At 33.5% G+C, this 57,671-nt stretch carries 56 protein-coding genes and 1 tRNA gene (2 of these 57 only partly in view); 29 read left to right on the plus strand and 28 right to left on the minus strand.

The features are described from left to right. Together sppA and HNP99_RS01280 are read left to right on the plus strand one after the other, a co-directional pair. On the plus strand, positions 1-1,491 hold the 3' portion of the coding sequence (gene sppA / locus HNP99_RS01275) for a signal peptide peptidase SppA (protein ID WP_173850473.1). Its footprint begins 270 nt before the window's first position; 1,491 of the gene's 1,761 nt are visible here — the last part of the coding sequence; its start codon lies beyond the left edge, outside the window; the stop codon is at positions 1,489-1,491. 233 nt (positions 1,492-1,724) lie between these two features. Then, on the plus strand, positions 1,725-4,370 hold the full coding sequence (locus HNP99_RS01280) for an AsmA-like C-terminal region-containing protein (protein ID WP_173850475.1): 2,646 nt from the start codon (positions 1,725-1,727) through the stop codon (positions 4,368-4,370). A gap of 252 nt (positions 4,371-4,622) precedes the next feature. Here HNP99_RS01280 and HNP99_RS01285 read toward each other — a convergent pair whose 3' ends face one another. Beyond that, complete coding sequence (locus HNP99_RS01285) at positions 4,623-5,417, minus strand: DUF2797 domain-containing protein (protein ID WP_173850477.1); 795 nt, start codon at positions 5,415-5,417, stop codon at positions 4,623-4,625. A 96-nt stretch (positions 5,418-5,513) separates the two neighbouring features. Between HNP99_RS01285 and HNP99_RS01290 the strand changes: the two genes are divergently transcribed. Continuing rightward, on the plus strand, positions 5,514-7,040 hold the full coding sequence (locus HNP99_RS01290; RefSeq protein ID WP_173850479.1) for a GH3 auxin-responsive promoter family protein: 1,527 nt from the start codon (positions 5,514-5,516) through the stop codon (positions 7,038-7,040). Between the two features lie 62 nt (positions 7,041-7,102). Here HNP99_RS01290 and serB read toward each other — a convergent pair whose 3' ends face one another. The 4 genes from serB to HNP99_RS01310 all read right to left on the minus strand — a co-directional run bounded on the left by serB (position 7,103) and on the right by HNP99_RS01310 (position 12,297). After that, positions 7,103-8,341: a phosphoserine phosphatase SerB gene (gene serB / locus HNP99_RS01295; protein WP_173850481.1), complete on the minus strand. Its 1,239-nt coding sequence runs from the start codon at positions 8,339-8,341 to the stop codon at positions 7,103-7,105. Positions 8,342-8,501: 160 nt separating this feature from the next. Beyond that, positions 8,502-9,734 carry an ATP-dependent Clp protease ATP-binding subunit ClpX gene (clpX, locus tag HNP99_RS01300; protein ID WP_173850483.1) on the minus strand — a complete coding sequence of 411 codons (1,233 nt, stop codon included), beginning with the start codon at positions 9,732-9,734 and terminating at the stop codon, positions 8,502-8,504. A gap of 159 nt (positions 9,735-9,893) precedes the next feature. Then, positions 9,894-10,568 carry an ATP-dependent Clp endopeptidase proteolytic subunit ClpP gene (gene clpP, locus HNP99_RS01305; RefSeq protein WP_026707631.1) on the minus strand — a complete coding sequence of 225 codons (675 nt, stop codon included), beginning with the start codon at positions 10,566-10,568 and terminating at the stop codon, positions 9,894-9,896. 403 nt (positions 10,569-10,971) lie between these two features. Next, on the minus strand, positions 10,972-12,297 hold the full coding sequence (locus HNP99_RS01310) for a trigger factor (protein ID WP_173850485.1): 1,326 nt from the start codon (positions 12,295-12,297) through the stop codon (positions 10,972-10,974). A 435-nt stretch (positions 12,298-12,732) separates the two neighbouring features. Here HNP99_RS01310 and HNP99_RS01315 point away from each other — a divergent pair, with 435 nt between their 5' ends. From HNP99_RS01315 to HNP99_RS01325, 3 genes are all read left to right on the plus strand, one after another. Further along, positions 12,733-13,812: a PIN domain-containing protein gene (locus tag HNP99_RS01315; protein ID WP_173850487.1), complete on the plus strand. Its 1,080-nt coding sequence runs from the start codon at positions 12,733-12,735 to the stop codon at positions 13,810-13,812. Positions 13,813-13,941: 129 nt separating this feature from the next. Further along, entirely contained in the window at positions 13,942-14,490 is a 549-nt protein-coding gene (locus HNP99_RS01320) for a hypothetical protein (protein ID WP_173850489.1), read from the plus strand. Between the two features lie 182 nt (positions 14,491-14,672). After that, on the plus strand, positions 14,673-15,014 hold the full coding sequence (locus HNP99_RS01325) for a DUF3024 domain-containing protein (protein WP_173850491.1): 342 nt from the start codon (positions 14,673-14,675) through the stop codon (positions 15,012-15,014). A gap of 106 nt (positions 15,015-15,120) precedes the next feature. Here the strand turns inward: HNP99_RS01325 and HNP99_RS01330 are convergent, their stop codons facing one another. Next, the gene (locus HNP99_RS01330; RefSeq protein WP_173851008.1) at positions 15,121-15,378 is read right to left on the minus strand and encodes a Txe/YoeB family addiction module toxin; all 258 of its coding nucleotides are present in this window, start codon (positions 15,376-15,378) and stop codon (positions 15,121-15,123) included. A 1-nt stretch (position 15,379) separates the two neighbouring features. After that, a complete protein-coding gene (locus HNP99_RS01335; RefSeq protein WP_173850493.1) occupies positions 15,380-15,634 on the minus strand; it encodes a type II toxin-antitoxin system Phd/YefM family antitoxin in 255 nt (84 codons plus the stop codon). Positions 15,635-15,909: 275 nt separating this feature from the next. Here HNP99_RS01335 and HNP99_RS01340 point away from each other — a divergent pair, with 275 nt between their 5' ends. From HNP99_RS01340 to HNP99_RS01365, 6 genes are all read left to right on the plus strand, one after another. Continuing rightward, a complete protein-coding gene (locus HNP99_RS01340) occupies positions 15,910-17,079 on the plus strand; it encodes an MFS transporter (RefSeq protein WP_173850495.1) in 1,170 nt (389 codons plus the stop codon). 118 nt (positions 17,080-17,197) lie between these two features. Further along, entirely contained in the window at positions 17,198-17,713 is a 516-nt protein-coding gene (locus HNP99_RS01345) for a DUF2975 domain-containing protein (RefSeq protein ID WP_173850497.1), read from the plus strand. 2 nt (positions 17,714-17,715) lie between these two features. Continuing rightward, a complete protein-coding gene (locus HNP99_RS01350; protein ID WP_074721690.1) occupies positions 17,716-17,931 on the plus strand; it encodes a helix-turn-helix domain-containing protein in 216 nt (71 codons plus the stop codon). A 110-nt stretch (positions 17,932-18,041) separates the two neighbouring features. Continuing rightward, positions 18,042-18,410 carry a hypothetical protein gene (locus HNP99_RS01355; protein WP_173850499.1) on the plus strand — a complete coding sequence of 123 codons (369 nt, stop codon included), beginning with the start codon at positions 18,042-18,044 and terminating at the stop codon, positions 18,408-18,410. Between the two features lie 73 nt (positions 18,411-18,483). After that, complete coding sequence (locus HNP99_RS01360) at positions 18,484-18,666, plus strand: hypothetical protein (protein WP_173850501.1); 183 nt, start codon at positions 18,484-18,486, stop codon at positions 18,664-18,666. Between the two features lie 67 nt (positions 18,667-18,733). Then, a complete protein-coding gene (locus HNP99_RS01365; protein WP_173850503.1) occupies positions 18,734-19,720 on the plus strand; it encodes a phosphotransferase in 987 nt (328 codons plus the stop codon). A gap of 262 nt (positions 19,721-19,982) precedes the next feature. Here the strand turns inward: HNP99_RS01365 and HNP99_RS01370 are convergent, their stop codons facing one another. The 17 genes from HNP99_RS01370 to HNP99_RS01450 form a co-directional block, all read right to left on the minus strand. Continuing rightward, positions 19,983-22,406: a cellulase family glycosylhydrolase gene (locus HNP99_RS01370; RefSeq protein ID WP_173850505.1), complete on the minus strand. Its 2,424-nt coding sequence runs from the start codon at positions 22,404-22,406 to the stop codon at positions 19,983-19,985. Positions 22,407-22,573: 167 nt separating this feature from the next. Continuing rightward, a complete protein-coding gene (locus HNP99_RS01375) occupies positions 22,574-23,386 on the minus strand; it encodes an MOSC domain-containing protein (protein ID WP_173850507.1) in 813 nt (270 codons plus the stop codon). Positions 23,387-23,536: 150 nt separating this feature from the next. Then, positions 23,537-23,608: transfer RNA gene (locus tag HNP99_RS01380), tRNA-Glu, on the minus strand. A 459-nt stretch (positions 23,609-24,067) separates the two neighbouring features. Beyond that, positions 24,068-26,602 (minus strand): heavy metal translocating P-type ATPase, encoded by a 2,535-nt coding sequence (locus tag HNP99_RS01385; RefSeq protein ID WP_173850509.1) that lies wholly within the window; start codon positions 26,600-26,602, stop codon positions 24,068-24,070. An 84-nt stretch (positions 26,603-26,686) separates the two neighbouring features. After that, the gene (locus HNP99_RS01390; protein WP_463671059.1) at positions 26,687-27,250 is read right to left on the minus strand and encodes an AraC family transcriptional regulator; all 564 of its coding nucleotides are present in this window, start codon (positions 27,248-27,250) and stop codon (positions 26,687-26,689) included. Position 27,251: 1 nt separating this feature from the next. Beyond that, positions 27,252-27,731, minus strand: a complete 480-nt coding sequence (locus HNP99_RS01395; RefSeq protein WP_173850511.1) for a DUF305 domain-containing protein — start codon at positions 27,729-27,731, stop codon at positions 27,252-27,254. A gap of 151 nt (positions 27,732-27,882) precedes the next feature. Next, the gene (locus tag HNP99_RS01400; RefSeq protein WP_173850513.1) at positions 27,883-29,097 is read right to left on the minus strand and encodes an efflux RND transporter periplasmic adaptor subunit; all 1,215 of its coding nucleotides are present in this window, start codon (positions 29,095-29,097) and stop codon (positions 27,883-27,885) included. Between the two features lie 2 nt (positions 29,098-29,099). Then, entirely contained in the window at positions 29,100-30,344 is a 1,245-nt protein-coding gene (locus HNP99_RS01405) for an efflux RND transporter periplasmic adaptor subunit (RefSeq protein ID WP_254596800.1), read from the minus strand. Continuing rightward, entirely contained in the window at positions 30,344-31,597 is a 1,254-nt protein-coding gene (locus tag HNP99_RS01410) for a TolC family protein (RefSeq protein WP_173850515.1), read from the minus strand. The genes HNP99_RS01405 and HNP99_RS01410 overlap by 1 nt, the downstream gene beginning before the upstream one ends. Further along, positions 31,584-33,521, minus strand: a complete 1,938-nt coding sequence (locus HNP99_RS01415; RefSeq protein ID WP_173850517.1) for an efflux RND transporter permease subunit — start codon at positions 33,519-33,521, stop codon at positions 31,584-31,586. The genes HNP99_RS01410 and HNP99_RS01415 overlap by 14 nt, the downstream gene beginning before the upstream one ends. 7 nt (positions 33,522-33,528) lie before the next feature. Beyond that, complete coding sequence (locus HNP99_RS01420; protein WP_173850519.1) at positions 33,529-34,809, minus strand: efflux RND transporter permease subunit; 1,281 nt, start codon at positions 34,807-34,809, stop codon at positions 33,529-33,531. 51 nt (positions 34,810-34,860) lie between these two features. Beyond that, positions 34,861-35,550 (minus strand): DUF3347 domain-containing protein, encoded by a 690-nt coding sequence (locus tag HNP99_RS01425; RefSeq protein ID WP_173850521.1) that lies wholly within the window; start codon positions 35,548-35,550, stop codon positions 34,861-34,863. Positions 35,551-35,622: 72 nt separating this feature from the next. Then, positions 35,623-35,985 (minus strand): heavy-metal-associated domain-containing protein, encoded by a 363-nt coding sequence (locus HNP99_RS01430; protein ID WP_173850523.1) that lies wholly within the window; start codon positions 35,983-35,985, stop codon positions 35,623-35,625. A 150-nt stretch (positions 35,986-36,135) separates the two neighbouring features. Beyond that, positions 36,136-36,501, minus strand: coding sequence for a hypothetical protein (locus HNP99_RS01435; protein ID WP_173850525.1), 366 nt, complete (start codon positions 36,499-36,501; stop codon positions 36,136-36,138). Between the two features lie 96 nt (positions 36,502-36,597). After that, complete coding sequence (locus HNP99_RS01440) at positions 36,598-36,942, minus strand: phage holin family protein (protein WP_173850527.1); 345 nt, start codon at positions 36,940-36,942, stop codon at positions 36,598-36,600. A gap of 30 nt (positions 36,943-36,972) precedes the next feature. Beyond that, the gene (locus HNP99_RS01445) at positions 36,973-37,737 is read right to left on the minus strand and encodes an alpha/beta fold hydrolase (protein WP_173850529.1); all 765 of its coding nucleotides are present in this window, start codon (positions 37,735-37,737) and stop codon (positions 36,973-36,975) included. Between the two features lie 142 nt (positions 37,738-37,879). Beyond that, entirely contained in the window at positions 37,880-38,593 is a 714-nt protein-coding gene (locus HNP99_RS01450) for a pyridoxine 5'-phosphate synthase (RefSeq protein WP_173850531.1), read from the minus strand. A 115-nt stretch (positions 38,594-38,708) separates the two neighbouring features. On the opposite strand from HNP99_RS01450, the gene HNP99_RS01455 reads away from it, so the two are divergent. From HNP99_RS01455 to murI, 8 genes are all read left to right on the plus strand, one after another. Further along, positions 38,709-39,365: a CBS domain-containing protein gene (locus HNP99_RS01455; RefSeq protein WP_173850533.1), complete on the plus strand. Its 657-nt coding sequence runs from the start codon at positions 38,709-38,711 to the stop codon at positions 39,363-39,365. A gap of 72 nt (positions 39,366-39,437) precedes the next feature. Continuing rightward, a complete protein-coding gene (locus HNP99_RS01460) occupies positions 39,438-40,322 on the plus strand; it encodes an NAD kinase (RefSeq protein ID WP_173850535.1) in 885 nt (294 codons plus the stop codon). Between the two features lie 173 nt (positions 40,323-40,495). Continuing rightward, on the plus strand, positions 40,496-41,179 hold the full coding sequence (gene porG / locus HNP99_RS01465; protein ID WP_173850537.1) for a type IX secretion system protein PorG: 684 nt from the start codon (positions 40,496-40,498) through the stop codon (positions 41,177-41,179). A 4-nt stretch (positions 41,180-41,183) separates the two neighbouring features. Then, complete coding sequence (locus HNP99_RS01470; protein ID WP_173850539.1) at positions 41,184-41,924, plus strand: isoprenyl transferase; 741 nt, start codon at positions 41,184-41,186, stop codon at positions 41,922-41,924. After that, entirely contained in the window at positions 41,857-44,583 is a 2,727-nt protein-coding gene (locus HNP99_RS01475) for a BamA/OMP85 family outer membrane protein (protein WP_173850540.1), read from the plus strand. The genes HNP99_RS01470 and HNP99_RS01475 overlap by 68 nt, the downstream gene beginning before the upstream one ends. A gap of 34 nt (positions 44,584-44,617) precedes the next feature. Further along, positions 44,618-45,586, plus strand: coding sequence for an OmpH/Skp family outer membrane protein (locus HNP99_RS01480; RefSeq protein WP_173850542.1), 969 nt, complete (start codon positions 44,618-44,620; stop codon positions 45,584-45,586). Between the two features lie 34 nt (positions 45,587-45,620). Next, positions 45,621-46,121, plus strand: coding sequence for an OmpH/Skp family outer membrane protein (locus HNP99_RS01485; RefSeq protein ID WP_173850544.1), 501 nt, complete (start codon positions 45,621-45,623; stop codon positions 46,119-46,121). A 116-nt stretch (positions 46,122-46,237) separates the two neighbouring features. Next, positions 46,238-47,014, plus strand: a complete 777-nt coding sequence (gene murI / locus HNP99_RS01490; RefSeq protein WP_173850546.1) for a glutamate racemase — start codon at positions 46,238-46,240, stop codon at positions 47,012-47,014. A gap of 1 nt (position 47,015) precedes the next feature. On the opposite strand, the gene HNP99_RS01495 is transcribed toward murI, so the two are convergent. Together HNP99_RS01495 and HNP99_RS01500 are read right to left on the minus strand one after the other, a co-directional pair. Then, positions 47,016-48,248, minus strand: a complete 1,233-nt coding sequence (locus tag HNP99_RS01495; protein ID WP_173850549.1) for a PorV/PorQ family protein — start codon at positions 48,246-48,248, stop codon at positions 47,016-47,018. Then, entirely contained in the window at positions 48,249-49,571 is a 1,323-nt protein-coding gene (locus HNP99_RS01500; protein WP_173850551.1) for a DUF4270 family protein, read from the minus strand. 229 nt (positions 49,572-49,800) lie between these two features. On the opposite strand from HNP99_RS01500, the gene HNP99_RS01505 reads away from it, so the two are divergent. From HNP99_RS01505 to HNP99_RS01525, 5 genes are read left to right on the plus strand one after another with little or no spacing between them, the layout of a single operon-like run. Beyond that, positions 49,801-50,649, plus strand: a complete 849-nt coding sequence (locus HNP99_RS01505; RefSeq protein ID WP_173850553.1) for a DUF6268 family outer membrane beta-barrel protein — start codon at positions 49,801-49,803, stop codon at positions 50,647-50,649. Positions 50,650-50,663: 14 nt separating this feature from the next. Continuing rightward, on the plus strand, positions 50,664-51,656 hold the full coding sequence (locus HNP99_RS01510; RefSeq protein ID WP_173850555.1) for a Kelch repeat-containing protein: 993 nt from the start codon (positions 50,664-50,666) through the stop codon (positions 51,654-51,656). Then, positions 51,643-52,005, plus strand: coding sequence for a DUF4907 domain-containing protein (locus tag HNP99_RS01515; protein ID WP_225738092.1), 363 nt, complete (start codon positions 51,643-51,645; stop codon positions 52,003-52,005). The genes HNP99_RS01510 and HNP99_RS01515 overlap by 14 nt, the downstream gene beginning before the upstream one ends. After that, positions 52,006-53,094: a sensor histidine kinase gene (locus HNP99_RS01520; protein ID WP_173850557.1), complete on the plus strand. Its 1,089-nt coding sequence runs from the start codon at positions 52,006-52,008 to the stop codon at positions 53,092-53,094. A 39-nt stretch (positions 53,095-53,133) separates the two neighbouring features. Then, positions 53,134-53,850: a LytR/AlgR family response regulator transcription factor gene (locus HNP99_RS01525; protein WP_173850559.1), complete on the plus strand. Its 717-nt coding sequence runs from the start codon at positions 53,134-53,136 to the stop codon at positions 53,848-53,850. Positions 53,851-53,865: 15 nt separating this feature from the next. Here HNP99_RS01525 and HNP99_RS01530 read toward each other — a convergent pair whose 3' ends face one another. Together HNP99_RS01530 and HNP99_RS01535 are read right to left on the minus strand one after the other, a co-directional pair. After that, positions 53,866-54,384 (minus strand): gamma carbonic anhydrase family protein, encoded by a 519-nt coding sequence (locus HNP99_RS01530; RefSeq protein WP_173850560.1) that lies wholly within the window; start codon positions 54,382-54,384, stop codon positions 53,866-53,868. A gap of 12 nt (positions 54,385-54,396) precedes the next feature. Beyond that, positions 54,397-55,395, minus strand: coding sequence for a PorP/SprF family type IX secretion system membrane protein (locus tag HNP99_RS01535; protein WP_173850562.1), 999 nt, complete (start codon positions 55,393-55,395; stop codon positions 54,397-54,399). 161 nt (positions 55,396-55,556) lie between these two features. Here HNP99_RS01535 and HNP99_RS01540 point away from each other — a divergent pair, with 161 nt between their 5' ends. The 4 genes from HNP99_RS01540 to HNP99_RS01555 form a co-directional block, all read left to right on the plus strand. Continuing rightward, a complete protein-coding gene (locus HNP99_RS01540; protein ID WP_173850564.1) occupies positions 55,557-56,456 on the plus strand; it encodes a NifU family protein in 900 nt (299 codons plus the stop codon). Between the two features lie 119 nt (positions 56,457-56,575). Beyond that, the gene (locus HNP99_RS01545; RefSeq protein WP_173850566.1) at positions 56,576-56,776 is read left to right on the plus strand and encodes a dodecin family protein; all 201 of its coding nucleotides are present in this window, start codon (positions 56,576-56,578) and stop codon (positions 56,774-56,776) included. Between the two features lie 196 nt (positions 56,777-56,972). Next, a complete protein-coding gene (locus tag HNP99_RS01550; RefSeq protein WP_173850568.1) occupies positions 56,973-57,386 on the plus strand; it encodes a YtxH domain-containing protein in 414 nt (137 codons plus the stop codon). A 122-nt stretch (positions 57,387-57,508) separates the two neighbouring features. After that, positions 57,509-57,671 carry the 5' portion of a mechanosensitive ion channel family protein gene (locus tag HNP99_RS01555; RefSeq protein ID WP_254596806.1) on the plus strand. It continues 653 nt past the right edge of the window, so 163 of the gene's 816 nt are visible here — the first part of the coding sequence; the start codon lies at positions 57,509-57,511; the stop codon falls past the right edge of the window.

Here is a 57,671-nt window from a genome sequence, read left to right on the forward strand (position 1 = left end):
GACAGTAGTATTAAAGGAATTTCAATCCTTAATAATGAATCTCAATTAGGAATGGCTCAAAGTAAAGAGATTAGAGACGCTTTAGAAGATTTTAAAAAATCAGGAAAGTTTATTATGGCCTACGCCAATGTGTATTCTCAAAAAGAATATTATATCAACTCCGTTGCAAACACAATTTACATTAATCCTGTAGGAGACATGGATTTTAAAGGGTTGTCTTCAGAGGTAATGTTTTACAAAGACTTACAAGAGAAATCAGGAATCAAAATGGAAGTTATTCGTCACGGAAAATACAAAAGTGCTGTTGAACCATTTTTAGAAAACGAGATGAGTGATGCCAATAGAGAACAAGTAACAGCGTTATTGAATTCAGTATGGACTTCTATTACTTCAGATATTTCGAAAAGCAGAAAAATATCTGTTGCAAAACTTAACGAAATTGCAGATGGACTTCTAGCTAGAACACCTGAAATGGCTAAAGCCCAAAAAATGATTGATGTTATTGCTTATGAAGATGTGTATCACAATGACATTAAAAAGGCATTAAAAGTAGACAAAGATAAAGACTACAACAAAGTATCTATTCTTGAATACACTAAAAAAATACTTACTACCTCCCAATCTTCAGAATCTAGCAATCAAATTGCAATTATTTACGCTCAAGGGGAAATCCAGAGTGGTGAAGGTGATGTCAATACAATTGGTGAAGGATCTATGCGCCGGTCATTACAAGAGGCTAGAGAAGATAAAAACATCAAAGCAATTGTATTAAGAATTGATAGCCCAGGAGGAAACGCACTTACTTCTGACTTGATCTGGAGAGAAGTAGAATTGACTAAAAAAGTCAAACCAGTGGTTGTTTCTATGGGGAACTACGCCGCATCAGGTGGTTATTACATTGCTTGTAATGCTTCTAAAATATTTGCTGAGAACAATACCATTACGGGTTCAATTGGGGTTTTTGGAATATTGCCTAATTTCAGCCAATTAACGTCTCGTATTGGAATTCATGTAGAACAAGTAAATACAAATAAAAATTCGGCACGTTATAGTCCGTTTGTCCCTTTAGACGAAAACCTAAAAGCAGTAACTCTTGAAGGTGTTGAACATATTTATAAAACTTTTGTAACACATGTTGCCGAAGGTAGAAAAATGACTTTTGACCAAGTAGACGCTATTGCTCAAGGAAGAGTTTGGTCAGGATCAGAAGCGATTAAAATAGGTCTTGTTGATAAAATAGGTGGTTTAGACGATGCTATAAAAGAGGCCGCAAGTCTTTCTAAAATTAAAACCTACAGCACTCAGAATTTTCCTGAGTATAAAAAAGACTTTAATGACATGCTTTCTAGCCTTCCTTTTGCAAAGACAAAAGAATCTTTCATAAAAGAAGAAATAGGCGAAGAAAATTACATCCTGATGCAAAAGGTTAAAAAAATGCAAGCGCAAAAAGGAATTCAAGCCTTAATGCCTTATGAAATTACTATAAATTAGTTATTAGAATAAGCTATCATAAATCCGTTTCAGTAACCCCTGAAACGGATTTTTTTTTCATCTACATCAACTACAAAAAGTTTAGCTTTAACTACAAAATCTAACCATAAGGAAAGCAAGGGTTTATTTATGAAAACTTTAGAGACCAACTTATCGATAAAATGTTATTTTTGTATCTTAATTAATGTAGTTACTGCCCCAAAATCAGTAACTAAACTATAAAAAAGAAACATATGTTGAAGACCATTTTAAAAATAATTGCTGGATTATTACTTTTATTTGTAGTAGCACTTTTTGCAATTCCTTATTTCTTTAAAGACCAAATCACTGCTAAAATCACTAGTATCATCAATGAGAAAGTAGATGCTAAAGTAAGTTTTAAAGATGCAAATTTGAGTTTGTTTAAAAACTTCCCAAATGCAAACCTAACGTTAGATAGCTTGGTAATTATCAACAAAGCTCCTTTTGAAGGTGACACGCTTCTTGCTATAGGAGAACTTGATTTAAAAATGTCAGTTAAAGAACTTTTCAAAGATGCTAATGAAACCATGAACATCCAAGGAATTGGAACTAAAAACGGAGTCGTAAACATTCTTTTCAATAAAGATGGTTTAGGTAACTATGACATTGCGATTAAAGATGACAAACCTGCTACAGACAATAAAGACAGCAACCTATCTTTAAACATTCAAAACTATAAAGTCGAGAATTTAAGGTTCAAATATTATGATGAAACTTCAAAAATCAAGTTGGTACTTGACAGTATCAATCATGAAGGAACCGGAGATTTTGCTGCGTCAAAATTAGATTTGGTTACAAAAACAACAACTAAAGTCTCTTTAGACATGGATAAAGTAAATTACATGAAAAATGTAGCCCTTACTTTAGACGCAGTATTAGGAATTGACTTAGAAGCGAGTAAATATACTTTTAAAGAAAACAAGGCATTAATTAATCAATTGCCATTAGAGTTTGACGGTTTCATACAACTAGTTGACGACGGACAAGTTTATGATCTAAAATTCAAAACGCCAACTTCTTCATTTAAAAATTTCTTAGGCGTTATTCCAGCAGCTTATGCAGCAAGTTTAGACAATGTAAAAACTACGGGCGATTTTACTATCGTAGGTTTTGCAAAAGGAAAATATACAGAAACTACGGTACCTAAATTCAATATTGCTATTGCGTCAAACAACGCTTCGTTTCAATATCCTGATTTACCTAAATCAGTTCAAAACATTATTATTGACACTAAAATTATTAATGAAACAGGCGTATTAAACGATACTTATGTAAATCTTGACAAACTTTCATTTAAAATTGATCAAGATGTATTCAATGCTAAAGCAAAGGTTACTAATGTTACTCAAAATGCAATTGTAGATGCAGCGTTAAAAGGAACAATCAATTTAGGAAACCTTTCAAAGGCCTACCCAATCAAGTTAGACAAGCCGTTATCAGGAATTTTAAAAGCCGATGTTACTACTAAGTTTGATATGTTATCTGTAGAAAAAAGTCAGTACCAAAATATTAATAATGCAGGTACAATGAGTTTATCTGGATTTAAATATGTCGACGAAAACGGAAAAGCATTAAACATTAGCAATGCCTTAGTTCAATTCAACCCTAGTCAAGTAAATTTAAAACAATTTAATGCTGCAACAGGAAAAAGCGATATAAGCGTTACTGGTATTTTAGAAAATTTCTATGGTTTTATTTTCAAAAACCAAGAACTAAAAGGAAACTTCAACTTGTCATCTAATCAATTAGCTGTAAGTGATTTCATGACAACCGAAACTGCAAAAACTGATGCTAAAACGCCGCAAAAGGATGCTGAAGCAATGAAAATCCCAGCATTTTTAAACTGTACGCTTAGCGCGAAAGCCAATACGGTTTTATACGACAACTTAACATTGAAAGACGTTTCAGGAAAACTACTCGTGAAAGACGAAAAAGTAACGATGGAAAATGTAAAAACATCAATTTTTGGCGGAAGTATCGGCCTGAACGGATCTGTTTCTACAAAAGGAAAAGTGCCAACATTTGATATGAATTTAGGACTAAACCAAGTTGATATTGCTCAAACATTCACACAATTGGACATGATGAAAAAAATTGCTCCAATTGCAGGAATCATCAACGGAAAATTAAATTCAACAATAAAATTAAACGGTAATCTAACCGATGAAATGAGCCCAGATTTAACCAGTTTAACTGGTGATTTATTAGGACAACTCCTTTCTACTACGGTCAATTCTAAAAACTCTACTTTATTGACTGCATTGAGTAGCAATGTGAAATTTTTAGATCTAGATAAAATCAATCTTAACGATATTAAAGCAGCAATTACTTTCAAAGACGGAAAAGTAAGTGTAAAACCATTTGATATCAAGTACAAAGATATTAAAGCAACTATAGGCGGAACGCACGGTTTTGATCAAAGCATGAATTATAGCTTAAAATTTGATGTTCCTGCAAAATATTTAGGAACTGAAGCCAATGCACTTATCGCAAAATTAACACCAACAGATGCTGCTAAATTAGAGAATATTCCGATTAACGCATTGATGACAGGAAATTTCTCTAATCCAAAGATTTCTACAGATATGAAATCAGCAGTTACAAACTTGACGAATCAATTGATTCAACAACAAAAAGAACAGTTGGTAAAAAAAGGAACATCTGCATTAACCGACTTGCTTAATAAGAACAAAAAACCAGGTGATAGCACTAAGACAACTACTCCTGTTATTCCTACTACAAAAGAAGAAGTAAAAACACAAGCGAAAGAAGAGGTAAAAGCAAAAGCTACTGACTTGATTAATGGTTTTTTCAAAAAGAAGAAAACCGCTGAACCAAAAGCAGAAACTACACCATAAGCTTTTAAATCTTATTTTATAAAATATAAAAAAGGAGAACTCACTACTAATTTGTGAGTTCTCCTTTTTTTATTCTTATGCTTTACCAGCAGTTTTATCTATGAACTGAATTTTGCGTGAGGGATCGTAGCGGCATCCTTTTAAGAATTCCCAATAATTATTGGGACTTCTTAAAAGATACAGCGTAGCGCCCGACCTTATTGAAAAATATTTTTCTTATTTTTTAATAAGGTCACGCCCAAACTCCCATTATTATACTGAAATCTTAACTACATAACCTTCAGAACTGCGTACGTTAAATACGGTTTCGTCTTCAAATATTAAGTATTGCCCTTTAATTCCGGTTAACTTTCCTTGAAAACTTGGTGTTTTCTCTAGGCTCAAACTTTTTACTTTTGTAGGATATTCAAGTACAGGATAATGCATCTCGTACAAGTCATTTTTATTTAAAAAGAAATATTCCTTAGCCTCATCCGGAATCAGGTTTTCTAGTTTTAATCTTTCAGCAACTAAATCTACGTGCTCTACCGTATTGGTTAGCATTTTTCTCCAGTTTGTTTTATCAGCATAGTGATTTTTTAAGGCAACCTCAGTGATTCCAGCTAAATAACGGTTGGGTACTTCTACAATAGAGATTGCTTCGTTTGCCCCCTGATCAATCCACCTAGTCGGCATTTGGGTCTTTCTAGTCACTCCTACTTTTACTTCGCTGGATAGAGCAAGATATACAATATGCGGCTGTAACTGCACCTTTTCTTCATAAGCTAAATCTCTGTCTTCAATTCCCAAATGCGCTGTACTTAATTCTGGTTTCATAATCCAGTCACCAACTGAGGCACTAGAATAAAAGCAATCGTAGCAAAAACCTTGACGAAAAATCTTTTTCTTTTTACCACAATTTAAACATTGATATCCCACAAATTCTATGGCAATATCTTTATTTAATAATTGGTTTACATTCAAAAAACTGTCTTCAAAAACCAAGTAATACTGAATTGGGTTTCCAAATTCAGTTTGCATTTTGGTCAGTACGCCTTCGTATTGCATTTAGTTTACTCTTTAAAGTTTGATGTTTAACAAAAATTGTTATTTTTGGTAAAGTTATCATTCATAACGCATAATTCATAACTCCTATTTTAAAAAATGCCACTAACAATTATTAATTCTTTCGCTTCTTGGGTTTTAAAACAACGAATCCATCAAATAGAGCTCTTCCTTAAATACCCAAATGAGGTTCAGGAGGAATTGCTTACCAATTTGATTGCATCAGCAAAAGATACCGTTATGGGTCAGGATTATGATTTTACTTCCATAAAATCCTACACAACATTTGCAGAGCGAATTCCAATTGTTACTTACGAGGACATTCATCCATTAATTGAACGTACCCGTAGTGGCGAGCAAAATTTGTTCTGGGGAACACCTATAAAATGGTTTGCAAAATCCAGCGGAACTACCAATGCTAAAAGTAAATTTATCCCGGTAAGCAGCAGCGCTTTAGAAGACTGCCACTATAAAGGAAGTAAAGATCTTTTATGCATGTATTTGAATAACAACGAAAACTCGGAGCTTTTTAAAGGTAAAAGTTTGCGTTTAGGAGGGAGCTCACAAATATACGAAAACAACAACACCTCTTTTGGTGACTTGTCGGCTATTTTAATCGAAAACATGCCTATTTGGGCCGAATTTAGTAGCACGCCTAGCAGCAAGATTTCGCTTATGAGCGAATGGGAAACTAAAATGGCAGCGATTATTAATGAAACTAAAAAAGAAAATGTGACTAGTTTTGCCGGCGTTCCTTCGTGGATGTTAGTATTAATGAACCGCATGCTTGAGGAAACTGGCAAGGGAAACCTGTTTGATGTTTGGCCGAACCTAGAAGTGTATTTTCATGGTGGTGTTAACTTTGAACCCTACCGCGAACAATATCAAAAAATACTCCCTAAGAAAGAATTTAAGTACTACGAAATATACAATGCCTCTGAAGGTTTTTTTGCCATTCAGGACCTTAATTACTCCAGTGATTTATTGTTGATGTTAGATTACGGAATCTTCTACGAATTTATTGGGATGGACAGCTTTGGTACTCCAGATCAAAAAGTAGTGCGCTTAGCGGATGTTGAGTTATTTAAAAACTATGCCATTGTTATCACAACAAACTCTGGTTTGTGGCGCTACCTGATAGGTGACACTGTTCGTTTTACATCACTTAGTCCTTACCGAATAAGAGTTACCGGCAGAACAAAGCACCACATCAATGTTTTTGGTGAGGAATTAATGGTTGAAAATACTGATCAAGCTATAGCCAAAGCATGCAAATTAACTAACACACAAGTAGTTGATTACACTGTAGCTCCCATATTTATGGAAGGTCGTGAAAAAGGCGCTCACGAATGGATGATAGAGTTCAAAAATCCTCCTGAGAATACCACTGTTTTTCAAAAAATATTAGACGACACTTTGCAATCTCTCAACTCTGATTACGAGGCAAAGCGTAAAAACAACATGACGCTAAATCCTTTAATTATCAATATTGCTAGACACAACCTTTTTTACGACTGGCTAAAAGAAAGAGACAAACTGGGTGGGCAACATAAAATACCCAGACTTTCTAACCAACGGGATTATCTAGAACAGTTGAAAGGAATGCAAGTTAAAATTTTAGTATAAAAAAAACCTCAGTTCAATTAAGAACCAAGGTGTGTTTTATATCATAATAAAAGTTGCTATAATTATTCGATCATCATGTCGATGTGTCTATCGTGATATCCTAAAAGATACAAAACACCATCTAGTCCTAAACTAGAAATAGACGTTGACGCACTCTCTTTAACCTTTGGTTTTGCATGAAATGCAATTCCCAGACCCGCTAAGTTTAACATAGGTAAATCATTTGCTCCATCACCTACTGCAATAGTTTGGTTGATATGAATGCCTTCTTTATCAGCAATTGCTTGAAGTAGTTCGGCTTTCTTTTTACCGTCAACAATATCACCTAAATATTTACCCGTTAATTTGCCATCTATAATTTCTAACTCATTAGCATGTACGTAATCAATCCCTAATTCTTTTTGTAAATATTTTCCAAAATAAGTAAACCCTCCTGACAGAATTGCGGTTTTGTATCCATAATATTTCAAAGCCTTCATCAAGCGGTGTGCTCCTTGCGTTATTGGTAAATTTACGGCTACTTTTTGCAAGACTTCTTCACTCAAACCTTCAAGCAATGCCATGCGTTGTTTGAAGCTTTCGCCAAAATCAATTTCACCATTCATAGCTGATTCGGTTATTGCACGTACTTGCTCACCTACGCCTGCTAGATCAGCTAGCTCATCAATCACTTCGGTTTGTATTAAGGTAGAGTCCATGTCAAAACAAACTAAACGCCTGTTTCTTCTATAAATATTATCTTCTTGAAAAGAGATATCTACATTTAAGGTTCTAGAAATCTCCATGAATTTAGCCGTAATCAAACTCTTATCCAAGATGTTTCCTGAAATGGATAATTGTACACAAGAGCGCGGATATTGTCCTTTTTCAATAATTGAAACCCTTCCTGTTAATCGCTTAATAGCGTAGATATTCAAATTTAAGTCTGAAAGTACCTGAGTCACTGCCGACAGTTGTGCTGCAGCTAAAGTTTCTCCTAAGATATTGACAATGTATCTTTTTTTAGACTGCCCTTTTACCCAATTTTCATAGTCTTCAATTGAGATGGGTGTAAACTTTACTTTTATTTGCAACTCGTAAGCTTTAAACAGCAAATCTTTTAAAACAGGTGCTGAAGAAGAGCCAGCCTTGATTTCGAATAAAATCCCTAAGGATAAAGTATCATGAATATCGGCTTGACCAATGTCTAAAATAGTTGCTTCGTAATTTGCTAATATAGATGTTAAACCAGCAGTAACTCCTGGTTTGTCTTGTCCAGAAACCTTTAATAAAATAACCTCTTTGCCCTCTTCTACTGCCATAATCTAATTATTTGAATCGATGAACAAAAATCGGTAATCTAGAGGTGATAAAAAAGAATAGGATCACTTTTTTAAAACAATAACAAATACGATAATTTTGACCAAAAAAAACCTGTTCAAATCAATGAACAGGTTTGTATTTTTGATAAAAACGCAATTTTTAAGATGCAATCTCTAAACGCTTCAATAAGTTTTTATTTAGCGTCTCCTCGGCATAAGTTCTATTAATTTCTAATTTTTTATCATCAGAACTTGGTAATTCATACATAGCATCTGTTAAGATTGCTTCGCATAATGAACGTAATCCACGAGCTCCTAATTTGTACTCTAATGCTTTGTCAACAATAAAGTCCAAAGCTTCATCAGTGATAGTGAAATCAACTTCATCCATCAAGAATAATTTTTGGTACTGCTTGATCAACGCATTTTTAGGCTCTGTTAAAATAGAACGTAAAGTAGCTCTATCTAACGGGTCCATGTGTGTTAATACTGGTAAACGACCAATAATCTCAGGAATCAAACCAAAATCTTTAATATCTTTAGGAATGATGTATTGCAATAAATTTTCTTTGTCGATATTATCTACATTTTTTGAAGTTGAATATCCTACTGCTTGGCGGTTCAAACGTTTCGAAATAATTCTTTCGATTCCGTCAAAAGCACCACCTGCGATAAACAAGATATTTTGAGTGTTTACTTCAACAAATTTTTGGTCTGGGTGTTTACGACCTCCTTTAGGCGGTACGTTTACAACTGTTCCTTCTAACAATTTAAGCAATGCTTGTTGCACACCTTCACCTGATACATCACGCGTTATGGACGGATTGTCACTTTTACGAGCAATTTTATCAATTTCGTCAATAAATACGATTCCGCGCTCTGCTTTGGTAACATCATAATCCGCAGCTTGTAGCAAACGAGTTAAGATACTCTCGACATCCTCACCTACATAACCTGCTTCTGTCAATACCGTAGCATCTACAATAGCCAAAGGAACGTCTAACATTTTTGCAATGGTTTTAGCCACTAACGTTTTACCTGTCCCGGTTTGCCCTACCATGATGATGTTACTTTTTTCAATCTCTACCTCATCGTCTTGTTGCTGTTGCATTAAACGCTTGTAGTGATTGTAAACCGCAACCGACATCACTTTTTTAGTTTGGTCTTGCCCTATAACGTATTGGTCTAGAAAAGCTCTGATTTCCTTCGGTTTTTTCAAAATCAAATCACCTACTAAGTTGGTACCTCCAGCTGATTTTAATTCTTCTAAAACAATTCCGTGCGCTTGCTCGATGCATTTATCACAAATGTGCGCATCAATTCCAGCAATTAATAATTGAGTTTCTGGCTTCTTCCTTCCACAAAACGAACATTCTAATTTTTCTTTCGCCATCTTTTTTTAGTTGCAAAGTTTCTGAGTTTCTAAGTTACAAAGTTCGGCTAGCGTACCCTGAAAATTAGTTTTCTAAACTTTAAAATTTAATCTATTTAGTAATTTTCAAAATTGCACAGTAACTAACTTAGTTACTGTGCAACTCTGAAACTTAAAAAATTATCCTCTTCTTAAAACCTCATCAATCATTCCGTATTCTTTTGCCTCATCCGCTTTCATCCAGTAATCACGCTCACTATCAGCATGTACTTTATCAAATGTTTGTCCTGAGTGGTGCGAAATGATATTGTATAATTCGTCTTTTAATTTCAACATTTCTCTCAAGTTGATTTCCATATCTGTAGCAACACCTTGTGCTCCTCCTGATGGTTGGTGAATCATAACTCTTGAGTGTGGCAATGCTGAACGTTTCCCTTCGGCACCTGCGCATAACAATACCGCACCCATTGATGCCGCCATACCGGTACAAATTGTAGCTACATCAGGTTTGATGTATTGCATGGTGTCATAAATTCCAAGACCTGCATAAACGCTTCCTCCTGGAGAGTTCAAGTAAATTTGGATGTCCTTAGAAGCATCTGCGCTTTCTAAGAATAATAATTGTGCTTGAACGATGTTTGCAATTTGATCATCGATTCCTGTTCCTAGAAAGATAATTCTATCCATCATTAATCTAGAAAAAACATCAAGCTGAGAAATATTCAACTGGCGTTCTTCAATGATATAAGGAGTCATATTTGTAGGGTTCATTGCCGCAACGATTTTATCGTAATACATGGCATTAACTCCTTGGTGCTTTGTAGCAAACTTTTTAAATTCTTTACCGTAGTTCATGTGTATGTGTTCTAAGTTGTACTTTGTATCTTATTATATTATTCCTACTGCAAAGGTCGTTCCTAATTGCAGATCGTGTCAATATGTCTTATTTTTTAGCCCAGACAGCAGTGAAAAGCTTTTTGAATTCCGTTTTTTAGTTTTTTTATTCTTGCAAAGCGACCGCAGGAAGCTCTTGCAAGGATATTAAAAACAGAAACGGAAGAAAAAACTTGTAACGGATGGCTGGATTAGCTCCTAAATTAGTGAAAAATAAAAGAGCGCCAAAGAAATAATTCTTCTGACGCTCAAATATACTTAATTTTTATTATTTTGACTCTGTAAGCAAATCATAAAATTTCAACAATCGCTACCCTATTCAGGTATTTGACGTTTCATTTTATGACGGGGTACAGACTACAATTTATTCTCCGTAAGACGCAGCGATAAATTCGTCGTAAGTAACTTCTTTAGTTGTTGGGTTTGCTTTTTCTTTAAACAAATCCAATAATTTCTCAGCAACTACTTGGTCAGAAAGTCTTTTTACTTCGTCTTGGTTAGACAAAACTCTTGCTACAATTCCTTGAACTTCTTCGTCCGTTGGATTTGTTTGTCCGAATTGTGCCATTTGCTGACGGATATTTTTTGTAGTAAACGTTTTTAAGTCTTCAAAAGTGATTTTGATGTCAGATTGCGCCATAGCTCTACCTTCGATCAATTGAAAACGCAATCCTTTTTCAGAACGTGCATATTCAACTTCTGCTTCCTCTGGAGACAATTTTTTCTCTCCTACAGTTTGCAACCATTTTTTAAGGAATTCAGCTGGCAAGTCAAATTTTGTGCTTTCAATTAAAAACTCAGTAACATCACCTAATAATTTTTGGTCTGCTTGAGTTGCAAATTGGTTTTCTGCATCTTCTTTGATTTTTGCTTTCAATTCGTCAAGAGAAGCTACAGTTCCTGCTCCGAACAATTTGTCAAACAATTCTTGGTTCAATTCAGCCAATTCAGCCGTGTTGATAGCTTCGATAGTGAAGTTTACATCAACCTCTAAACCATGAACATCATCATGCTCTACTTTCATAACGTCCATCAATTGGTGGTCGTCATTAAATAAACCTTTCGTATTTACAGTAACTACATCACCTACTTTTTTACCAATAAAAAGTTTAAAAATTGCCTCATCTTTAAAAAGATCAGCAGCAATAGTCGTTGCGTTGTTAATTCCTTTTTCTTCGTTTGTAAAAGTTCCCGTGATATCTGAGTCTGCAGTAACAGCTTCTTGTGGAATTGCAGTACCAAATTGTTTTTGGATACGTTCTACTTGACCGTCAATTAATTTATCATCAGCAGTAACAACATATTTTACGATATCGTTTTTAGCCTCTAAGTCTAATGTAAAGTCAGGAACTAATCCAATTTCGTATTCAAAAGTCAACTCTTCAGCATCCCAGTCAAAGTTTTCGTTTACTTTAGGAAGCGGAGTCCCAAGAAGGTTTAATCTTTCTGATTGAATGAAACGCTCTAAAGCCAAATCAACAACCTTTTTCACTTCTTCTTCTTTAATCCCACGACCGTATTGTTTAGCAACAAGATCTTTAGGAACTTGTCCTTTTCTAAAACCTTTTACAGTTGCCAAAGGCATTTTTTCGTTTATTCTTTTTGCTACTTGACCTTTATAATCCATGTTCACAACTGTCATTACAATTGTTTCATTTACAGCGTCTATTGCTACTCTTTTGATATCCATCTTCTTCTTTAATTTACATTATAAATTCGGTGGGCAAAATTATAAAATTTTTCCAAGCCAACCAAGCTTTTTAACCCCGAACCTTAACTATGGAGTTTCAACCAATTCAAACCTCAAAACTAAAGGATGTTTTGTTTGATTTTGGGCGTGTCCTTCCATCCCTCGATTGCCATCGGGGCCGTCAGGTCAGGCTGTACGTTCCCGCTTTTATTGCTTTACCCTGCGGGATAAAACAATAAAGAGCTCCACTGCCATCCTTCACGCAACAAATTGCCAACAATCAACATTGTTTTTACAATTAATACGATAATTAATATATATTTGAAATAGAAAATGAAGTATGGCGGGTTTACATAATTACAAAACTATTTTTGGCCTGATTAATCACGTAATCTGCAACGTACACAAAAAAGCAACTCATTAACTCAACAACAAATGATTATCTTTATTGATACCAATATAATATACGGTCATTGGCACTTACAAAATGCTAATTTTCAATACTTACTAAACTATTTAGAAAACACAAACTCAACATTAGCTGTTTCAGAAATAGTATGTGATGAAATAGATAATAAATTTCATGATGAATTGAACGCTATTGAAAGTACTTTAAAAAATAATATAAAAAAATACAATACTTTAATTAATAAAAATTCGCCGTTAATTCCTGACAAATTAGATAATGACTATTCATTTAAAAGTTTACTGATGAAACGAACCAATCATGTAAATTTCTTCCCCTTTAATTTAGTCCCCAATCAAAAACTTGTGGAAAGAGCAATAAAAAAAATCAAACCATTCAAAGAGGATGACAAAGGATTTAGAGACACTTTAATATGGCTATCATTCTTAGATTATTTAAAACTAAATAAAAATGAAGACATTGCTTTTATTAATAATAATTCTTCAGATTTTTATAATTTGGCAAAAATAAATTTTCATAATGATTTAATAGATGATATTAAATCTTATGGATTAACTAATAATTTTAAAGTATATGAGTCTATAAAAGACTTTATTAACGCAGAAGTTCGTGATCAACACAAATACACTTCTGAAATAATTATGACAAATTTTATTTATCCTCAAGAATCAATCATTGAGCAAAGTATAGAGCAGTATATAAATTCTCAATCGCAAAAATGGCTCACTGATATCCTTAAAGAACATTCTCGATCATTTGAAAATTTATCATATCTTATAAAATTTAGCTTTCGTATTTTAGAAGGCATTGAAGACCCTAAATTATTACATTGGGAGGAGATTGAAGAAAATACGTTTTTTGGAGAATTGAGATTTTTCTTAAAGAATACTGAAATTCAACTGACTCTCCCTAAAACATTTTATGAAGAGAATCAATTATCTTTCCCCAAAAGACATCAAATAGAAACAAATAGTGATTATATAACAATGACTATTTTTAGTAAATCATTTTTGAATATTTCATTTAATTTCGATACAAATATCAAAACTGTAAAAAATCTTGAAATAAATATATTCGGCCTGCTATAAACCCTGATAGCCATAACAATAATAAAAACTAACCTGAATATATTCACCTGAATCTTCCAAAAACATTCAAGTCTCCTCACTTTAAATCCACTACCCCTTTCAAATTTAATTAGTTTTTAAAATAAAAAAATGACCTTAATATACAAAATAGACGAAAAAGATTATCTAATCTACCAACTTTTTACCGCTTCAAAATCGGACAACATTAAGAAAAAAAGACAAAAAAGTAAAATAATGATTCCATTAATTTATTTCACATTTGGTTTGTTTTACTCTTTTTATAACACTAATTACGCTTTAGGCGTAATCTTTTTTATTATCTCATGCCTATGGTATTTTCTATATCCTATATGGGAAAAGCGACATTACATTAAACATTATAAAAAATTTATAGCCGAAAACTATAAAGACAGCATAGGTAGAGAAATCAATTTCGAAATAGATAATGAATTCTTATTTGCCTCTAGTAATGGAAGCGAAAGTAAAATTATCACCACCGAAATAGTCGAAATTAATGAAATACCATCTTCAATATTTATAAAACTAAAAAGTGGTCAATCGTTTATTTTCCCGAAGAGTAAAATCGCTAACATAAATCAAGTCAAGACAAGGCTTACCACCTTAGCTGCTCATTTAAACATCAATTATAAAGATGACCCGCAATGGGAATGGAAATAGCACGGAATTTAAAATTATTACAAATCACAACTGGATAATTTTGAATGCTCTGCCTAAAATAATAAAAATAAGTATATTTATAATGTAGCAAATGAGATTGATTCGTCCCTTACAATGACTTTAAACAATTGACATTGTGAACAATACATTAATAAAATCAAATCATAAAAAACAAAAACATAATGAAATACGAAATAGCCAGTATCGAGATTGAAGAAATTGAAAATTATTTATCTTACATTCGACCAGAGGAAGAAATGAGGTCTCAAATTGACATTGGATACCGTATTGATAAACAAAGTGTGTTCATCTTCGAAATCAGACCTGATTGGATGGATCCAAAAAAGAAAGTTGAAAACGATATTGCCAAAGCCACTTATGTTCAAAAAGACGACCAATGGAAAGTATTTTGGCAAAGATCCGATTTAAAATGGCATGCCTATAAACCGCAACCAATCGTAAAGCATTTATTAGACTTTATTCGATTAATCGAGAAAGATGAGTACAGTTGTTTTTGGGGATAGCACTCTCGAGCTTGTGGCTATTGCGGACTTCTAGTTTTTTTTTGACTAACCGAAAATACGTTTTAAAACTAGCAATAGCCACAAACTAATATCACTTTAAGAACTATTAATCGTAATGATGTCTACATTTCAAAATTTGTATCTCATCATCTATAAATCGACAAATTAACCGATGTTCATCATCAATTCTTCTAAACCAAAATCCAGCATATTTGTGTTTTAGCACTTCTGGCTTCCCTATTCCTTCAAAAGGGTTTCTTGAAATATCTTTTAGCAATTCATTAATTTTTTTAACTTTCTTCTTGTCTATTTTTTGCCAGTACAAATAATCTTCCCAAGACTCGTCAACAAATACATATTTCATTTTAGTCCTCAATTAGGTCTTTAGAAAACGACTTTCCATTCTTAATTTTTTCAATTGCCGAATCTAATCTACTCTCGTTTGCTCTACTCGACAATTCATAATTTGTTGCCATTAACGAATTGTATTCTTCCAATGAAATAACAACGATTCCTGAATCTTTTCCGCGGTTGATAATTAGCGTTTCAAAGTTAATTGACACTCTATCAAAGTACGATTTAATATCTTTTCTGAAATCTGAAATATTTGTGACTACCATAATTACTATATTTTGTACAAATTTATGTACAATATTTCATTTTTATGCACTATTTATCCAATTAAAGAAGATAACTTATTTCTAATTCGTGAAATATCCTTTCATAAATTGTGACTTTTCATCCTAGATCATTTCGTTCCTCGCAATGATTTTTTTTAAGCTAGACATATTCCAGCTAAACCATAAAGCCAAAAGAATATTAAATAAAAGGCTCAATCGTAAATAAAACTTTAATTTTGCTTTCCTACTTTAAAAAGCCTGTAAAATATAAGTAAATGAAACCGTCAAGAAATATTCTCCCTATAATTGTTATCGCTCAATTTTGCTGCACCTCCCTCTGGTTTGCTAGCAATGCTGTAATGACCGACTTAGTATTGCACTTCAACCTCAACCCCAGTATTGTAAGCTACTTGACCTCAGCGGTACAATTTGGTTTCATCCTAGGAACATTAGTTTTTGCACTATTAGCGATAGCCGATCGGTTTTCGCCTTCAAAAGTGTTTTTAATTAGTGCTTTACTTGGCGCTGCATGCAACCTTGGAATTTTATGGGATGGCAATAATTTAGCAAGCATGTTAAGCATTCGGTTTTTGACCGGTTTCTTCCTTGCCGGAATCTATCCTGTAGGCATGAAAATTGCCGCTGATTATTTCGAAAAAGGACTAGGGAAATCACTAGGGTTTTTAGTTGGCGCGCTCGTTTTAGGAACTGCTTTTCCGCATTTCCTAAAGGGTATGACTTCTGGATTGCCTTGGGAACTTGTTATTCTTTGCACTGCTGGACTCGCTATTTTGGGTGGTTTGATGATGGCGTTTCTAGTTCCTGACGGTCCTTTTAGAAAACCAAGTCAAGGAGTCAACATCAAAGCCTTCTTTGGAATTTTCGAAAATAAAAATTTACGCATTGCCGCTTATGGCTACTTTGGTCACATGTGGGAACTCTATGCTTTTTGGGCTTTCACTCCGTTGATGCTTACCGCTTACTACAACCTACATCCCGAAGCACAATTCAATATTCCTATTCTATCTTTTATTATCATTGGTATTGGCGGACTCGCTTGTGTGCTTAGTGGTTATTTATCAGAAAGCTTTGGAACCAAAAAAATAGCGACCATTGCTTTATTATTGTCTTGTATTTGCTGTCTTATTTCACCATTACTATTCAATCAACCTTCAGCTACACTATTTATCGCGTTCCTACTATTTTGGGGCATGGCCGTAGTTGCTGATTCTCCTTTGCTTTCTACACTAGTAGCACAAAACGCACCCGCCGAAGTAAAAGGCACAGCGCTTACCTTAGTCAACAGTATTGGCTTTGCCATAACAATCGTTAGCATCCAATTAATTAGTTCGTTACAATTGTTGACTAACAGTAGTTTGATTTATTCTTGTTTGGCAATTGGTCCTATTTTTGGATTACTGGCTTTACGCCAAAAAAACAGATGAAAGTGATTTTAAAATTCATCATAAAATAAAAAAATATTGTTTTATATTATTTTATTATTGTTTATCGATAATTAATTATTATGTTTGCCATGAATTACAAAACATTAATAACATAATCATGAAAAAATTAACCTATTTAAAATTCTTCATTAATTTCTTTTTCACCGGAGCAATCGTTTCTTCTTTTTTTCTGTTAGTTAAATTAAGCAAAGTACTATTTGATTATAAGATTCAAAAGCCCTTTCAAATAGAAAATTTAGATTTAGTACTTAGTGGTGTAAATTTAAAAATCGTTTTAAGTTTTATCACGATAAGTTCTTTTGTTTTTATCTATGGTATTTATTTACTCAAAAAAGTCGTGCTTCTATTTATGGAAAACAAAATTTTTGATGATCAAGTTATTTTGCTTTTAAATAAAATTGGAAAGATTCTAATTTTGTCAGCATTATTAAAAGGAATACCCATTCTATGCTCTATAATATTCTCTTTTCAAGAGATAGGAACCGGTTCTAAAAATGACAATTATATAGGTTTCCATTTTTCTGTATATGTTTTAGCTTTGTTTTTTATGGTATTAAGTGAAGTATTTAAAATCGCAAAAAATCTTAAAGACGAAAACGAACTAACAGTATAATTATGGCTATAGTAATAAACGTTGATGTGATGCTTGCAAAAAGAAAAATGCGCTCTAATGAGCTTGCTGAAAGAATTGGCATCACCACTGCAAACCTCTCTATTTTAAAAACAGGAAAAGCCAAAGCAATTCGTTTTTCTACACTCGAATTAATTTGCGAAATTTTAGAATGTCAACCAGGAGACATTATGGAATATGTAAAAGAATCTACCTCTTAATTGTAGTAGATTCTTTTTGAATCCTTAAAAAAAAACTATTTTAAAATAGACCTTTAAAGCATTTAAATACTAAAAACACTTACATTTGAATTAAAATAACAATTCGTCAATTGATCAAACAACTAAAATATCTTATTGCGCTCTTTCTTGCTTTTGGCTTGATGGTAAACGATGGTGCTTTGGTTTCTCCTATTAATTCGGTTGAATATTATCAATTTTCAAATGCAATTGTCAGTAGCGATGCAAAAACAGCTCGCTCAAAAACAGTCTATTTCAAGCAAATTCTAGCGGTACAATCGGTAATTTCGATTCCGATTACTTATCTGCAATTTGCAATTAGCTACAGCCTAAGTGTTCTGGATATCTTAAAAACCAGAAGACAACTGTTTCAAAAAATCATTTCTTCTATTGCCCAAAACCTATTTTTAAACGAGACCCTTAATTCTCGTAACGCACTCTCTAGTTTATACATCGCTTAGAAAATTTTCTAAGTGTTTATGCTTTTATGGCATAACGATGCTATCAAATGTTTCATCATTTACAAATTACATCATGTATAAACAGAAAAACAAATCGCGTTTAGAGCAATCTACGCACCCTATTCTTTGGGTAAAAAGAAAAATTATGGTAGTCCTAACCGCTTTTATGATAGGAATGGCGTCTGGAATGAATGTAGGCGACAGCTTGCCGCACCAAAAACAACATCAAACCGAACAACAAGACAAGAAAGATTGATTTAGCAGCCACAAGAGTATAAATCCGTAACGAAATAATACCTTTGTGCTCCATCTAAAATGAAAATATGAGTCATTTTCCAGTTTCCAGCAGCACACTTTCAGCAACTACCCTTAGAAAATTTGTCATCGAAAAATACAATTTGAGTCCCAATGTAACTTGTCAATTGTTTAGAACCGGAATCAATCACACGTATTTTATAACCGACAAGCAACTAAAATATGTGCTGCGAGTGTATTGCTACAACTGGCGTACTAAAAAAGAAATTGAAGCCGAAATTGACTTACTTCTACTTTTAAAACATAACGGCAACAGTATTTCATATCCTATTGTTGATCGTAATAACCAATATATTCATGAGATAAACGCTCCTGAAGGGTTGCGCTATGCTGTGCTTTTCTCTTTTGCCGAAGGCGGAAAAATGAGGTTTATGGATGAAGCTACTTGCTTTAAAATTGGTGTTCTGATGGCACAAATACATCAAACTACAGTAGACAAAAGCTGCAACCGAATTACGTATAATTCTGAAAGTTTATTAAAAAAACCTTATGAGCAAGCGCTACAACATTTTCCGGCAGAGAATCCAGAAATGCAATATTTGAAGGCTGTTAGCACTAAAATAGCAGCAACTTTTGGAAGTATTGATTATTCCAAGGTTTCGACAGGAATTGTTCATTTGGATATTTGGTACGACAACATGAGTATCACTGAGGATAACCAAATTACCTTATTTGATTTTGACTTTTGTGGCAACGGCCCATTAATATTAGATGTAGCTTATTTTTGCAAACAATTGTTTCATATTGAAAACGATAAAAACGAATATGAAATAAAGAAAGCGGCATTTTTAAAAGGCTATCAGCATGTAAGAGAATTAACTAGTAAGGAAATAGGTTTAATTCCTGAAGCAGCAGCGGCGGTTTGGATTTTTTACCTCGGCGTACAATCGCAACGATTTGATTGGTCTAATGTTTTTCTAACTGAAAACTATTTAAAATTAATGTACGTAACCCGATTGAAATCGTGGATGGAATATCATAATCTACAGGAATAAAACAGTAACATAAGTCCAAATCCACAACTTGACTTTTAGAACATTTAATCTTTAGTGGTTACAATTTCTACCTTAGTCGCTCGATTAATAACAAGCAGGGGATTTAATACACTTAAGAGAATAGGTGAAACAACAACCTGATTTCAATAAATTAAAACAGCACTTGAAGTTTTTAATTTGTACCATTTTATTTACCAGCATCCATTAATCAAAAAAAAAGCGACCAAATTGGTCGCTTTAATATCTATTCTAATTCCATTGCTTATTTAGTTTCTTTCACTAAAATCTTAGTTGCATTCCTTTTACCTGACAATTTAACCAAATAAATTCCATCTAAATAATTACTAATTGAAAGTTCGACAACTTCTTTTGATCTAATTTCTTTTTCAAACATTAACCTTCCCTGCGCATCAAAAACAGATACCTTAGAAAAATCATCGGTATCACCTGTATTCAACTGAACCCTATCACTTGAAGGATTGGGAAACAATTTTACTCCGCTATCTTCTTCTGTGTTTATTGCTGTTTTTGCATTTGCAGCAACTTTTTGTGTACTACTACAAGCCCCAACCAATGACCAAGCTTGCCATTGACCTGAATTAGTCTCCGGATTTTGATTGCTAGAGTACCAATTATTTTTATAAATTTTACCATTGTAAACGACTTGCATCCCTGCAGTTGCAAACACAGCTGATGCAGTCCAAGTAGGTAAACTAGTGCAATTACCCGTAGTTCCTCCACCAGATACTGCAGTTATAGTCATTGCAATAACTGAAGACGTTTTACTTACAGCAGCGTTATCGGTAGCCTTTGCTGTCAAGCTATAAGCCCCAGCTGAAGGTGACCAACTAATGGTATACGGACTAGAAGTGTCCTTACCTATACTAACACCATTAACAAAAAACTCAACCTGACTTATTGTTCCATCACTATCACTAGCTAAAGCATTAATTTGAATAGCACTTCCCGTAACTACACTACTATTATTAATAGGGCTAGTAATCGAAACTGTAGGAGCCTGATTTATTGGTGTAACTACAGTAGTTGCAAACTCAATATATCCTGAACAGTTTAACCATTCGCTTTTAGAACCACCACAAGTACTATTTTGCCATACTCCAGTATTTATAGTTTGATTTTCTGCTTGATAAGTAATACCATCAATTTTAGCATAATCTACTTGTACATCCCTAGTTCCTTGATCATTTGTAAAAGCAGCTCTTACTGTTCCTGAACCGTAAACAGCATAATCAGCATAATTAGTAGTTAATTTAAAAGTTCCTAGAACTACACCACCTACTACAATATCCATTGTTTCATCACCAACAACCCCTTTGGCTCTAATTATAATATTATTAGCAGCTCCTGTAACATTTGCTGTTACTACAATTGCTGTTGAAGTTGTACTTGAGCCAGCATTATCAGTAGCTTTTGCAGTTAAAGTATACGAACCTGTAGTAGGAGTCCAGTTAATTGCGTAAGGACTTGAGATGTCTTTACCAATGCTGGTACCATTAACAAAAAACTCAACCTGACTTACTGTTCCATCACTATCACTAGCTGTAGCTTTTAGCTGTACAGCAGTTCCTGAAACTAAACTAGTATTATTTAAAGGACTTGTTAATACAACCGTAGGTACTGCATTTGTTGGCGTAGTACCAGCAGTACAATACTGTTTCCAGTTTTGAATAATACTTTTTACCTTTGCTCCTGAAGCGGTCAAGTTACTTGCCGACCAACCTCCTGTTGCACTTGCTCCAGGATTTACAAGTGACGCACCCTCACTTTTATCTGTAATAGACCAGTTTGCATGTGATATGTCATTCGTCGCTAGAAAAGACATCCAAGCATCTGTAGACGCAACATCTACATTTCCATTTCCGCTCGCCTCTACAGTTCCCCATTCAGTTACCATAAGAGCAATACCTTTATTTAGTGCCGTTTGCGCTTTTTGCCTTAGACTTTCTTTATGCGTTGCGGCATAAAAATGCAAGGTATAAGCAATATTTGTTGAACTAGTAATGGGATCATTTGCCGCAACATCAACATCTTGTGACCACGTTGGTGTCCCTACAATGATTAAATTATCAGGGTCTATTTTCCTAATTTCGGAAATAACAGCTTCTGCATAAGGTTTGATCGTGTTAGACCAAGACACCTGCAACGGCTCATTGTATATTTCGTAAATAACATTTGGATTGTTACCATACGTTTGCGCCATCTCTTTAAAAAAGGCAATTGCTGCCGCTTGATTGTCTTCGGCATGATGAGAATGCCAATCAATAATTACATACATCCCCTCAGCAATTGCAGCATTTACAACAGTTTTGACTCTGTTTTTATTTTCAGTAGGGTTACTGATATAACCTCCTGAATCTTCAACCCCCATTGCTGCACGAATTATTGTTGTACCCCAATTGTCATTTAAAAATTTCACAACATCAGCATTGTAGTACTTCTCTGCTCCCCAACCAGTATTCGACCAAAAATAACTATTTCCAGCAAAGCTTACCGGCTTATTATTCTTATCAACAATCTTTGTTCCTTTTACACTCAAGTTACCATGAACAGCAACAGGCGTTGAACTACAATAATTTTGGGCTTTTAAAACAGATGAACTAAGAATCAAAGCACCTGCAAATAAACATACGTTTATTACCTTTTTTAGGTGGTATTTTTTTTTCATAACTATGGTATTCAATAAATTAATCAAAATAGAATCCTTTCCTTATCAAATTTATTGCTTTTATAGCATCAATCAGAAAATCAAGACCTACTATCTAAAATTCATTAAACAGAACGCAGAAAATATCAGTAAATTATGACTCTTTTATCATTAATTTTAAAGATTTTTCATATAATTGTTAGAACATCACTAATAGCAACACTTCCCTCTTTTTGGACAATTAAATTTTGTCCAAAAATCACACTATTCCCAACATTTTTATATTTAGACAAAGTTCGCAAAGGTTCTTTTCCTGCTAAAATTCCTTTTTTGGGGTCTATTGTAACCACTACACATCTTCCACAAGGCTTTACGCCATAAAAAGAGAGGTTGCCAATCGTGAAATTTTTCCAAGTTTCTTCTTCGTATGCTTTTCCACCATTGAATACAAAATTAGGGCGAAATCGTTTCATAGAAACTGCTTCTTTCAAACGAGAATTCAAGTCATCCAAGGAAGATTGTCCAATAATTAAAAAAGGAAACCCATCCGAAAAAGAAGTAATATCACTCGTTGTGATCGCATAATCAGGATCCACTTTTCTATTGCTATCTTCTGGCATATAAACCAAACGAACTACACGTTTTAAAATTTTAGAAAACCAAGCTGAAAATTCATCACCCACCTCATAAGCATCAACAGTATCCTCCCAGATAACTGTTTCTAGATTTTCCTTAACAACTCTAGGAGAATACTCTAGCGGAACTTTAATTATATCAAATAGGTCTTCTTTGTAACTAATCACTAGAGAACCATCAAGTATTTCTGTTTTAAAAAGTGCTAATTCAGGATTCTCTCTTTGAGATATGAAAACCCCTTGCTCATCAACTAACATCCAGCGGCGATCATGTTCTAAACCACGATGAGTAACATTAGACTGTTTTAAACTGATTCCGCTTAGTGATTTAACGGGATAAATCCAGATTTCTGAAAGTTGAAGCATAATGACTTTATTTTTTTCAAATCTACAAAAAAGGATCACCAACACAAACCAAAAAAAAGCCTCGAAAAGGATTAGTTTTCGAGGCTTACTTTGTATTTCTAATAGGCAAAATTCAAATAATAAATCTGAATAATAGCACTTAGAATATTGTAGCCCGTAGCGGAATCGAACCGCTCTTACATGGATGAAAACCATGCGTCCTAACCGATAGACGAACGGGCCTTAATTTTCTGTTGCGGGTGCAAAAATACCACTTTTTTCGAGATGTGCAAAGACTAATCGTAAATCCATTGTAATTAATTTACATTTTTGTTCTACACAATTTATAATTAATTCATAACTAGCACTTACCGCAATTAACAAAAATTAAAAAATTTTAATCATAACTATTTATTTTAAGATATAAGCTACTAAAGCAAACTGATGATTCTAGAAAATCACTAGTTATGCACCAACCTAATATAATATAGCATGAACTAATACCAGTCACATCGAGCACAAGCAAATTAAAATAGCGATTCTCTACTCCGCTCGAATTGACAATTAAACTGTTTTATAAATAGTGTTGTTATCACTCCTAAAACTAAGATTTCCTCTCCATAAACATCTTTTCCTTCCATTTTTGAATAACAAAAAAAGAAGATCATTTGAATAGTTCAAGCAACTCTATTTTAATACATTCTACAATTTTAAATTTCGCAATCTAAGTGCATTTGCAATCACAGAAACCGAACTAAAACTCATGGCCAAAGCAGCAATCATTGGCGAAAGCAACAATCCGAAGAAAGGATACAACACTCCTGCCGCAATTGGGATTCCGATTACGTTATAAAAGAACGCGAAAAACAAATTTTGATTGATGTTTTTCATCACGGCATGACTTAGTTTTTTAGCTTTTACAATTCCTTGTAAATCTCCTTTTACCAAGGTGATTTTGGCGCTTTCAATTGCCGCATCTGTTCCCGTTCCCATTGCTATTCCTACATTGGCTTGAGCCAAAGCTGGTGCATCGTTAATTCCGTCACCTGCCATCGCTACAATTTTACCTTCGGCTTGCAAACGTTTAATTTCGTTGAGTTTATCCTGTGGCAAACAACCAGCTATAAACGAAGTCAAATGCAGTTCATCGGCCACAGCCTTAGCCGTATTTTCATTATCACCCGTTAACATAATCACCTCAATACCTTCCGACATTAACTCTTTAATAGCGTTTGCACTGGTGGTTTTAATAGCATCTGTAATGGCTACGAAACCTACTGCAACTGCGTCAACTGCAATATAAGAGACAGTTTTTCCCAACTTTTGCTCTGCAATAACGGTGTTTTCTAAATCATTAGCGATAGTCGCTTTTACGTGTTCCATTAGTTTTTTATTTCCTAATGCCACTTTTTTACCCGCTACAGTTCCTACCACTCCTTTTCCTGTTACGGAATCAAAATCGTTAACTTCGGTTAAGCTGCTATTTTTCGCTTTCGCAAAATTGACTACGGCTTGCGCCAAAGGGTGTTCGCTATATTGATTTAGTGAAGCAATCAATTGAAGTAAATCCTGCTCATTATTATGTACAGCCACCACTTTTTCTACTGACGGTTTCCCTTCTGTAATTGTTCCTGTTTTATCTGTAATCAATACATTTACTTTGTTCATTACCTCTAAGGCTTCGGCATTTTTAATCAGTACACCAGACTGCGCGCCTTTCCCAACTCCTACCATAACCGACATGGGTGTAGCCAAACCTAAGGCACATGGACAAGCGATAATCAATACCGCAATAGCATTAATAAAACCGTACACTAATGCCGGTTCTGGACCATAAATTGCCCATACAAAAAAGGTAATTACAGCAACACTAACAACGATAGGCACAAAATACTTCGCGATGCTATCTGCTAGTTTTTGGATTGGCGCTCTAGAACGACTTGCATCAGTAACCATTTGTACAATTTGCGCCAGCAAGGTTTCTGACCCTACTTTTTCTGCAATCATTACAAATGATTTTGTTCCGTTGATTGTTCCAGAGATCACCTCATCATCAACCGCTTTATCAACTGGAATAGGCTCTCCCGAAATCATCGATTCATCAATCGTGCTTTCGCCCTGAGTAATTTTTCCATCTACCGGAATTTTATCTCCGGGCTTAACGCGTAATAAATCGCCTTTTTTAATATCATGAATCGAAATCACTTTGTCTACGCCATCAACCACTAATGTAGCTTGTGTAGGCGCTAATTTTAATAATTCTTTTATTGCTCCACTAGTTTTACTATGTGCTTTTGCTTCCAGCAATTGCCCTAATAGTACTAAAGTCAAAATAACTGTAGCTGCTTCAAAATACAAATGAACGCTGCCCGTTTCCGTTTTAAATTCTGCTGGAAACAGCGATGGAAAAAACAATCCGAAAACACTAAATAAAAAGGCTACACCAGAACCAATTCCGATCAGGGTAAACATATTTAGATTCCACGTTAAAACCGATTTATAGGCACGTACAAAAAACATACTACAGGCATAAAATACTACGGGAAGCGATAAGGCAAATTGAACCCAATTCCAACTTTCCATGCTCATGACTTTCATCAAAGGATTATTCGGAATCATATCTGACATGGCAATGATAAAAATAGGCAAGGTGAAAAATAGTGCTATTTTCATTTTACGCCATAACTCATTGTAGGTTTTATTGTCATCGCTTTCGTCTGGTTCCATTGGTACTAAATCCATTCCGCAAATAGGACAATCCCCAGGACCGTCTTTGATGATTTCAGGATGCATCGGACAAGTATATTGTACTTTTTGATTAACAACCGCTTCTTGAACTAAATCCATTCCGCATACCGGACAATCACCCGCTTTGTCATAGACTTTATCGCCTTCGCAGTGCATCGGACAATAATATTTTCCTGCTGCTGCAGTATGATTGTGTGTATGAGAATGTGCTTTTTTAGTATTAGAATCCTTCGTACTACAGCAAGATTTTGCAGGTGTAGGCTCAGGACTCTTCTCTTCTGCAGTACTCATTTCTATACTGTAGTTTCCTGCAGCAGCTAAAGCATCTTGAAAAACAGTCAATGGAATATGGGTATCCATTGTAATAACTGCTTGTTTTGATTCTAGCGAAACAACTGCCTCAGCACCATCAATGGTATTCAGCGTTTTTTCTACTTTCTTACGACAACCGTCGCAGGACATTCCCGTAATTGTATATGTATGTACCATGTTTCTCTATTAAAAATTATACTACAAATATCCGAATGAAATTCTGTTTAGTCATTACACAATTCGGGAAGAGATTTGTATCATTTATAAAGCGTCAATTTGTTTGCGATTTTTTTCTTTTATCTTTTTAAAATAAGTCGGAGTCATTCCCGTGACTTTCTTAAATTGATTACTCAAATGAGCCACATTGCTGTAGTTTAACTGCAATGCAATTTGGCTTAAACTCAGTTCGTCATAGACCAACAACTCTTTGGCTTTTTCGATTTTTTGAGCTATAAAATAATGTTCAATAGTAACACCTTCCACTTCTGAAAAAAGCTTACTCAATGCACTGTAATCTTGGTGTAACTCCTTTGCTAAAAACTCAGAGAAATTAACTTTTAATTTTTCATTTTGATAGTGCACTAAATCAATGATGAGGTTTTTAATTTTCTCAATAGTTTTACTAGTTTTATCTTCTAACAATTCAAAACCAAGTTCCTTAAGAGCCAATACTAACGGTTGCTTTTCTTCGTTGGTTAATTCCCGAGAAAGGATTACTTCGCCTAAATCTACCGAAACAACAGGAAGCGACATTTTTTCTAACACTTTCTTTACAGCCATTTCACAACGACCACAAACCATATTTTTTATATAAAGTTTCACTATATTATTTTTTATTTTCTAAACGAATAATCATTTCATTCATTTGCTTAATCTCTTTTTCTTGAGCAACTATAATATCCTCAGCTAATTTTTTTAGTTCAGGATCTTTAAAATTCACATTACTACTTGTCATTATAGCAGAGGAATGATGAGGAATCATTGCTTTCATATATTGAATATCGCTAACAAAGGTTTGGGTTCTTAATAGAAATAACGTCCCACAAAATGAAACAGCAGCAAAGGTTATTATTGCTAAATTAGTTTTACGGTGGGGATACATTTTCCACATAAATAGCAACATATTAATTGCCATCGTTGCAATCATTAAAGTTGTCATGTAAAAGCGTGTTAGACTATTATGTATATGACTAAATTCTGCAACATTTAAAAACATTACTAAATACATGATTACAAATGAAACTGCCATAATTAATGCAAACTTCATGTACGGATTTTTCTTTGCGTGTTTGTCGTTGTTTTCCATAATAGTTTTTTTTTAAAAAAATTAAAATTACTTTACAATATATAACTCTCTACCTCCCTTAAATTATAAGATTCTAATATATTCTTATCTAATCCCCATTCATTCACTGAAACCCTTTCACACTTTTGACATATTTAAAAAACATTTACGACTACATTTTCATTCCCGCCATAGGATCTTTTCCTTTTCGGAATTCGTATTCGCTATTAACAGCATAAACACCGGTAATAACAATCTTTTTATTGGTATCTATTGTTGATGTAATTTCGATCATGCCATTAGACTCCAATCCTGTAGTTACCTTTAAATTTTCAAAAACACCATGACTTTTTTCGACCCATATAAAAGTAACTTTTTCATCTCGAACAACAGCATCAATAGGAACAAAAATCCCTTTTTGATTGGATTGTGTTACTTGAACATTTGCCTGCATTCCGGGTTTTAACAGCAAGCCTGGATTGGCTACTTCTAACTGAATCAATAGCAATCGTGTATCTGGATTAATCTCTGGATTGATAAAAGAAATTGTCGCTTGTACCGACTTGGACGGAAAATCTACAAATGAAATCGTTGCCGTTTGCCCCAATCGCAAACTTTTGGCATAGTTGACATTTACTTGGGTTTCCAACCAAAGAGTACTAAGGTTAGCAACTTTAATGATTGGAGCACCTTCCATGACATAACTTCCTTCAGTAGCCGTGATTTCGGATATTGTTCCGCTGTAGCTGCTGTAAAAAGTGGTGTACGGAGACACTTCTTTGCTTTTTTTAACTGCCTCAATTTGTGTATTTGATAATCCGTAAAACAAAAGCTTTTGCTTGGCTGCCGCTACCATCGTTTTGGCATTTTTTCCAAAATCCCCTGGCATAGCGAGTTGACTATAAGCCGAAACATAATCTTGCTTAGCGATTGCTATTGGCTCACTATACAATTGATAAACTGCTTGTCCTTTTTGAATAAAATCACCTTCGGTTTTAAAATATAATTTTTCGATTCGCCCCACTGCTCTTGCCGAAATACTTTTTATTGCTTCGGGATTAACCGTCAAAACTCCAGTATAATTTCCTTGTTGACTTTGTTGTGACGTTCCAATTAAAGCTGTGCTGATATTCCCCAATTTAATTTGTTGGTCACTTAACGAAATCGAATTATAAGCCCCATTGTCTTTTTTCATAGGTGTTAATTCCATGTGGCAAATAGGGCATTTTCCGGGCTTATCTTCTTTAATTTGAGGATCCATCGAACAAGTATAATAGATACTTTCTTTGAACTCATGAGTTTCGTGTTTATCTTCATTTTTAGAATTACATCCCAAAACGAATATAAAACCAATTATTAAAAAACAAATTTTATGTAGCTCTTTCATCGTTATTTCGTTTTTATAAAGCTTCCGCTATCAATTAAATACTGTGCATTTTGCGCTAAGCGATCTCCTACTACAACTCCGTCTAGCACTTGTACAAAACCATTTATCTCTAACCCTGTCGTTATTTTAGTAGCCTGAAAACCTTCGCCTTTTTTTACAAAAACCACTTTTTTATTCCCTAAACTAACCAATGATTCTTTTTGCAACCACAACCCTTTTTGGGGGTTGGCCTCCATTGATCCTTCAAGACGCAAACCAATAGGATATTTTAGTTTTTCATTATCGAGATACACTCTAATTCGGTTCGTTTTTTCTTTTGGATCTAATTGTGTTTCCACAAAATTTACTTTGGCATTCACCACTTCATTAGCGTCTAATTCTGATTTAATCTGGATCGACTGATTGATCTTTACAAGACTATTGTAACCTTGGATAACATTAAAAACAGCCCAAACTTTATCAGTATTTACTAATTTAAACACTACAGCACCCTTAGTTACATAATCGCCTTCTTTTAAACGCAACACTTCCGTAGTGCTATTTTGTTGACTGGTTTGATTTTGCGAATCACTATTTTCAGTACCATCTACAATTCCGTTTGCAGGACTATAAATTGAAACTACTGGATTTAATTTTTTGGCTGTAGCCAAAGCATTTACTTGACTAGTACTCATTCCGTAAAGCAACAATTTTTGTTTTACTGCCTTAATTATAGTAGCGTTTTGTGCATCATTTGCAATCAAATAAATAAAATTTTGCTGCTCTGTTTGCAACTCAGGACTGTACAAATCAAATAGTTTTTGTCCTTTTGTAACCCGTTGAAATTTACGATGCACATACATTTTCTCGATTCTCCCACTAATTCTTGCGGCGACATTCACACTTGAATTTGGATTATAAGTCACCGTTCCAGGTAAACTTATAGCACTTGCGATAACGGTATCTTTGACGGTTGTTGTTTCAAAATCGCCAACAACAAAACCATTAGCAGGCTGTAACAAAGCAGCAATAGCATTGCTATCTATTGGTTGATCCTCAGTAACTTTCTGAATTAAATCCATTCCGCAAATAGGACATTTCCCTGCTTCGTGCTTTATAATTTGAGGATGCATTGAGCAGGTGTAAATTTCTTCGTTATGACTGTGAGTTCCATGCTCATTTGAGTTTGAAACAAAATAATACACGCCAAAGCCAACCAATGCAATTAGTACAATCAACAAACTATATTTAAAATATTTATTTCTCATTATTTTGTTTCTAATTGTTTTTCTATTGCGACTTGTGTGCTTAAAATAGCTTGTAATTTATCTAACTTATCCAGTTGCGCCATATTCAACGCTTCCCAAGAATCTAAGGCTACAAATAATTCTCCTGTATTATTTTGCCAAGCTAAAATTGCAGTATCATAGTTTCTTTTTAAAGCGGGAATGATGCTTTTATCACTAATATCATATTGTTTGTGCAAGTTGATCAATGCCCTTTGCAAGCCCGAAAGCATTCCGGTTGCTTCATTTAAAATCATTTGCTTTTGCCATTCTAAACTTTCGTTTTTTATCTGGATGCTATTGATGGTTGCTTTATTAGATTTGGTAGACCAAGGCATCGGAATAGAAACCATCCCCATCAAAGAAAATTGTTGTGGCCTATCACCAAAAGCAAACATATGATCGTATTTCACACCAAATTCAGGTTTCATTTTCGACTTTTCGATCGCGATTTTTAGTCCGTTTAACTCCTTTGTTTTTTCAATAGCTTTTATATCGCTACGGCTCTCAGAAAGTGAGATTGTATCAATCACCACAGCATTAAAATCTTTTAAATCTGCTTCTAAATCAATTTCGAAAACAGTGTTTTTATCACTAGCCATCAATGTATTGAGCAGAAACCTTCTTTGAGCAATCTCATTTTGCAACGTAACTATTTCGCTTTGTAAACTGCTGTATTGTGATTTTGCTTTGTAATAAGTTGCGAGTTTATCACTATTGTATTTATAGCGTATTTCGATACTTTTAATCATGTACTCTAAAAGCAATAAATTCTCGTTGGCGATTTTTATTTTTTTATCTAAAACTCCCCATTGGTAATAATTGGTTTTAGCCAAAGCATTCAATTCATTAATGGTATAATTTTTATTTTCTACCTCAACCGAAGACAACGCATTTGCATAATCCGCATCGGCTTTTAGCTTGGAAGCATTCGGGATCATTTGTGTAATTCCAACCATATAGGCACCCATTCCAGGATTCATGCCGTCTGCTTTCCACATACTAGTAGCATAAGGCGTCATGAACAAACCCGTATTAAGCTGTGGAGCAGACCAACTTCTAGCACCTTTTGCGGAGGCATCCATACTCTGAATTTCGGCATCATACATTTTCAGTTGTGGATTGTTTGTTTTTATTATTTCCAAAACCTGCTCTAATGACATCGTTTGTGCTTTTGCGAAAGCAGAAGACAAAATCAAACAACTAATCAGGATATATTTTTTAATGTTTTGCATCGATAAGATCTATTTTGCCTTTTGTTTTTAGCTCGTGTAATTTTGACATTTCAAAAACAACTGGCGTTACTAATAATACATAAATAATGGATGTGATCGTACCACCAATTAACGGAACTGTAATAGGAATCATCACATCTGCACCTGTTCCCGTGGACCATAGAATAGGAATTAATCCAAAAAGAGCAACAAATACAGTCATTAATTTGGGACGCAATCGCTTAGCAGAACCTTCAATAACATATTCTCTTATAATATCTTCATTGATTGTCTCAGCAGTATTCCCGTGTTTCGCAACCATTTTCATCATGGCTTCATTAAGATAAATAGTCATCAACATTGCTGTTTCTATCGCCATCCCGAATAAAGCAATAAAACCTACTGCAACGGCAACTGATAAATTTATACCGTAGAAATACACCATAAAAACGCCGCCAATTAATGCAAACGGAACAGTAATCATGGTTATCATTGCTTCTTTCATCGAATTGTATGTAAAGTATAAAATCAAGAAAATAATACAAATCACAATCGGTAAAATCAAGCTCAAGGTTTTATTTGCCCGAAGTTGGTTTTCCCATTGTCCACTCCATTCTACATAATAGCCTTTGGGCATTTTGGTCATCATCGCATTCAATTTATCCTGGGCTTCTTTTACGGTACTTCCTAAATCACGATCCCTAACATTAAATAGCACGCTCCCTCTAAGCATAGCATTTTCGCTATTAATCATAGGAGGACCGTCCGAAATTTTAATATCTGCCACAGTTTCTAGCGGAATAGGACCAAAATCCATTGTTTGAACCTGCAATTTCTTCAATCCGTTAAGGCTACTTCTATATTCTTGAGCATAACGTGCATTGACTGAAAAACGTTGTCGTCCTTCAATTGTAGTTGTCAAAGTCATTCCACCAATCGCCGCTTCAACTACAGTATTAATATCGTCAACACTGAGACCATAACGACCAATCACTTCTCTTTTGGCTGAAATATCAATGTACTTCCCGCCTGTAATAGGTTCTGCAAACAAATCTTTTACGCCTTCTGTCCCTACTAATGCTCGTTTTATTTTTTGAGACAAAGCATCAATTGTATCCAGATTAGCACCATAAACTTTGATTCCCACATCGGTTCTAATACCAGTCGAAAGCATATTGATTCGGTTAATGATAGGTTGCGTAAACCCATTGGTCACACCCGGAATTTGAAGTTTATTGTTAATTTCAGTAATAATTTCACTTTTTGTAATGCCTGCTCGCCATTCATTATGAGGCTTTAGTAGCACAATAGTTTCAATCATACTAATCGGACTATTATCTGTAGCGGTATTTGCTCTTCCGGCTTTTCCTAAAACATGTGTCACCTCTGGAATTGATTTTATCAATTTATCCTGAACCTGTAATATTCGTTTGATTTCTGAATTAGAAACATCCGGCAAAGTCACTGGCATAAACAAAATCGAACCTTCATCTAAAGGCGGCATAAACTCTGATCCTAATTGCGTAAACATCAATCCGCCAATTAGCAAGGCAACAATATTGACGGCTAAAACAGTTTTTCGCCATTTTAAACAAAAAATTAAAATAGGCGTATAAAGCGTTTCTAGTTTTCTATTAATGGGATTTTTAGACTCTGGTCGTAATTTTCCTTTTAGCAAATAACTAATTAAAACGGGGGTTAACGTAATTGCCAAAAACGCATCCACTATTAGAATAAAAGATTTGGTCCATGCCAAAGGGCTGAACAATTTACCCTCCATTCCAGTTAACAAAAAGACAGGCAGAAAAGAGGCAATGACAATTAATGTCGAATAGAAAACTCCTGGGCCAACTAACTTTGAAGAATCAGAAATAAGCTTCATTCTTTCTTCCGAAGACAAAGGGTCCTGTTCTTTTTTAAATATTTTTTTTAATAAATTTTTCATTGCCCTACTATTGATTATTATCTAATTCTTCTTGTCTTTCCGAAATACTACGATAGGCATTTTCGACCATTACGATTCCGTCATCGACCACCACGCCAATTGCTAGTGCGATTCCGGTTAGTGACATAATATTAGACGAGATCCCAAAAGCTTGTAATAAAATAAATCCAATCGCTACTGAAATGGGTAATTGAATCAAAATAATCAAGGCACTACGCCAATGAAAAAGGAATAATAAAATCACGACCGAAACGGCAATCATCTCCTCAATTAAAGTTCCTTTGACAGATTCAATTGCTTGTTCTATCAATTCGCTTCTATCATAAGAGGTTTTAAAAGTTACTCCATCAGGCAAGCCTTTTTGGACTTCCTTCATTTTCAGTTTGACCGCTTTTATAACTTTATCGGCATTTTCGCCGTAGCGCATCACTACAATTCCGCCTACAACCTCACCTTCGCCATTAGCGTCAAAAACTCCTAATCGTAAATCACCACCCATTTGCACCGAACCAATATCGCTAACTTTCACAGGAACCGAATTGTAATTCTTGATAGCAATGTCTTCGATATCTTTTATGTTTTTTATATAACCCAAACCTCTGACTACATAAGAACGGTCACTCATTTCAAATTTCCGACCACCAACATCATTATTGCTTGTCTTTACCGCTTTCATGACTTCCATCATACTCACATTATAGTATTGCATTTTAAGTGGATCCAAAACCAATTGGTATTGCTTTTCGAAACCGCCAAAAGAAGCAACCTCAGCAACGCCTGGAACGGTTTGCAAAGCAAATTTCACGTACCAATCCTGCAACGCTCTTTGCTCACCTAGATCCATTCCATTGGTTTCCAAATGATACCAAAACACATGCCCTACGCCTGTTCCGTCAGGACCAAGTGTGGGAACTACATTTTGTGGTAACAATCGTTGTGCATAATTTAATCGTTCCAGCACACGGGTTCTTGCCCAATATGGATCTACATCATCATCAAAAATGATGTAGACAAAACTCATCCCAAACATAGAAGAAGCACGAATGTTCTTGATTTTTGGGATTCCTTGTAAGTTTGACACCAAAGGATAGGTCACCTGATCCTCAATTACCTGCGGGCTTCTCCCCATCCATTCTGTAAAAACAATAACTTGATTGTCAGATAAGTCCGGAATGGCATCAATAGGATTTTGTTGCACACTATAAATTCCCCAAGCAAACAAGCAGCCAGAAACGATCAAGACTATTGCCCGATTTTTTAAGGAAAATGATATTAGTTTTTCGACCATAATAGTTTAATTAATGAAAATGTTTTTCATTTTAAAGGTTGAAACTGTGTATTACAATTCTTTTGTAATTCCACCACAAGTCAACATTTCAGCTCCGTAATATGGATTTTTAATGTCTTTAATTTCACTAATCCAGTATCCATTTTTCCCTTGATTGTACATTGGGCAATAGTCTTGGTACAGTTTTTTATCTGTAGTAAACATTTTAATAAAGTTATGCATGTCAGCACTTAATAAAGCAAATGCATTTCTTTGTGCAGCAATTTTACCAGCATTCTCAGTAATTGTTGCGGTGTGTTGTTTTGCAGCGTCAGCAATGGTGTTATATTGAGTCAATAAATCAGCTTCAATTTTGTCAGTGGTTGTTTTTTGTAAAGTTATTTCTAAAGCTTTACTTGATTCAGTCGCTAATGTGGCGTCATCGCTAGCTAAAGCATTTTTTAACTTTAGATAATCATTTAAAATCATATCGATTGAAAATGCCGATTTGCTTTTTGTAACGTCCATTTCTTTCACTTCTTCAATCACTTCTTCATGGGCTACAGGAATCGTCAAGGCCATTCCGCATTTAGAACATTCTTCTCCTTTTTTACCGTGTACTTCAGGATGCATTTCACAAGAATATTGTTGGCTGTCTGCTGTTTCCGTGGTTGCTTTATCTGTTGTTTCTGATTTGTTGTCTTTACAAGATGCTACAGCAAAGACTGCTGATAAAAGACTGATTTTTAAGATGTTTTTCATTTTGATTTATTTTTATTGTTTTACTTCTAATTTTGTAATGCTACTGCGGTCTTATTTTTTATCAACAGTATTTTATTTTTCCTCTTTGGTCGCTTCTGCTCTGTCATACTGGCAACAGCCAGGAAGTGCATTGTAGGCAGTTTTTGTAGCTTGGAATTTCTCGCTGTCATAACCTACTGCCGCAATACGTTTTAAAATTTCTTCCCTAGTCGTTTTTGATGAGTCATAAGTTAGTGTAGCCATTTTAGAGTCCTTGTCCCAATCTACTAAGGCAATGTTCTTTTGCGTTCCTGCTTTTTCTATTTTAGTTTCGCACATACCGCAGTTTCCGAATATTTTTACGGTTTCGGTTTTCACGTTTTTAATTTGCGCAGTAGCTGCTGTGACTGATAACAATAGAGTTATTGCTATCAATCCATTTTTAATTGATTTCATATAATAAAAAGTTTAGATGTGAATATGCTAGACCAATGAGTAAACAATAGCATAAGAGCCATGATTACTAATCCATAATAGCCGATAAATAAATGATTTAAAGCAATATTTGCTTTGAATTTGACACACTAATTGATGTCAAAAAAGAATTTAGCCTATTTTAGGAATAAGCCAAAGTGAAGAATATCCAGCAGAAGTGAAGGATACTGTTTGATAAAATTTTTGCTTTTCAGTCGAAAATTTGAAATTAGAGTTCTGCATTTCAAATTGAAAAGCAGATGGAATTGCTGTATTTACTGATGAACTACTGCATAAAGCCTGTCCACATTTTCCATTACAACCTTTGTGCTTGCTACTTTTAGAATGAGAGTCCTTACTACAACACTCTTTTTTCTTAGTTTTAGAAGACATTTCCATCGTACAAGAACCCCTGTCTGAATTTCCACACGCAAAAGTTGTATTTGGCATCATAAAGAAGCCAAACAAAACGATTAGTAAAATGTGAAATTTTTTCATTTTCTTGTAATTAGAACAAAATTAGTAAAACTATATTAATTATGGTCAAAATTTAATGTTAATATAGTTTTACTAATCAATAGTGTAGGAGTTGTTTTATTTAGTATCCCCAAAAATAGCATACATAAGCGACTGAGAAACAGATAAAATAATACTAAACAATAAGGCTGTAAAAAAAGTATCTACACCAAAACCGCCTACTATATTATCGCATAAAATAATAATAAGTGCGTTGATCACTAGCAAAAACAAACCCAATGTTATAAATGTGATTGGTAATGTTAAGATCACTAAAATAGGTTTGATAAATATGTTTAACAATCCTAAAACAACCGCCACAATTAAAGCCGTTGTAAAATTTGCGACGTGAACACCCGTCATTAAATTAGAGATAAGCAGCACTAATGCTGAGGTAATTAACATTCTTAAAAGAAGTTTCATAGTTTTAAATTTACGTATTAATACAATTTATTAGTTGTCTAAAAATTCTTTAGCAAATTGATGAAATAATTTAGGATTTTCGGCATGAAGCCAATGTCCTGCATTTGGAATGGTTTCAAAAACGGCTTTTGGAAAATGTTTTTTTATAGCTTCAAAATCACTGTCCTTAATATAACCTGAATTACCGCCACGAATAAAAAGTGTTGGTTTATTGTAAATAGCATCAATAGGAAGCGCCACCCCTATTTCGTCTAATTTTTTATTAAAAACTGCTAAATTAAAACGAAAAGCCAATTGTCCAGGCTCTTGCCAAAACAAACTTTTCATTAAAAACTGTCTGGTGCCAAAATCAGTTATGTATTCTGAAAGTGTATCTTCCACTTCAGATCGGCTGGGTTTTTTAGCAAAATCTACTGCATTTAATCCCGCAAGAATCGTTTGATGATGCTGCGGATAGAATTTTGGTCCAATATCAGCAACGATTAATTTATGGTTTTTTTCTGGATAATTACAAGCAAACAGCATAGCGGTTTTGCCTCCCATAGAGTGACCGATGACGTCTACTTGTTCTAAATTATGCCCCACACAATAATCATAAATATCTTTGGCCATGATCTCATAATTAAAATCGTCTGATTGCATACTACGACCGTGGTTGCGCATGTCGAGCATGTGTACCTCAAAACCTTCGGTACTGAATTGTGTTCCGATTGTTTTCCAGTTATCTAGCATTCCTAGGAATCCATGTAGGATTAAAAGCGGTTTTCCTTCTCCTTCTATTTTTGAATAAAGCATATTTTATCGTTTAACGAGCGCGTGAGGGATAGCAGCGAAAATCCTTATCTAGTATGGAGCGATAGCTAAATACTAGATAAGATTGTAGCGCATAGCCCGACCCTTCCCGATAGCTATCGGGAAGGGTCACGCCCCAATTATTTTATTTTAATTTTTGTAAATACATATTTACTACGTTTTCGAGACCTAAATATAGTGATTCTGCAATTAACGCATGTCCTATAGAAACCTCTAATAATCCTGGAATATTTTGTTTAAAAAAATGAATATTATCCAAACTTAAATCGTGACCAGCATTGATTCCTAAGCCTAATTCGTTAGCTAAAAGAGCTGCTTTCACATAAGGATCTATTCCTTTATTATTTCCTAATCCATACTCATGTGCAAAAGCTTCAGTGTACAATTCTATTCGGTCTGTACCTGTCTGCTTTGCACCTTCTATCATATCGAGTTGCGGATCAACAAAAATCGAGGTACGAATACCATTGCGTTGAAATTCTTGAATCATCTCCGTAAGATAAGCTTGATTTTTTACCGTATCCCAACCTGCAGAAGAAGTGATTGCTACTATCGCATCTGGCACTAAAGTCACCTGCTCGGGTTTACACTCTAAAACCAAATCGATGAAATTATGTTGTGGATTTCCCTCAATATTGAATTCAGTGTAGACAATAGGCTTTAAGTCGCGTGCGTCTTGATAGCGAATGTGACGTTCATCTGGACGTGGGTGTATAGTGATTCCTTGAGCTCCAAATTTTTGAATATCGGTGGCTACTTTTAATAAGTCGGGAACATTGCCTCCACGAGCATTACGTAATGTAGCTATTTTATTGATGTTTACACTTAACTTTGTCATTGGAATACTTTTTGATTATAACTCTATGTTTAATGAGCACAAAAATACAAAGTAAAAGGTAGGAGATTTTGCCTTTTTTTGATTATTTTGCATAAAAATTGAGGATTTACAAAAGATGGATATTACAAACTACATAACTACTGACTTTAAAGCCATTGACAGCCAAGATAGTATTGCGACTGTGAAGGACTTTTTTGACGAAGTAAATATTTCTCACTTCCCTGTTGTTGAGGAAGGAGTTTTCATAGGGAATTTATCGGCTGAGGACATTGAAACTTTTGATGAAAATAAAAAAATTATAGATTACAAATATACGCTAGAGTCTTTTTTTACAAGAACAGACTCAGTATGGCTGGAAGTTTTAGAGGTTTTTGCTAAAAATCATGCTAATTTGATTCCGGTTCTAGACGAAAACAATAATTACATTGGTTATTACGAGATTGATGACATCATGACATTCTTTCACCAAACAACTTTTTTAAAAGAGCCTGGTAGAATTATAAAAGTAAAGAAAGGTATTATTGATTATTCTATGAGTCAAATCACACAAATTGTAGAAAGCAACAACGGTAAACTGTTGGGTTTATTTATATCAGAGTCGGATGCAGCTACGATTGAAGTGACTTTAAAAATTAGCATGGGTGCAATTAATGAAATCATACAAACTTTTAGAAGGTATAATTACGAAATCACTTCTGAACATCATGAGGATGATTATATTAATAATTTAAAAGAACGATCAGATTATTTAGACCGGTATCTTAATATATAATTATTGTCTATTTGACTAATCATTTATACATTTTAGCACAATAATACAAATCAAAAAAGAGTAAGCAAGACAATGAAAATAGCTATTTACGGTCAATATTATCAAAACAGTACCGAACCTATCATTAAGGATATTTTTGTTTTTTTTAATAGAAATAATATCGAATTAGTGATCGAGTCAAATTTTCTTGTAATGTTACATGACAAGGAGATTGTACAAAGAGAATACAACACTTTTTCGTCACATACTGAACTAGACAGCAGTTTTGACATGCTAGTAAGCATAGGTGGAGATGGAACTATATTAAGAGCAGCAACATTAGTTAGAGACTCTGGAGTTCCTATTTTAGGAATCAATGCAGGAAGGCTGGGATTTCTAGCAACTGTTCAAAAAGAGAATATTGCCGCTTTTTTACAAATTGTAATTGATAAAAAATACACGCTATCAAAGAGAACCCTACTTAGTTTATCTTGTACTCCGCCCAATCAAGCACTTCAAGACATTAATTTTGCTATGAATGAGATTTCGGTAAGTCGCAAAGACACCACTTCAATGATTACTATTGACACGTATTTAAACGGTGAATTTTTGAATTCTTACTGGGCAGATGGCTTGATTATATCAACTCCTACTGGATCTACAGGTTATTCCCTTAGTTGCGGAGGCCCAATATTGACTCCAGATGTAAGAAGCTTAGTTATCACCCCTATCGCTCCTCATAATTTAAATGCGAGACCGCTGGTTATTCCTGATGAAACAGAAATTGAATTGCGAGTTTCAGGTAGAGAGGAAAACTATTTGGTTTCACTTGATTCCAGAATTACATCTGTAGGTAATGAATCAATATTGACAATTAAAAAGACCCCTTTTAAAATAAATATGGTTGAAATTCCAGACGAAACATTCCTAAAAACACTCCGCAGTAAATTACTATGGGGCGAAGACAAACGAAATTAAATATTTATTTTAACCCACAACTATACGATTATCTCGTTTTTTTCCGTTTTAAACTAACAAACTAGCAAATCCAATTAATTAAAGTACTTATTCACGAAATAATAAGCACATTTAGTACATTGAGCATTGTTTAGTATCGATAATTATTATATTTGCACGCAATTTTTAAATAAATGAATAAATTTTCTGCTCTTTTATTAAGCTTATTTCTAAGCATGTCTATGTATTCACAAATTCATGAACTTGGGGTTTTCGTTGGTGGTAGTAACTACATTGGAGAGATAGGTCCAACGACCTATGTTGCTCCTAATAAGATGGCTTACGGCTTATTGTACAAATGGAACAAAAGTACGAGACACTCTTACCGCGTTTCTTACAGCCAGTCAGAAATAACTTCAAATGACATCGATTCTAAGGAACCTAGCCGAAACCAAAGGGGCTATCGCTTTGACAATAATATAAAAGAATTATCTTTAGGGCTTGAATTCAATTTTTTTGAGTTTAATTTGCATGAATTAGACAATCAATTTACTCCTTATATATACAGCGGGTTAAATTACACGAAATATGATGGGCTGTATGTTTTTAATGGAGAGACAAGACAAAATTCGAAAAGATCAACAATTGCAATACCTATTACATTAGGGGTAAAAACCACTTTAAATAGTCGTTTTATTTTAGGATTTGAAGTTGGTGCGAGATACACTTTTGCTGATGACCTAGACGGAAGCTATTCTAAAGACAGTAATTTACAAAATTTAAAATTTGGAAATATAAATAATAACGATTGGTACGTGTTCTCTGGGTTTACATTAACGTACACCTTTGGACAAAAGCCATGTTATTGCGCATACTAAAAAAATGAACTTACTAGAGAATATAGATCAAAAAAACCTACCAAGACATCTAGCCATTATCATGGATGGAAATGGACGCTGGGCTAAAAAACAGGGGCTTCTAAGGGCTTTTGGCCATGAAAGTGGTACTAAATCAGTAAAGGTAATTATTAAGGCTTGCGCCAAATTAGGAATAGAAAACCTAACGCTTTACGCTTTTTCAACTGAAAACTGGAACAGACCTAAATTAGAAGTGGATACTTTAATGAAAATATTAATCAAATCATTAAAAAAAGAGCTCCCCACCCTAATTGAAAATAATATTCGATTAAATACGATAGGTAATCTTGAGAAAATGCCAGCATCGGCTCAAAAAGAATTGCTTGATGTAATAGAAAAAACAAAAAATAATACCCGAATGACATTAACTCTTGCTTTAAGTTATGGGGCTAGAGAGGAACTTGTAAACGCTGTAAAGAACATCAGTGATAAAGTTAAAAATAATATAATTTCAATAGACGCTATTGACGATTCAATTATAAATCAGCATCTTTACACGCAAAATTTACCCGATGTAGATTTATTAATACGTACAAGTGGAGAACATAGGATCAGTAATTTCCTGCTATGGCAAATAGCTTATGCAGAATTATATTTTACTGATGTTTTGTGGCCTGACTTTAAAGAACAAGATTTATATGAGGCTATTATTAGTTATCAAAAAAGAGAACGTAGATTTGGAAAAACAAGTGAACAAATTAAATAAATTTTTAGTGTTGAATAAAAGTATAAAAGCAGTCCTTACCTTAGTCTTATTAGGTAGTTTTTCACAAGTTAAAGCCCAAGAACGTGTTCCATTTGATCAAGGAAAAAAATACATTCTAGCCGATGTTTCTGTAACAAGTAAAATAAGTTTTAACGAGCAAACTGTAGTAACCTTTGCAGGTCTACAAAAAGGACAAGAAATCACTGTACCAGGAGAAGAGATTAGCAGCGCCATCAAGAAACTAGGAAAACTAGGCCTTTTTGATGAAATTTCATTTTATATCAATCACATCGAGAATGATAGTATCTACCTTGACTTAGATATTAAAGAACTTCCTAAATTAAAGGAAGTGAAATTTGTTGGTGTTAAGAAAAACAAAACCGAAGCTTTAATTAAAGACAACGGCTTAACCAAAAACAAAGTAGTTAATGAAAATTTAATTACTACCACTAAAAACTACATCGAAAATAAATACAAAAAAGATGGTTACTACAATACTAAAGTAAACATCAATATTAGCAAAGATACCGCTACAGTAAACGAGGTAAATATGCTTGTTAGTGTTGATAAAGGTCAAAAAGTAAAAGTGCAAAGCATAGATTTTGTTGGCAATGAAAAAATGTCTGACAAGTCTTTACGCAAGGCAATGAAGGATACCAAAGAGAAGAGATTAGGACGACTCTGGAAAACTTCAAAATTCATCAAAGAAAAATACAAGACTGATTTAGAAAAAGTTATCGCTAAATATAAAGAAAAAGGATATAGAGATGCTAGAATAACTTCGGACTCTGTTGTTTATAATAAAAACAAGAAAGCACTTGATGTAAAAATCAATCTAGAAGAAGGTAATAAATATTACTTTGGAGACATTAAATTCTTAGGGAACACAGTATATTCTGATCAGTTTTTATCTCGAATAATAGGAGTTAAAAAAGGAGAAGTTTACAATGGCGTATTATTACAAAAAAGAATTGCTGACAATACAAAGCCTGATGGAGAAGACCTTACTAATCTATATCAAAACAACGGTTATTTATTTTCAAACATTAATGCTGTAGAGGTAAAAACTGCTAATGACACCATTGATTTTGAAATTAGAGTAACTGAAGGTCCATTAGCATATTTCAATAAAATCACGGTAACAGGAAATGATAAAACAAATGACCGTGTAATTTATAGAGAATTAAGAACAAAACCAGGTCAAAAATACAGTAAGGAAGAACTTGTAAGGACGATTCGTGAAATTGGACAATTAGGGTTTTTCGATCCTGAAGCAATTAATCCAGCTTTTAAAAATGTAGATGCAGCTGCCGGAACAGTGGACATTGAATACCAACTTGTTGAAAAAGGGTCTAGCCAAATTGAACTACAAGGTGGATACGGTGGAGGTGGTTTCATAGGAACCTTAGGACTTTCATTTAATAACTTTTCTGCAAGGAACTTAGGCAAGAAAGAAGCCTACAAACCACTTCCTATGGGAGATGGTCAAAAAGTATCCTTACGTTTACAAGGAAGTACTTATTTTCAAACATATAGTGTTTCATTCTCTGAACCATGGTTTGGGCAAAAGAAACCAGTACAATTCAGCTCATCTATTTCATACAGCACACAATATCTAAATGATTACTCGACACAAAAAGCAGATAAGAGTAAAAGTTTTAACATCCTAACATTATCTGTAGGATTAGCTAAAAGATTAACTGTGCCTGATGACTTTTTTGTATTGTCACAATCTATAAGTTACCAACACTATAGCTTAAACGATTATAATACTGGTTTGTTTACTTTTGGAAATGGAAACTCTCGAAATCTTGCTTACACCATAGGATTGACTAGAAATAGTAAAGGGGTCAACCCAATATTTCCAACATATGGTTCTGAGTTTAGTATCTCGGCAAAATTCACCCCTCCGTATAGCTTATTTAACGGAACTGATTATGCTACATTAGGAGACAAAGAGGCATATAAATTAAAAAGCACAGCAGATGTTTTTGATTCTGCTGGAAATATCACCATTGCAAAAGGATCTTATTTAGATGCTTCTGGAAATAAAGTATCTACTTACCAAGAGGCAGCTCCTGATGCAGCGATTGTGGATCAAAAGAAATTTGATTGGTTAGAATATTATAAAGTTAAGTTCAAAGCTGATTGGTACACTAAATTATATGGTAAATTAGTTTTAAGAACATTAACTGAATTTGGTTTCTTAGGAGCTTACAACCAAGATAGAGGTTTAGTACCGTTTGAGAGATTTTATGTTGGTGGAGATGGTTTAGCTAACTATTCTATGGATGGTAGAGAAACAATTCAGTTAAGAGGATATCCTAATAACTCATTGACGCCAGTAAATAGCGTAGGAGAGCAAATTGGAGCTACCGTTTACAATAAATTCTCATTAGAATTACGTTACCCAATTACCTTGAAGTCATCAGCATCTATATATGCACTAGCATTCTTAGAAGCAGGATCTTCATATGAAAATTTCAAAAGTTACAACCCATTTGCATTAAGCCGTTCAGCTGGTGTTGGTTTACGTGTATTTATGCCTGCATTTGGATTATTAGGAATTGATTTTGGACATGCATTTGATGCGCTTCCAGCTGGGCAAACACAGCCTAAAGCATGGGAAACACATTTTATAATTGGACAACAGTTCTAGATAAGGATTAACAATTTTCTAATGCCATATAGTTATGAGAAAACAAATTTTATTTTTATTTTTAGCGACAATTGTAAGTAATACAATATATTCGCAATCGAGAGGCACAAGAGTTGGTTATATAGATATGGAGTACATTTTACAAAATGTCCCTAACTATACTGAGGCTACCTCTCAATTAGAAATAAAAGCTCAAAAATGGAAACAAGAAATTGAGGCTAAGAAAATTGAAATAAACAAAGTAAAAGATGCTCTAAATGCTGAAAAGGTTTTATTAACCAAAGCATTAATAGAAGAACGTGAAACAGAAATTAAATTTCTGGAAACACAAATGCTAGATTATCAGCAAAAACGTTTTGGGACAAACGGCGATTTAATGATTCAGAAGTCACAAATGGCTAAACCAATACAAGATCAAGTTTTTACTGCAGTACAAGATATTGCAGAAGCTAAAAAATATGATTTTATATTTGATAAATCTTCAAACTTAACCATGCTTTTTGCAGCTAATAAGTTTGACATAAGCGATCAAGTTTTACGTGTTATTAATAGAGCTGATAAAAGAGAACAATTGACTAAAAAACAACTTGAAGCTCAAGAAGCAAAAGACAATAAAGAAGATGCAATTGACGATAATGAGTTTTTATCAGAGCGTCAAAAAGCATTAGACGAGAAAAAAGCAGCACGTGATAAAGCTCTTGAAGAAAGAAGAGCAGCACAAGAACTTAAGAAGAAAGAATATGAAGATCGTAAGGCTCAAATTCTAGCAGATCGAGAAGATAAAAAAAATGGCACGGTTTCTGCAAACACTACCACAACTAGTACTAGTGCAGAAGACACCACAAAATTATCAGACGAAGCTGCACAACAAAAACTAGATGAAGCGAAAGCTCAAAAACTAGAAGAACGTAAAAAAATTCTTGAAGATCGTAAGAAAGCTTTAGAAGAACGAAGAATGAAAATTCTTCAAGAGAGAGACTCTATTAAAAAGTCGAGAGAATAAAAACCAAAAATTAATACTTAATATTTTAAAAACGATGAAACAAATCAAAACTTTAGTAATTGCTGCATTATTCATTTTAGGAGCAAGTCAAACTAGTAACGCTCAAGCAAAAACAGCTCATGTTGATGTAAGTGAAATTATGTCAAAAATGCCAGCAATGCTAGATGCGCAAAAACAATTAGAAAAATTGAGTTCTACATATGATGCTGATTACAAGAAAATGGTAGAAGAATACCAAGCAAAATTAAAAAAATACGAAACTGAATCTGCGACTGTTACTGATGCTGTGAACGGAGATCGTTCTAAAGAAGTACAAGACATGCAAAAAAGAATTGTTGACTTTAGAGATAATGCTCAAAAAGAATTACAACAAAAAGAATCTGATATCGTTAAACCTTTAATGGAAAAAGTAAGAGCTTCTATCCAAAAAGTTGGAAAAGCTAAAGGTTTCCAATATGTATTAGACGGTTCTACTCTTTTACTTGCTGACGGTACTAATTTAACAGCAGATGTTAAAAAAGACTTAGGATTCTAAGAAATACTAAAACTCAAATGCAAACCACTCTTTCATAATTTGATCGAGTGGTTTTCTTTTTTTTAGTCCATTATTTTTTTTAGGATTTTAACTTCATAGCACTTAACTTTGTTTTAATGAACAACAATCATCCCATAGGAATTTTCGATTCAGGAATAGGAGGCACTTCAATTTGGAAGGAAATAAATCATTTACTACCAAATGAGAAAACCATCTATCTAGCAGATAGTAAAAATGCCCCTTACGGTCAAAAATCAAAAGAAGAGATTATTGCCCTGAGCATTAAAAATACCGAAATATTACTTGAAATGGAGTGTAAGCTTATTGTTGTTGCCTGTAATACAGCAACAACAAATGCAATTAAAGAACTTCGGGATAAATACGATGTTCCTTTTATAGGTATAGAACCAGCTATAAAACCAGCTGCAACAAACTCAAAAACACAAACTATAGGAATACTTGCAACACAAGGAACACTTAGTAGCGAATTATTTTATACTACTGCCCAAAAATTTCAAAGCACTAAAATTGTAGAACAAGTGGGACACGGACTGGTACAATTGATTGAAAGCGGTGCTATTAATTCGCCTGAGATGAAAGAATTACTCCTATCCTACCTTACTCCGATGATTGCTGCAAATATTGATTACTTAGTACTAGGATGTAGTCATTACCCCTATTTGATTCCGCAAATAAGAGCAATACTTCCTGATAATATTGAGATAATTGATTCTGGAGAAGCTGTTGCAAAACAAACCAAAAACCTTTTAAAAGACAGTATAGGTTTTACTTCAGAAAATCACAACGAAGCTGTTTTTTATACGAATACAGACGCTACTGTTCTAAATGAAATATTAGGACATAATTATACTATTATCAAAAAAGATTTTTAATCTAATCAATCTTTCGTTTAATAAACCATATTCCGTCTAGACTTAGATTTAAACTAATTTTATGGTAGTTCTCCTTGATTAATCCGTTACCAACACTTCCTTTTTGACCATAAGAATACGAAATATTCAAAGCTGAAAAAGTGTTTTCAAGTGGCAAAGAAACCCCTAAAGATAAAGACATGTTTTTTACTTTATTATTATCTACTTCTAGATAACCTGTATCGTAATTAAAACCTGTTGAGTATTTTATTCGATCTAAATAACTTCTAATTGTTTTTGGCTTACTATATGAAAATCCTATAGCAAATTTATCCTGGTTTTTAAAATCACCATACAAATCAGATTGATTCGTTCCGTTCCAAAAACTTCTTCCATAATCAACCGTTAAGTTTAAATTGTTTTTGAAGCGTTTACTTACTCCAAAACCAACTTCTAAAGGCATGTAATAATTATCTACATCAGAAACTTCCTCAGACTCAACTGTTGTTGTTCCCGAATTGTTGATTGCGGTCACTGATTCTACCTTAGAGGCGTTAATCCTAGTTGGTAATTTTATCGTAGAACCTATTGTGAGGGTAGAATCTAAAGCAAATTGCGTACCCAATGAAAATCGGGCTCCATTATACGTTGTGTTTTTATAGATACTAGTTATTGAGTTCTCAATAGTATAAGTTTTATCATCACTGGTGCTACCAAATAAATAAGACATAGAAGCCCCTAATGACAGCTTTTTACTTATTTTATATCCATAAGAAAAATCTACATCGTTCAAACCTCCTGTTCCTGTTGCGTCTAAAGTATAATAATCACTACTATTGTATATTGGCAAAGCCAAATTAGAAATTTTATATGTGCTACTTGAATATGGTTTTAAAGCAAAACTAAAACCAGACTTTTTAGTCACAGGAAAAGCAACCGCTATATGCGAAAACTGTACGTTATTTCGGTTTTCTTTATTGGCGCTATTTTCATAACTAGTCAAAATAGCTTTACCTCCTATATCAAACATAAAATGATTTAGATACATTGAACCTAATGAAGCTGGATTTAGATTATTAATATACTGATTTGACGGCAAAGCAATACCAGAAGAACCTATGGATGCGTTGGAACCAAAATCAGCATCATAAGTACTTCCTAAACCATATAAGGAATAAGGAGAGCTTGAAATACTTTGCGAAAAGGATTGTAATGTAAGTAGGAAAAAAAATCCTAAAAGTGTTTTATTTTTCATTTAATAAGAAATATAATAAATTTTCAATTTAAGCGTATTGCTTTTCGTTTTTTGATCAGCTAGGACAACTCTATTCACCGCTTTTGAAACATTTGGTATTGCCAGAATTAAAGAATATTTAGAGTCGGATTCTTTAATCATTTCAGACTGTAAAAAAGCTCCAATCGATATTTTATAAGCTGTAGTTTCATTAAACTCATCATTACTATTATTTAAAATTGCGTAAATAGGAGTACCAGCAGCCGTAGTTAAAGTTCCTTTTATTCTATTTAAGTTGTCACCAATGTAAACCTGCAAAGAATCAGGAAGCGGATACGCATTTGAATAAGTAGTATTCACGGGCTTAATCGTTAGCTCAGCATCTACAATTGCATTTTTATCGTACAAGTATTTTAACTGTTTTATATTAGGAAAATCGATTCTGCAGGCAACACCACTACCTGATTGAATAAATGCTTTATTAGCGGTACTTGTACTGGACAACTTTGCTGTACCTGTAGGTAAGTTTTGAAGTAGCGTATTGGACTTATCCGAAAAAATATTATTAAACTGATTGCTTGCGCTTAAAATTCCAAAATTCATCACGTAAGATGTTTCACTTGTTGATAAATACTTAGAATAATACATGCGCAACTCACTAGATAAGTTGAATCCCATAACGCTTGAAGAATTATCTGTACTGGCTTTAATTACAAAACCTTTTAAATATTCTGTAAATTCATCTGAGCTTGTTATTTCTTTCTTTTTAATTTTCTGAAAAAGCGCTTCACCAAATACATCATCTAAAACAACATTTACAGAATCTTGACTATTCGGTTTTGGTTTAAAAACAATGTTTCCTAAACTATTACTATCATAACTTAACTTAGAGTCATTATGAAAAGTACCATCTTCAAGAGTAGCTTTTACTTTTTCGTTTAAACGGTGAATACTAAAAGAATATGATTTTGTAGTATCTCCATAATAGTACTTGTCTAATTTCATGACCATTCTAATGGAGTCAAAAACATAATTTGAACTTTCAGTGTCAGAATAATCAGAGTATAACGAATAACTCGTACCATAAAGTTGAAAATAACTATCCGATTGTATTTTACCAAAGATGGGATCTACATAATAACCTACTAAAACCCTACTTTGACCTGAGGTGACTAATGAGTCTAATTGTATTGTAGCAACATCAACACTTAAAGTATCAATTAATAATACATTATTGTTAAGGGCTAAATAATCAGAACCAACGACAAAATTACCAGTATCTGTATCTGTATTACATGAAGTTATTAAAGCCGCAAAAAACAGCAAAAAGAATAGCTTATACATAAATGTTTTTGAACAAATATAGAAGAGCGTCATGCTAAACGAATAATAAGTTATACCAACAGTCCCTTTCTATCTATAAAGAGCTGTTTACAATCTACAATTGACCATCAATAATCACTGAGGCATTCATCTAATTAAAACGGTAATTTATCTATGAAAAAGTAGCATCTATATATCTTCTTTTTTTAAAATAGATAATGCTCCTACTTTTGAACCAATAATTAAGGCAATGATCCAAAAGAAATTTACAATCCTACTATTTATGTTTTCTCTCTTTAATTTATCTGCACAAAATAAGGTTGTAGTAGACTTAAATACAAACACGCTATCAACTAATGATTATACGCAAAACGAAACAGAAATTAACGGGACATTCTATAAAAAATTAAACGAGAAAAGCGCCTTAACAAATACAGTTGGTTACAAAAACAAAAGCATCAACTATTCCTTAACAAGTCATGAACTTCCTGAAAGTTTAAATCAATTTAACAAAATAGAGAACATCCTTGAATTTTCACATTTATTAAATTCTAAAACCAAGTTAATTATAGCTGCAAAACCTAGAGCAACTTTTGAAAAAAATATTGACTTTAAAGACATCGCACTTTTAGGAGGAATGGGAATTGAGTACCAATTTAATAAAAAAACAAGTTTGAATATAGGAGTAACAAGAGAAACCTATTTTGGGTCAATTGCCCTATTACCTACAATTTCTTTCTACCATAAATTAAACGAAAATTTAGCTATTGATTTGGGATTTCCAAATACTACAGTATCATTTACAAACAATATTAGAAACGAATTTAAATTAACAAATAATTTCAACGGAAGCTATTATAATCTTGATAAGCCCGTACTCATTAACAATACAATGCTAGCCACTACAGCACGTTTTTCGAACATGACCTCATCAATTGAGTATGATCGAAATGTAGACACTAACTGGTTTTTAAATTTTAAAGCTGGATATGAATTCAATAAAAAATTCACCTTAGAAGATGCAAATAACAATACAACATTTAGCGACGATAATAATAAAGCATACATTTTTACTATTGGAATAAAATACAAATACTAACAAAAACAATAATTATGAATATATTAAAAAAAGGTTTACTGTTTACAACACTTGTTATCAACATAGCCTTTGTAGGCTGTAGTAAAGATGAAGATGAAGACGTATTAGGAAACTGGATAAAAAAATCCACCTTTGATGGCCCTGCAAGATCAAGTGCTAGCAGTTTTGTAATAGGTAGTTTTGCCTATATAGCTACAGGATATACAGGCGATGAATATTTAACCGACCTTTGGGCTTACAACTCTGACGGGGATTCTTGGGAACAAAAAGCTGATTTCATAGGTGTTGCAAGAAGTGCTAGTTCTGCATTTGAATTAAATGACAAAGGTTACGTAGGCTTAGGTTATGATGGTACTAATAAATTACGTGATTTTTATCAATATGACCCTGCTACTAATCAATGGACACAGAAAACAGATTTTGCAGGAACAGGAAGGTATTCGGCTGTGGGATTTCAAGTAAGCGGAAAAGCATATTTTGGAACTGGTTATGACGGAAATTATCTTAAAGATTTTTATCAGTATGATGATGCACTAGACAACTGGACACTAGTAACTGGTTTTGGTGGAAACAAAAGAAGAAATGCTACTGTGTTTGTTATAGATGACAAGGCATATTTAGGAACTGGAATTAATAATGGTAGTTACCAAGTTGACTTTTGGGAATTTGACCCAAGCACTGATGTATGGACTAAGAAAAGAGATCTTGATGACGATGAAGATGATCATGATACATACTTAATTACTCGATCTAATGCAGTGAGCTTCTCAATGAACGGTTTAGGTTATATTGCTTGTGGCGAAAACTCTAAATCAATTTGGGAATACAATCCATCGACTGACCTGTGGAATGAGAAAACAGCTTTAGAAGGATCTGCTAGAACAGATGCTACTGGTTTTGCTATAAACCAAAGAGGCTTTATTGTATTAGGAAGATCAGGATCAGCTTACTATGATGACTCATGGGAATTTAAACCTTTAGAAGAACAAAACGATGATGACAATTAATAAAAACATAAAAAACTTCTGGTATTCAAGCCAGAAGTTTTTTTCATTACTGAATCTATTAAAAATTAGCTTAGTATTACTTTTTATTTTTTTAAATACTTCATGTAATCGAGCTAATAATCTAAAACTTGAATCCATAAAAACAACTAATGGATGGGGATACACCATTAAAGAAAATGACAAAATCATTATTAAGCAATCAATAATTCCTGTTATTGCAAATAATCGTAGTTTTGAAACTGAAGAAGATGCTTTAAAAGTAGGCGCAGTTGTATTGCAAAAATTAAAAGACAATACCTCTCCTACACTATCAAAAAATGATTTGACTTCATTAGCAATAAAAATTTAAATGAATATAGAAAAACTAAAAAATAACATTTCAAGTACCGTATTAATCCATGTGATTATCTGGGGTCTTTTCATGTCTATGGCACTAATACCATTTTATGAAAACAGTACTGATATTAATGCTGACTTCTTTGTACAATGGGTAACCGGAATAGCATTATTCTACTTGAATTATTATTACTTAGTTCCTAATCTATTATTACACAAAAAAGCAGGACTTTATATCACTATTGTTGTTGTTATTATTTTGATATTAATGACAATACGCTTTCTTTATTTTATGCCTGAAGTTAGAAATCCAATGGTGACTAGATTAATGAATACTGCAGCGAATAATCAACTACAAAGAGGACCACATCAAGGAAAACCTCCTTTGTTTTTTAAAATAATCCCTACTTTATTTTACATTTTCATCATTGCTGCAAGTACGGTTATAAGAACCTTAACAGAATACCATAATAATGAGCAAAACAAGTTAATTATGGAATCTAATAGAACTGCTAGCGAACTAAATTACTTAAGGAAACAGACTAACCCACATTTTTTATTTAATGCTCTTAATAGCATCTATTCTTTAGCTTATAAAAAATCCGACTTGGTTCCTGACGCTATTGTTACCTTATCAGAAATGATGCGTTACATGCTCTATGAAACAGATAATCAAACCGTATTTCTTGAAAAAGAAATCAATTACATTAAAAATTACTTAGAATTACAGAAACTAAGACTCAACAACATCGAAAATATTTACATCAATATTCACGGCGAAACTAGAGAAAAGTACATTGAGCCTTTACTATTAATCTCATTTGTAGAAAATGCTTTTAAATATGGAACTGATTATAAAGGCGCTGCTTATGTTAAAATAAAAATAAGTATTGAGAATGATAATTTAGATTTCTGGATCGAAAACAAAATCCAAGATTATACTAAAGATCCAGATAACTCCGGAATAGGGATGAATAACATAGAAAACAGACTGGATTTACTGTATCCAAACTCGCATCAACTTACTATTCTAGAAACTGACGGTACTTACACTGCACATCTAAAATTAAAATTAGATCAATTAAAAAAAACAAACACTTAATTAAAACAGTATTTTAGTCCTAACTTAAAGAAACCAAAAATGAAATGTGTAATTATTGATGACGAACCTTTAGCAGTTGATTTAATAAAAGAATTTGTTAGCAAAGTAGAAACTCTTGAGCTAGTAAATACTTTCAACAACGCTATTGACGCAATATCAGTAGTTAATCAATCAAATGTTGACTTGATTTTTTTAGACATCGAAATGCCTCATTTTTCAGGAATTGATTTCTTAAATGCAATTGATAAAAAACCACTAATAATTTTTACTACTGCTTATGAAAACTATGCAGTTGAAGGATTTAACTTAGGCGCCGTTGATTATTTGGTTAAACCAATACCTTTTAATCGATTTCTAAAGTCGGTAACGCGCGCGCAACAACTATTAAATCCTCAAAATATTCCCGCAACATATAATTCTAAACTTACACCTCCAGAAATTGAACACGATTTTATGTTTGTTAGAGCCGAATATGAGAATGTAAAATTAAATTTTGCTGATATTTTATATATCGAAGGCTTAAAAGACTATGTAAAAATATACACTGTAGACAACAAATACATTTTAACATTAATTAGTCTTATAAAACTAGAGACACAATTGAGTAACAAAGGATTTGCTAGAATTCACAGGTCTTATATCATAAATATAAAACATGTGAAATCTATTCAAAAAAACAAAGTGATCATTGCTGAAAAAAGAATTCCCATTAGCGAAAGCTATAAGAACAGCTTTTTTGAAAAAATTAATTTATAATTTGAATTACAAACACTACTCTTCTTCTTTAAACCAACTAGAATACATTACATAATTATTGGCTATACGTCCTATTTCACCCGCAAAATCTGATTGGTTAATATCTTTTACTTTTTTGGCAGGAACACCCGCCCAAATAGTCCCTGAGCTAACAACTGTATTTTGAGTAATCACTGCGCCTGCAGCAATAATAGAATTGCTTTCTACTACACAATTATCCATAACTATTGCTCCCATTCCTATCAATACATTATCCTGAATTGTACACCCATGAACAATTGCATTATGCCCTATTGAAACGTTGTTACCTATGATTGTAGGATGTTTTTTATACGTACAATGAATCACTGCTCCATCTTGAATGTTTACTTTATCACCAAATTTTATAAAATTAACATCCCCTCTAATAACGGCATTAAACCACACACTACAAGATTTACCAAAACTCACCTCTCCTATTATAGTTGCATTTTCAGCAACATAACAATCATCTGGTATAATTGGCGTTTTTCCGTTTACTGTTTTTATTAACATCTTTTTTTTATTTTAATTAATTGCTGGACAATTGCAATTATACTTCTCCTTTTTACAAAACAAATCAATGCCAAGCGTAATCTGGTGAAACCCTCCATTATCAAATTTAACAGGACCAGTTACATTAGAATAGGTATATGCAAACATGAAATTTTTGTAATTCACCCCAAGAATAGGAGTGATGTATTGTAGTTTTTGAGAAGCAACACCTGAATTAGTTTCATATTGAGCACCATCTAGACTTCTGCGGTAAGATAATCCACCCCAAACACTACCAAAATCCATATTTTTATAGGCCTTTAAATTTAAATCAACTGTCTTTTCTTTTGTTTGCTCCACCAATTGTAGTAAAACTGAAGGCTCCCATAAAATCCCTTTTTTATTTCCAAATACGTAACCACCACTTACTAAATACTTTCTCAAGTTATCACTTTCATATTCAGTGTAGATTTCTCTTCTTGTTTCTACTGCATTTTTGACTGTTGCATGAACATAAAAATCTAAGAAATTATATGAAGCTCCAATATCAAAATTGACATAGGAATCCTTTTGAACAATATTCCCATTAACGATAGGATCGTAATCCCCTGAGAGTAAAAAAGTAGTTTCGTCTAATTGACTCTGGATTAAACCCGCACTTATTCCAAAAGACAATTGATTTAAATCAACTTCATCCCTTGAAAACATTAAATGATAGGCATAAGTCAGTTTAACTCCTTTTTGCGAGTGATACCCATTTTTGTCATTAAAAAGAATAATTCCTGCACCCGACTTATCTCCTATTTTCCCATTAAAACTCAATGTTTGCATTGCTGGCGCATCGTCCTGACTAAACCATTGTTTGCGTGATGTCAGTCTTACTTTAGCACAATTTGCAGCACCAGCCATAGACGGGTGGATTAGATAATAGTTATCCGATAAATAGTCAGAATATACTGCAATACCTTCCTGCGAGTAAGTGAAACAGGTAACAAACAAGAAACAAATGGATACGCTAAACTTTAAAAACATGAAAACATTTTTACCTGGTGAAAATAGTATTAAAACAACTGGATAATGAAGTGAAATTCTCTTTAATAATTTAAAATAAAGTTAATTTATTCATTTATATTTCAAATATAGTTATTCATCGAAAATAACTTCACTAAATTTGTAAAAATTTACACAAAGTCATGACAAAGATCACCATAAAAGAAACTCAAAATCCAACGATATTAAAATTTGAATTTGAAGATTTCATCACACAAAATGAAAGTTACGAATTTAAAAATATTGATGACGCAAAAGCATCACCATTGGCACAAAAATTATTTCATTTACCATTTGTAAAAACAGTGTACATCTCTGGTAATTTTGTTGCCGTTGAAAAATACAGCATTGTAGAATGGGAAGATGTTAAAGACGCAGTTGCTGAACAAATAGAAGCATTTGTAAATGACGGAGGAGTAATTATTGCCGTACAGGAAAATAAAACTAAAAAACAACCAATTACTGTTTACGGAGAGACTACACCCAACCCGTCAGCATTAAAATTTGTTGTAAGTCGTATGTTGACTAAAAATGCTATTGAATTTAAAAACATTGATCAAACAGGCCCATCACCACTTGCGAGAGAGCTTTTTAATTTCTCATATGTAAAAGAAATCTTTATTGATGAGAACTATATCTCTGTTACTAAATATGAAGTAATTAGCTGGGAAGAAATCACTCTTGAACTAAGAAGCTTTATCAAGCAATACATTGAGAACGGAGGGACAGTTCTTGACGAAAGCTTAATTCAAACTATCGAAAAAGACGAAAAAAATAAAGATGCTAGCTTTGATTCTTTAGATGAAACTTCACAAAAAATTATCAACATACTTGAAGAATATGTTAAGCCAGCTGTTGCTGCAGATGGTGGTAATATTGCATTTGATTCATTCGAAGAAAGTACAAAAACAGTAAAAGTAATTTTACAAGGTGCTTGTAGCGGATGCCCTTCATCAACATTCACTTTAAAAAGTGGTATTGAAAACATGCTAAAAAGCATGCTTAATGATGAAAAAATTAATGTTGAAGCAATAAACGCATAAACAATCAAACACCCATACTGCTGATTCATATTGTTTTATACAAAAAATAACGAGCTTTTTTTTATGAAAACAAGAAAAAATTTGTTAATTTTAGGTTTTAACCAAACAAACTAAAAATTATGTCAGTATTAAAAGTTATCGAAGTATTATCAGGTTCAAGTACAAGTTGGGAAGATGCTACACAGCAAGCCGTAACTAAAGCGTCTAAATCTGTAAAAAACATTAAATCAGTTTATGTGCAAGAGCAAAGTGCAACTGTAAAAGATGGGAAAGTTGCTGAGTTTAGAGTTAATCTAAAAATCACATTTGAATTAGAGTAATTTTATTCAAAATAAAAAAAACGTTTCAATTGAAACGTTTTTTTTGTGCCTATTTTTTTTATAAAACCTGACTATTCATTTCCAACTTTTCAAAACAACAATTTACATCAAAAATCATAAAATACTGATTAACAATAAAATAAAACAACTTATTTAAAAAAAGCTTATCATTGTACTCTAATCAAATAAAAACACCATGGGAGTTACGTCATTTTTTACAAATTTATTTGGCTCAGCCAAAGAAACTACAGCAACGCTAACAGATAAAGCCGAAACTTTTACTGATGACGCAATCGCTAGAGCAAAAGAAACGATAAGTGAAGTTGCTGATAAAGCAGAAACTGCATTTGAAGATGCCAAGGAATCTGCAGCTCCCTTGCTTGATAAAGCAAATGACTATGCTGATAAGGCCAAAGAAACCTTTAGTGAATACTCAGATAAAACAGAAGAAACTATTGAGCAGACAATGGATACTGTTAAAGAAAAAACAAAAGTTGCCATGGACAAATTAGAAGATTTTACTGACAATGCAAAGGGAGCTATTGAAGACAAAATTGATGCACTTACAGATAAAAAAACCGAACTAGAGAAAGCAAAACCTACTAAATAAGATTCAAAGAACATTTTTAATAGTGTGCTAAAAATATTAATTTGTATTTTTGCAAAGCAAACACAAACCTTCTCTTTAGAGAGGGTTTTTTATTAAAAAAAAAAATGGCTACAGATATCAACATGGCAACACACTATGCCAATATTTATTTTAAAGAGTTTTTAGCTTATACCCCCAAATTGATCTCTGCTCTAATAGTACTTTTTATTGGTCTATATGCTATCCGATTAATCAATAGATTCATTAGAAGAATCATGATTAAAAGGGATTTAGATCCTACATTAA

This window comes from Flavobacterium gelidicaeli (assembly GCF_013294005.1).
GTDB lineage: Bacteria > Bacteroidota > Bacteroidia > Flavobacteriales > Flavobacteriaceae > Flavobacterium.

Coding starts and splice junctions, on each gene's coding strand:
- HNP99_RS01280 (WP_173850475.1), top strand. CDS start 1,725: ATGTTGAAGACCATTTTAAAAATAATTGCTGGATTATTACTTTTATTT.
- HNP99_RS01285 (WP_173850477.1), bottom strand. CDS start 5,417: ATGCAATACGAAGGCGTACTGACCAAAATGCAAACTGAATTTGGAAAC.
- HNP99_RS01290 (WP_173850479.1), top strand. CDS start 5,514: ATGCCACTAACAATTATTAATTCTTTCGCTTCTTGGGTTTTAAAACAA.
- serB (WP_173850481.1), bottom strand. CDS start 8,341: ATGGCAGTAGAAGAGGGCAAAGAGGTTATTTTATTAAAGGTTTCTGGA.
- clpX (WP_173850483.1), bottom strand. CDS start 9,734: ATGGCGAAAGAAAAATTAGAATGTTCGTTTTGTGGAAGGAAGAAGCCA.
- clpP (WP_026707631.1), bottom strand. CDS start 10,568: ATGAACTACGGTAAAGAATTTAAAAAGTTTGCTACAAAGCACCAAGGA.
- HNP99_RS01310 (WP_173850485.1), bottom strand. CDS start 12,297: ATGGATATCAAAAGAGTAGCAATAGACGCTGTAAATGAAACAATTGTA.
- HNP99_RS01315 (WP_173850487.1), top strand. CDS start 12,733: ATGATTATCTTTATTGATACCAATATAATATACGGTCATTGGCACTTA.
- HNP99_RS01320 (WP_173850489.1), top strand. CDS start 13,942: ATGACCTTAATATACAAAATAGACGAAAAAGATTATCTAATCTACCAA.
- HNP99_RS01325 (WP_173850491.1), top strand. CDS start 14,673: ATGAAATACGAAATAGCCAGTATCGAGATTGAAGAAATTGAAAATTAT.
- HNP99_RS01330 (WP_173851008.1), bottom strand. CDS start 15,378: ATGAAATATGTATTTGTTGACGAGTCTTGGGAAGATTATTTGTACTGG.
- HNP99_RS01335 (WP_173850493.1), bottom strand. CDS start 15,634: ATGGTAGTCACAAATATTTCAGATTTCAGAAAAGATATTAAATCGTAC.
- HNP99_RS01340 (WP_173850495.1), top strand. CDS start 15,910: ATGAAACCGTCAAGAAATATTCTCCCTATAATTGTTATCGCTCAATTT.
- HNP99_RS01345 (WP_173850497.1), top strand. CDS start 17,198: ATGAAAAAATTAACCTATTTAAAATTCTTCATTAATTTCTTTTTCACC.
- HNP99_RS01350 (WP_074721690.1), top strand. CDS start 17,716: ATGGCTATAGTAATAAACGTTGATGTGATGCTTGCAAAAAGAAAAATG.
- HNP99_RS01360 (WP_173850501.1), top strand. CDS start 18,484: ATGTATAAACAGAAAAACAAATCGCGTTTAGAGCAATCTACGCACCCT.
- HNP99_RS01365 (WP_173850503.1), top strand. CDS start 18,734: ATGAGTCATTTTCCAGTTTCCAGCAGCACACTTTCAGCAACTACCCTT.
- HNP99_RS01370 (WP_173850505.1), bottom strand. CDS start 22,406: ATGAAAAAAAAATACCACCTAAAAAAGGTAATAAACGTATGTTTATTT.
- HNP99_RS01375 (WP_173850507.1), bottom strand. CDS start 23,386: ATGCTTCAACTTTCAGAAATCTGGATTTATCCCGTTAAATCACTAAGC.
- HNP99_RS01385 (WP_173850509.1), bottom strand. CDS start 26,602: ATGGTACATACATATACAATTACGGGAATGTCCTGCGACGGTTGTCGT.
- HNP99_RS01395 (WP_173850511.1), bottom strand. CDS start 27,731: ATGGAAAACAACGACAAACACGCAAAGAAAAATCCGTACATGAAGTTT.
- HNP99_RS01400 (WP_173850513.1), bottom strand. CDS start 29,097: ATGAAAGAGCTACATAAAATTTGTTTTTTAATAATTGGTTTTATATTC.
- HNP99_RS01405 (WP_254596800.1), bottom strand. CDS start 30,344: ATGAGAAATAAATATTTTAAATATAGTTTGTTGATTGTACTAATTGCA.
- HNP99_RS01410 (WP_173850515.1), bottom strand. CDS start 31,597: ATGCAAAACATTAAAAAATATATCCTGATTAGTTGTTTGATTTTGTCT.
- HNP99_RS01415 (WP_173850517.1), bottom strand. CDS start 33,521: ATGAAAAATTTATTAAAAAAAATATTTAAAAAAGAACAGGACCCTTTG.
- HNP99_RS01420 (WP_173850519.1), bottom strand. CDS start 34,809: ATGGTCGAAAAACTAATATCATTTTCCTTAAAAAATCGGGCAATAGTC.
- HNP99_RS01425 (WP_173850521.1), bottom strand. CDS start 35,550: ATGAAAAACATCTTAAAAATCAGTCTTTTATCAGCAGTCTTTGCTGTA.
- HNP99_RS01430 (WP_173850523.1), bottom strand. CDS start 35,985: ATGAAATCAATTAAAAATGGATTGATAGCAATAACTCTATTGTTATCA.
- HNP99_RS01435 (WP_173850525.1), bottom strand. CDS start 36,501: ATGAAAAAATTTCACATTTTACTAATCGTTTTGTTTGGCTTCTTTATG.
- HNP99_RS01440 (WP_173850527.1), bottom strand. CDS start 36,942: ATGAAACTTCTTTTAAGAATGTTAATTACCTCAGCATTAGTGCTGCTT.
- HNP99_RS01445 (WP_173850529.1), bottom strand. CDS start 37,737: ATGCTTTATTCAAAAATAGAAGGAGAAGGAAAACCGCTTTTAATCCTA.
- HNP99_RS01450 (WP_173850531.1), bottom strand. CDS start 38,593: ATGACAAAGTTAAGTGTAAACATCAATAAAATAGCTACATTACGTAAT.
- HNP99_RS01455 (WP_173850533.1), top strand. CDS start 38,709: ATGGATATTACAAACTACATAACTACTGACTTTAAAGCCATTGACAGC.
- HNP99_RS01460 (WP_173850535.1), top strand. CDS start 39,438: ATGAAAATAGCTATTTACGGTCAATATTATCAAAACAGTACCGAACCT.
- porG (WP_173850537.1), top strand. CDS start 40,496: ATGAATAAATTTTCTGCTCTTTTATTAAGCTTATTTCTAAGCATGTCT.
- HNP99_RS01470 (WP_173850539.1), top strand. CDS start 41,184: ATGAACTTACTAGAGAATATAGATCAAAAAAACCTACCAAGACATCTA.
- HNP99_RS01475 (WP_173850540.1), top strand. CDS start 41,857: ATGAGGCTATTATTAGTTATCAAAAAAGAGAACGTAGATTTGGAAAAA.
- HNP99_RS01480 (WP_173850542.1), top strand. CDS start 44,618: ATGAGAAAACAAATTTTATTTTTATTTTTAGCGACAATTGTAAGTAAT.
- HNP99_RS01485 (WP_173850544.1), top strand. CDS start 45,621: ATGAAACAAATCAAAACTTTAGTAATTGCTGCATTATTCATTTTAGGA.
- murI (WP_173850546.1), top strand. CDS start 46,238: ATGAACAACAATCATCCCATAGGAATTTTCGATTCAGGAATAGGAGGC.
- HNP99_RS01495 (WP_173850549.1), bottom strand. CDS start 48,248: ATGAAAAATAAAACACTTTTAGGATTTTTTTTCCTACTTACATTACAA.
- HNP99_RS01500 (WP_173850551.1), bottom strand. CDS start 49,571: ATGTATAAGCTATTCTTTTTGCTGTTTTTTGCGGCTTTAATAACTTCA.
- HNP99_RS01505 (WP_173850553.1), top strand. CDS start 49,801: ATGATCCAAAAGAAATTTACAATCCTACTATTTATGTTTTCTCTCTTT.
- HNP99_RS01510 (WP_173850555.1), top strand. CDS start 50,664: ATGAATATATTAAAAAAAGGTTTACTGTTTACAACACTTGTTATCAAC.
- HNP99_RS01515 (WP_225738092.1), top strand. CDS start 51,643: ATGATGACAATTAATAAAAACATAAAAAACTTCTGGTATTCAAGCCAG.
- HNP99_RS01520 (WP_173850557.1), top strand. CDS start 52,006: ATGAATATAGAAAAACTAAAAAATAACATTTCAAGTACCGTATTAATC.
- HNP99_RS01525 (WP_173850559.1), top strand. CDS start 53,134: ATGAAATGTGTAATTATTGATGACGAACCTTTAGCAGTTGATTTAATA.
- HNP99_RS01530 (WP_173850560.1), bottom strand. CDS start 54,384: ATGTTAATAAAAACAGTAAACGGAAAAACGCCAATTATACCAGATGAT.
- HNP99_RS01535 (WP_173850562.1), bottom strand. CDS start 55,395: ATGTTTTTAAAGTTTAGCGTATCCATTTGTTTCTTGTTTGTTACCTGT.
- HNP99_RS01540 (WP_173850564.1), top strand. CDS start 55,557: ATGACAAAGATCACCATAAAAGAAACTCAAAATCCAACGATATTAAAA.
- HNP99_RS01545 (WP_173850566.1), top strand. CDS start 56,576: ATGTCAGTATTAAAAGTTATCGAAGTATTATCAGGTTCAAGTACAAGT.
- HNP99_RS01550 (WP_173850568.1), top strand. CDS start 56,973: ATGGGAGTTACGTCATTTTTTACAAATTTATTTGGCTCAGCCAAAGAA.